At 41.4% G+C, this 48,903-nt stretch carries 48 protein-coding genes (1 of these 48 cut by a window edge); 19 read left to right on the forward strand and 29 right to left on the reverse strand.

All coding sequences use genetic code 11. The annotated features are described in order from the left end of the window. The 5 genes from BIZ38_RS11760 to BIZ38_RS11780 form a co-directional block, all read right to left on the reverse strand. Positions 1 to 1,930, reverse strand: the 5' portion of a protein-coding gene (locus BIZ38_RS11760; RefSeq protein WP_187490333.1) for a TonB-dependent receptor. It extends 335 nt beyond the left edge of the window; 1,930 of the gene's 2,265 nt are visible here — the first part of the coding sequence; its start codon is at positions 1,928 to 1,930; the stop codon falls past the left edge of the window. Positions 1,931 to 2,072: 142 nt separating this feature from the next. Then, complete coding sequence (locus BIZ38_RS11765) at positions 2,073 to 4,304, reverse strand: NAD(P)-binding protein (RefSeq protein ID WP_187490334.1); 2,232 nt, start codon at positions 4,302 to 4,304, stop codon at positions 2,073 to 2,075. 2 nt (positions 4,305 to 4,306) lie between these two features. Then, positions 4,307 to 5,254, reverse strand: coding sequence for an acetoacetate decarboxylase (locus BIZ38_RS11770; protein WP_187490335.1), 948 nt, complete (start codon positions 5,252 to 5,254; stop codon positions 4,307 to 4,309). Positions 5,255 to 5,299: 45 nt separating this feature from the next. Next, the gene (locus BIZ38_RS11775; RefSeq protein ID WP_166340690.1) at positions 5,300 to 5,875 is read right to left on the reverse strand and encodes a dienelactone hydrolase family protein; all 576 of its coding nucleotides are present in this window, start codon (positions 5,873 to 5,875) and stop codon (positions 5,300 to 5,302) included. Between the two features lie 445 nt (positions 5,876 to 6,320). After that, a complete protein-coding gene (locus tag BIZ38_RS11780) occupies positions 6,321 to 6,467 on the reverse strand; it encodes a hypothetical protein (protein ID WP_171043800.1) in 147 nt (48 codons plus the stop codon). 53 nt (positions 6,468 to 6,520) lie between these two features. On the opposite strand from BIZ38_RS11780, the gene BIZ38_RS11785 reads away from it, so the two are divergent. Next, positions 6,521 to 7,384 carry a TIGR02285 family protein gene (locus BIZ38_RS11785; protein WP_054552926.1) on the forward strand — a complete coding sequence of 288 codons (864 nt, stop codon included), beginning with the start codon at positions 6,521 to 6,523 and terminating at the stop codon, positions 7,382 to 7,384. Positions 7,385 to 7,445: 61 nt separating this feature from the next. Here BIZ38_RS11785 and BIZ38_RS11790 read toward each other — a convergent pair whose 3' ends face one another. The 6 genes from BIZ38_RS11790 to rnm all read right to left on the reverse strand — a co-directional run bounded on the left by BIZ38_RS11790 (position 7,446) and on the right by rnm (position 12,133). Further along, a complete protein-coding gene (locus tag BIZ38_RS11790) occupies positions 7,446 to 8,024 on the reverse strand; it encodes a YceI family protein (RefSeq protein ID WP_187490336.1) in 579 nt (192 codons plus the stop codon). 1 nt (position 8,025) lies between these two features. After that, positions 8,026 to 8,580: a cytochrome b gene (locus BIZ38_RS11795; RefSeq protein ID WP_138602332.1), complete on the reverse strand. Its 555-nt coding sequence runs from the start codon at positions 8,578 to 8,580 to the stop codon at positions 8,026 to 8,028. Between the two features lie 312 nt (positions 8,581 to 8,892). Continuing rightward, positions 8,893 to 9,744 (reverse strand): GNAT family N-acetyltransferase, encoded by an 852-nt coding sequence (locus BIZ38_RS11800; RefSeq protein ID WP_054552923.1) that lies wholly within the window; start codon positions 9,742 to 9,744, stop codon positions 8,893 to 8,895. A 74-nt stretch (positions 9,745 to 9,818) separates the two neighbouring features. After that, on the reverse strand, positions 9,819 to 10,655 hold the full coding sequence (locus BIZ38_RS11805) for a segregation and condensation protein A (protein WP_054552922.1): 837 nt from the start codon (positions 10,653 to 10,655) through the stop codon (positions 9,819 to 9,821). Positions 10,656 to 10,663: 8 nt separating this feature from the next. Continuing rightward, entirely contained in the window at positions 10,664 to 11,284 is a 621-nt protein-coding gene (locus BIZ38_RS11810; RefSeq protein ID WP_054552921.1) for an L-threonylcarbamoyladenylate synthase, read from the reverse strand. Between the two features lie 9 nt (positions 11,285 to 11,293). Then, positions 11,294 to 12,133 carry an RNase RNM gene (gene rnm / locus BIZ38_RS11815; RefSeq protein WP_054552920.1) on the reverse strand — a complete coding sequence of 280 codons (840 nt, stop codon included), beginning with the start codon at positions 12,131 to 12,133 and terminating at the stop codon, positions 11,294 to 11,296. 521 nt (positions 12,134 to 12,654) lie between these two features. On the opposite strand from rnm, the gene BIZ38_RS11820 reads away from it, so the two are divergent. Genes BIZ38_RS11820 through trpA form a run of 6 tightly spaced genes read left to right on the forward strand, consistent with a single transcriptional unit; the run spans position 12,655 to position 19,215 of the window. Next, positions 12,655 to 14,223: an anthranilate synthase component 1 gene (locus BIZ38_RS11820; protein ID WP_187490337.1), complete on the forward strand. Its 1,569-nt coding sequence runs from the start codon at positions 12,655 to 12,657 to the stop codon at positions 14,221 to 14,223. Further along, complete coding sequence (locus BIZ38_RS11825; protein ID WP_187490338.1) at positions 14,223 to 14,828, forward strand: aminodeoxychorismate/anthranilate synthase component II; 606 nt, start codon at positions 14,223 to 14,225, stop codon at positions 14,826 to 14,828. Before BIZ38_RS11820 ends, BIZ38_RS11825 begins: the two co-directional genes overlap by 1 nt. A 9-nt stretch (positions 14,829 to 14,837) precedes the next feature. After that, a complete protein-coding gene (gene trpD / locus BIZ38_RS11830) occupies positions 14,838 to 15,857 on the forward strand; it encodes an anthranilate phosphoribosyltransferase (protein WP_138602342.1) in 1,020 nt (339 codons plus the stop codon). After that, positions 15,850 to 17,214, forward strand: coding sequence for a bifunctional indole-3-glycerol-phosphate synthase TrpC/phosphoribosylanthranilate isomerase TrpF (gene trpCF / locus BIZ38_RS11835; protein WP_187490339.1), 1,365 nt, complete (start codon positions 15,850 to 15,852; stop codon positions 17,212 to 17,214). The genes trpD and trpCF overlap by 8 nt, the downstream gene beginning before the upstream one ends. Positions 17,215 to 17,221: 7 nt before the next feature. After that, positions 17,222 to 18,406: a tryptophan synthase subunit beta gene (gene trpB / locus BIZ38_RS11840; protein WP_138619900.1), complete on the forward strand. Its 1,185-nt coding sequence runs from the start codon at positions 17,222 to 17,224 to the stop codon at positions 18,404 to 18,406. After that, positions 18,403 to 19,215 carry a tryptophan synthase subunit alpha gene (gene trpA, locus BIZ38_RS11845; protein WP_187490340.1) on the forward strand — a complete coding sequence of 271 codons (813 nt, stop codon included), beginning with the start codon at positions 18,403 to 18,405 and terminating at the stop codon, positions 19,213 to 19,215. The genes trpB and trpA overlap by 4 nt, the downstream gene beginning before the upstream one ends. Before the next feature lie 61 nt (positions 19,216 to 19,276). On the opposite strand, the gene BIZ38_RS11850 is transcribed toward trpA, so the two are convergent. Both BIZ38_RS11850 and BIZ38_RS11855 read right to left on the reverse strand, forming a co-directional pair. After that, the gene (locus tag BIZ38_RS11850) at positions 19,277 to 19,849 is read right to left on the reverse strand and encodes a type 1 glutamine amidotransferase domain-containing protein (protein ID WP_054552914.1); all 573 of its coding nucleotides are present in this window, start codon (positions 19,847 to 19,849) and stop codon (positions 19,277 to 19,279) included. Positions 19,850 to 19,986: 137 nt separating this feature from the next. Further along, complete coding sequence (locus BIZ38_RS11855) at positions 19,987 to 20,256, reverse strand: HU family DNA-binding protein (RefSeq protein ID WP_138602350.1); 270 nt, start codon at positions 20,254 to 20,256, stop codon at positions 19,987 to 19,989. Between the two features lie 194 nt (positions 20,257 to 20,450). On the opposite strand from BIZ38_RS11855, the gene BIZ38_RS11860 reads away from it, so the two are divergent. Then, a complete protein-coding gene (locus BIZ38_RS11860) occupies positions 20,451 to 21,038 on the forward strand; it encodes an inner membrane-spanning protein YciB (protein ID WP_054552912.1) in 588 nt (195 codons plus the stop codon). Positions 21,039 to 21,096: 58 nt separating this feature from the next. After that, a complete protein-coding gene (locus tag BIZ38_RS11865; protein ID WP_187490341.1) occupies positions 21,097 to 21,735 on the forward strand; it encodes a type II CAAX prenyl endopeptidase Rce1 family protein in 639 nt (212 codons plus the stop codon). Positions 21,736 to 21,790: 55 nt separating this feature from the next. Here the strand turns inward: BIZ38_RS11865 and BIZ38_RS11870 are convergent, their stop codons facing one another. After that, positions 21,791 to 23,215, reverse strand: a complete 1,425-nt coding sequence (locus BIZ38_RS11870) for a sodium-dependent transporter (RefSeq protein WP_054552910.1) — start codon at positions 23,213 to 23,215, stop codon at positions 21,791 to 21,793. 176 nt (positions 23,216 to 23,391) lie between these two features. Between BIZ38_RS11870 and BIZ38_RS11875 the strand changes: the two genes are divergently transcribed. The 5 genes from BIZ38_RS11875 (at position 23,392) to BIZ38_RS11895 (ending at position 26,505) form a co-directional block, all read left to right on the forward strand. Beyond that, a complete protein-coding gene (locus tag BIZ38_RS11875) occupies positions 23,392 to 23,691 on the forward strand; it encodes a YciI family protein (RefSeq protein ID WP_054552909.1) in 300 nt (99 codons plus the stop codon). Between the two features lie 151 nt (positions 23,692 to 23,842). Then, complete coding sequence (locus BIZ38_RS11880; RefSeq protein WP_054552908.1) at positions 23,843 to 24,094, forward strand: PepSY domain-containing protein; 252 nt, start codon at positions 23,843 to 23,845, stop codon at positions 24,092 to 24,094. Positions 24,095 to 24,096: 2 nt separating this feature from the next. After that, the gene (locus BIZ38_RS11885; protein ID WP_054552907.1) at positions 24,097 to 24,771 is read left to right on the forward strand and encodes a response regulator transcription factor; all 675 of its coding nucleotides are present in this window, start codon (positions 24,097 to 24,099) and stop codon (positions 24,769 to 24,771) included. Then, positions 24,765 to 26,102, forward strand: a complete 1,338-nt coding sequence (locus BIZ38_RS11890; RefSeq protein WP_054552906.1) for an ATP-binding protein — start codon at positions 24,765 to 24,767, stop codon at positions 26,100 to 26,102. Before BIZ38_RS11885 ends, BIZ38_RS11890 begins: the two co-directional genes overlap by 7 nt. Then, on the forward strand, positions 26,089 to 26,505 hold the full coding sequence (locus tag BIZ38_RS11895) for a hypothetical protein (RefSeq protein WP_187490342.1): 417 nt from the start codon (positions 26,089 to 26,091) through the stop codon (positions 26,503 to 26,505). Before BIZ38_RS11890 ends, BIZ38_RS11895 begins: the two co-directional genes overlap by 14 nt. Positions 26,506 to 26,715: 210 nt before the next feature. Here the strand turns inward: BIZ38_RS11895 and BIZ38_RS11900 are convergent, their stop codons facing one another. Further along, positions 26,716 to 27,753, reverse strand: a complete 1,038-nt coding sequence (locus tag BIZ38_RS11900; protein WP_054553083.1) for an AI-2E family transporter — start codon at positions 27,751 to 27,753, stop codon at positions 26,716 to 26,718. 152 nt (positions 27,754 to 27,905) lie between these two features. On the opposite strand from BIZ38_RS11900, the gene BIZ38_RS11905 reads away from it, so the two are divergent. From BIZ38_RS11905 to BIZ38_RS11915, 3 genes are all read left to right on the forward strand, one after another. After that, positions 27,906 to 28,496: a hypothetical protein gene (locus tag BIZ38_RS11905; protein WP_187490343.1), complete on the forward strand. Its 591-nt coding sequence runs from the start codon at positions 27,906 to 27,908 to the stop codon at positions 28,494 to 28,496. Between the two features lie 63 nt (positions 28,497 to 28,559). Then, positions 28,560 to 29,465 carry a M14 family metallocarboxypeptidase gene (locus tag BIZ38_RS11910; RefSeq protein ID WP_187490344.1) on the forward strand — a complete coding sequence of 302 codons (906 nt, stop codon included), beginning with the start codon at positions 28,560 to 28,562 and terminating at the stop codon, positions 29,463 to 29,465. Positions 29,466 to 29,650: 185 nt separating this feature from the next. Further along, positions 29,651 to 30,067: a hypothetical protein gene (locus tag BIZ38_RS11915; protein WP_054552903.1), complete on the forward strand. Its 417-nt coding sequence runs from the start codon at positions 29,651 to 29,653 to the stop codon at positions 30,065 to 30,067. 37 nt (positions 30,068 to 30,104) lie between these two features. Here the strand turns inward: BIZ38_RS11915 and ccoG are convergent, their stop codons facing one another. From ccoG to BIZ38_RS11960, 9 genes are all read right to left on the reverse strand, one after another. Then, positions 30,105 to 31,487: a cytochrome c oxidase accessory protein CcoG gene (gene ccoG / locus BIZ38_RS11920; RefSeq protein WP_187490345.1), complete on the reverse strand. Its 1,383-nt coding sequence runs from the start codon at positions 31,485 to 31,487 to the stop codon at positions 30,105 to 30,107. Positions 31,488 to 31,638: 151 nt separating this feature from the next. Continuing rightward, a complete protein-coding gene (locus BIZ38_RS11925; protein ID WP_138618840.1) occupies positions 31,639 to 33,045 on the reverse strand; it encodes a sigma-54 interaction domain-containing protein in 1,407 nt (468 codons plus the stop codon). Positions 33,046 to 33,156: 111 nt separating this feature from the next. Beyond that, entirely contained in the window at positions 33,157 to 33,714 is a 558-nt protein-coding gene (locus tag BIZ38_RS11930; protein ID WP_054552901.1) for a DUF1439 domain-containing protein, read from the reverse strand. Positions 33,715 to 33,768: 54 nt separating this feature from the next. Then, entirely contained in the window at positions 33,769 to 36,450 is a 2,682-nt protein-coding gene (locus BIZ38_RS11935; protein WP_187490346.1) for a DUF349 domain-containing protein, read from the reverse strand. Further along, a complete protein-coding gene (locus BIZ38_RS11940; protein ID WP_054552899.1) occupies positions 36,440 to 36,721 on the reverse strand; it encodes a YeaC family protein in 282 nt (93 codons plus the stop codon). The genes BIZ38_RS11935 and BIZ38_RS11940 overlap by 11 nt, the downstream gene beginning before the upstream one ends. Before the next feature lies 1 nt (position 36,722). Continuing rightward, positions 36,723 to 37,049, reverse strand: coding sequence for a hypothetical protein (locus BIZ38_RS11945; RefSeq protein ID WP_054553080.1), 327 nt, complete (start codon positions 37,047 to 37,049; stop codon positions 36,723 to 36,725). 151 nt (positions 37,050 to 37,200) lie between these two features. Further along, complete coding sequence (locus BIZ38_RS11950) at positions 37,201 to 38,703, reverse strand: alanine/glycine:cation symporter family protein (protein WP_054552898.1); 1,503 nt, start codon at positions 38,701 to 38,703, stop codon at positions 37,201 to 37,203. 327 nt (positions 38,704 to 39,030) lie between these two features. Further along, a complete protein-coding gene (locus BIZ38_RS11955) occupies positions 39,031 to 40,158 on the reverse strand; it encodes a M14-type cytosolic carboxypeptidase (RefSeq protein ID WP_054552897.1) in 1,128 nt (375 codons plus the stop codon). A gap of 202 nt (positions 40,159 to 40,360) precedes the next feature. Beyond that, positions 40,361 to 41,803 carry a glyceraldehyde-3-phosphate dehydrogenase gene (locus BIZ38_RS11960; RefSeq protein WP_054552896.1) on the reverse strand — a complete coding sequence of 481 codons (1,443 nt, stop codon included), beginning with the start codon at positions 41,801 to 41,803 and terminating at the stop codon, positions 40,361 to 40,363. 174 nt (positions 41,804 to 41,977) lie between these two features. Here BIZ38_RS11960 and BIZ38_RS11965 point away from each other — a divergent pair, with 174 nt between their 5' ends. Next, complete coding sequence (locus tag BIZ38_RS11965; RefSeq protein ID WP_187490347.1) at positions 41,978 to 42,784, forward strand: DUF2989 domain-containing protein; 807 nt, start codon at positions 41,978 to 41,980, stop codon at positions 42,782 to 42,784. A gap of 64 nt (positions 42,785 to 42,848) precedes the next feature. On the opposite strand, the gene ihfA is transcribed toward BIZ38_RS11965, so the two are convergent. The 5 genes from ihfA to BIZ38_RS11990 form a co-directional block, all read right to left on the reverse strand. Beyond that, on the reverse strand, positions 42,849 to 43,148 hold the full coding sequence (ihfA, locus tag BIZ38_RS11970; protein WP_002960690.1) for an integration host factor subunit alpha: 300 nt from the start codon (positions 43,146 to 43,148) through the stop codon (positions 42,849 to 42,851). Between the two features lie 2 nt (positions 43,149 to 43,150). Beyond that, a complete protein-coding gene (pheT, locus tag BIZ38_RS11975) occupies positions 43,151 to 45,538 on the reverse strand; it encodes a phenylalanine--tRNA ligase subunit beta (protein ID WP_187490348.1) in 2,388 nt (795 codons plus the stop codon). A gap of 15 nt (positions 45,539 to 45,553) precedes the next feature. Further along, entirely contained in the window at positions 45,554 to 46,534 is a 981-nt protein-coding gene (pheS, locus tag BIZ38_RS11980) for a phenylalanine--tRNA ligase subunit alpha (RefSeq protein ID WP_054552893.1), read from the reverse strand. Positions 46,535 to 46,611: 77 nt separating this feature from the next. Further along, the gene (gene hda / locus BIZ38_RS11985; protein WP_171038282.1) at positions 46,612 to 47,322 is read right to left on the reverse strand and encodes a DnaA regulatory inactivator Hda; all 711 of its coding nucleotides are present in this window, start codon (positions 47,320 to 47,322) and stop codon (positions 46,612 to 46,614) included. Beyond that, positions 47,322 to 48,377, reverse strand: coding sequence for a DUF2066 domain-containing protein (locus BIZ38_RS11990; RefSeq protein WP_138602481.1), 1,056 nt, complete (start codon positions 48,375 to 48,377; stop codon positions 47,322 to 47,324). The genes hda and BIZ38_RS11990 overlap by 1 nt, the downstream gene beginning before the upstream one ends. A 415-nt stretch (positions 48,378 to 48,792) precedes the next feature. Between BIZ38_RS11990 and BIZ38_RS22015 the strand changes: the two genes are divergently transcribed. Then, the coding region (locus BIZ38_RS22015; RefSeq protein ID WP_222938042.1) for a helix-turn-helix domain-containing protein at positions 48,793 to 48,903 on the forward strand (111 nt) is incomplete at its 3' end.

Genomic DNA, 48,903 nt, shown 5'->3' on the forward strand with positions numbered 1-48,903 from the left:
GTTGGTTATCGGTAATACTATTACCAAGTGGATCAACGTATTCTTCAAATTCAGCATGAGGGATATAGCCTACTGAAAGTAGCATGGCTAGTTGTTTAGTTGCTTGGTAATTAATTTCAGTTTCAAGGCCGTAAATAGTTGAATCAGCCACATTTTCAAGTAATTGCACTGGGGGCATTTGCGGTGTTTCTGACGCTTGGTTCATAAACACTTGTTGGTCGTTATAATCATAATAAAACGCCGCCCAATTCATTCTAAGTTGCTTCCCAGGCCAGAACGACTTTAAGCCAATTTCATGGGCATTTAAGCGCTCTTTTCCATAGTTTGCCAAGATTGCTTGTTCTTCGGATGACAAAAAGCCGCCATTGTAGCCACCACTTTTACTACCATTAGCAAAACGATAATAAAGATTGCTTGTATCTGAATAGCGATAATTAACGGCAAATTGCCCGGTAAAACCGTTATCCGATTGCTCATCGGTAACACGATAAAATGGTACCAGTACCCCATCTAAGTCGTTTACATCAACCACCGCATTTAAGGTGGCGATTGAGTCATACTCAAGTGACTCATAGTCATATCTAAGACCGGCTGTAATCATCCATTTATCTGCGACAGGCACTTCAATTTGGCTAAATACAGCCAAATTTTGCATCTTGATTTCGTTATCGTAGATAAAGGTCGCGGTTAAATTTGTCGGTAAAACACCCCGGAAATCACGCAAAATATCATTTAAATTATCTTGCTCAATTGTCTCATCGGCAAAATAAATACCACTGGTGAGTGTGTAATCAGCAAGTTCGTTTAATAACCTGAATTCTTGGCTGAATAGTTGGGTATCTAACCCTAATACCCCTTCGCACAAACGAGCTGGGGAGCCATCGCAGTTAAAAGCGTGGCTTCTTTCTAAATCGTTAAAGCTCGACAGTGAAGTAAATGTACTTTGCTCGTTTAAATGCCAATTCAGTTCAGCAATAAAACCGTAGCCATCGGATTTATGAGGTGAGTCGTTATTGACGCTCACCGCAAAGAAGTCATCACTGCCATCATTAAAACCAAAGTTATCAAAACAGCGTGTTGAGCCCGCATCTGCTGGTGAACACAGCTCACCCGTTAAAGGGTTTGCGACAATACCAATACTACCAACTGGCTGGGCAATACCATCCCAATCTTCAATATGCGCTTGCAGGTAAAGATCAACCTCATCCCACTCAGACAAAAAAGACACACGGGCATTTTTTTGCTCCATGCCTGCTGTTGGCGAGTCTGCATAAGTGTTTTTTGTTGAGTATTCGTAGTCTTGATAGTTAACCGCAATTCGTAATGCACTGGAACCTGATAGTTGCTGGTTCCACATACCATCAACGCTGGTGGCATTATTGTTGGCAACGCCTAATGTCAACGAGCCATAGCTATCAAACTCAGGGCGATTTGAGCGTATAAGAATTGCACCACCGGTAGAATTACGACCAAACAAGGTACCCTGCGGGCCGCGTAAAATATCGAGCTGTTCAATATCGTACAAGTTAACAATTTGATTATTAGCAGACCCCACCGCAACGCCATCAAGATACATAGCAACAGGTGAGGTATTCGCCGTATTGTAATCAAGTAACCCCACCCCACGGATACTCACAGCGGGAGGCGTCCCTTCTGCGGCGTTTTGGGTGATTTTAACATTTGGCGCAAACAAGCCAATTTCAGTTGAATCTTTAAAATGCTGAGCTTTTAAAATTTCGCCATCCACTTGGCTTACCGCTACACTCACATCTTCAATTGCTTGCGGACGCTTTTGTGCATAAACGCTAATAACTTCCATGTCTTTTTCAGTCTCAGCTCCTTGTGCAAAAGCGCTTGCCATTACACATGCTGCCAAGCAGGTGCTCGACATCATCATAAATTTAGGATCATTCAGAAAGGGTCGCTTCATTGGCTTTTAGACCTTAAAAGAGGGAAACTTGTTAAATTGTTGTAATTTAGTGGTAAGTATAGACCAAACAATAGATTAAAGTCGCATATAAATCATGAAAATTCATGACTTATACGCATACTTATTTATAACTTTGCTCACCCTAACTTTTTTCGAATGCATGCTCTCCGCTAATTTCGCTTGGCCAACCACATATTGCCCGCGCTGTTTGCATACCGGCCATTACAGCAGCCTCAACACAGCCAGCATTAACACCGGTTTTTATCCAATCGCCAGTGATGCGCAAATTGACAAACTGACTGCCATCAGTAGCTAGGCGGTATTTACTTGTATCAACCACAGATAAGACGTAGCGCTCACTGGGATCAACATTAACGCGCCAGTATTGTTGCTCGAGAGCAGGTAAAATGCTGTGCGGATCACTGTAAAAAACCTGCCAATCAAATTTGTTATCAATATAGGCTTGAGGCCAAAGTGGCCGCATATCTGCACTAAACAAATTATGCATATTTGATTTTACTTCGGCTTTCATTTGCTCTGGGAATTGATGAGCACTGGCAGGTGGATAGTTTTCGCAGCTAAATGCACTGCAAAAATAGGCAATGTTCACGGGCGCATTTTCACTTGGCCAATCTTCTTTATCGAGCAAGTTGCCCATTGCCGCCCAGGTATCAAACGGCTCAACAAAGCCACTTAAAATAGGTCCTTCATGAGCGGCATTGGTTTGCGTAAAGCCAAGTTGTTGGTCGGTTTTATTCAACCATACCTGGCAAGCCTGAGTCGCTACACTTTGTACTTTTGTAGCTTGTTGAGAGAGCGCGTAATCTACAGCTAAAAGTTCAGGGGCCACGTGTTCAAGTGAGGCAACCGATACACCTAAAATAAGTGTGTCAAAATCAATACTATGGCGAAGCGTCACTGTTGGCAATGGGGTACCAAAGTGCTCTTGATACACCTCGGGCCAATTACTCCAAAATGACTCTAAATTGATTTGATATTCTTGTAATAAGTGCGCTTGTTCAGAGCTGATTTGCTCATACAGAGGCTCACTTGGCCAGCATGGTAGCTGCTTAACATCGATGAGCGGATCATAGTCTTGGCCAACTAAACTCACCTGTTGGCAAAGCTCAATTTTACTTACCAGCTGTTCACCTTGGTCAGTTTGCCCTGCAGCTAAGTTAGTTAACTGATGGAAAAACTTAAACTTAACGCCGCGCTGCTTTAAAAGTTCATAAATTGGCCCAAAAATGACATCGCCCATCCCAGCTTGCATTTTCCACATCACGCCGCCTTTATAGCAAAGACCTATACGTAACATGGCAAGGGCGGCAACGCCTGCTTCAACATTGGGTTTATTAAAGTCACCTTTAGGGTATGCGAACACCAAATCATAAAAGCCACGCACTGGCGCTGAATCGACACTGTAAGTTTTGTTAGCACCATTTTTTTCGAGCCACTGACGAAAGTCGAAGCAATTAATGACACCAAAACCGTCGCGATATACTTTGTCTTTAATCAATCCGGTGAGCATTGCAATCGCAAGATCGGCACAAATATAAAGTCTGCGCAGCTCTGGGTTGTCATCGAGTAAATCAATAACTTGGTCTTTAAACCAACGTTTTAACTTTCTGACGATATACCAAATCACCAGTCGATCGGCCTGTTTATCTGTATGGGTGGCCTGCTTTTCGGTGAACTGCAGCAAATGAGTTATCAATGTTCGTGGGTTCGAGGCAATTTCAGTTGCGCCTGCTTCAATATCATCGATGAATTTCTTTGCGCCATTTAAATGGGTATCAATGTCTGCTTTGATTTCTTGATACATGTGTTTGAGTAACGATTGATCCCGTGACTTTTTAGTCACTAAAGTGGTTTTAGCGTCTTGCTGCTGACAAACATGTTCAATACCTTCGGTCCATTTTTTTAGCCATGCTAATGTCATGGTGACAAAGTCCCACACTGTTATATCTAGGCTGCCATCAGCGGGGTTCCCTTCAACGGTAGGAAAATCTATCGGCCAAGTTTGCCATTCGTTATCAATAAACTCTTGTAAAGCAATAAAACTGTGTGGTTTAAATGCCTGCTGCCAAGTAGCCAATGAACAACTAGCAGGTCGATTGAGTGCGTTATACACCCCTTCTAAGGTGCGAAAGCTATTTACGTAGGCACCAAACCAAACATGTAAACCATGCTCTTCGATTCGCTGTCCAAAATGGGCGTTTCGGCCACTCGCCCCTTTACCACCTAGGCGCCACCCCTGTTGATAAATGGTAATCTCGCGTTGGCTTTGCCAATTAGCTTGCTCGGTTAAATACACTGCCGCGGTCATCGCTGCGACACCGCCACCGACAATGGTAATTTTTTCTTTTTCCATGGTTACCCCTGTACCGGTAACAGTTGTGTTGCGCCAAGCTGGTCAAAGTCCATATTGACGTAAAAGGGTAAATGAACCGCTTGTTTGCCAAGTGCAATGCCAAACATGTCATTCAGAGGAAAGCTCGCAAGGGCTTTTACATCCAAACTAAAATCATTGTGTAAAAGTTTTAATTGGTGAATTTTTTTGATTAAAGATGGTGAGTGAACCACGCTTTGATAAACGGCTTTATCTCCTTGACCATCGGGAAATTGTTTAAACAAAATCTGATCCATCTGCGGATGAATAAACCCGTCTAATAATTGTTTAAGAAGTGATAAATCAATGCCTTGAATTTGCGCATCAAACAAGTCTGTAACGTGTTTAGAAAATTGCGATAAGTTATCGAGTAGGTTTTCCTTGGTACTTGCCTGGGTTTGCTCAATAGTTAATAGCTCATGCATCGCTAATTTAGAGTCTGGGTTAAACACATCAAAACATTCTAAAGAAATGCTAAAGGCGCCCGCATCACTCACAGTCGCAGGCATTTGATATTCACAGAGGTATTTATTATAACCCCAGGCTTCTCGGCCATTAATTAAAGCATAAATGTTATTGACGCTAATAAATGCCGGATACCAATATAAATGACTAATGTCACCACCTTGCATTTTTGCGACTGGGAGCCAAATAATAATATCGGTTTCTTGCATCCAGCCATGCTCTGAAAACGGTGGCGTTAACGAAGAGATTTTTTCGATATCAGTAAAGGTAAGTAAACAAGTACTCCCTAACACATTAAACGAGGTTGATTCGGTTGCTAGTAAATTTAAAGTTGCATCAACATACTGCTGCATTTTTTGCTCACACCCTGCAACAAAAAATCCGTACATTTGCGCATTGATCATTCGACAAGGTGGTTTAGCAACCGGGTTAGATAAGAAATGGCTGTAATTTGCTTGGTCCGTCATAGTTATTACTTATATTATTGTTTAGTAATGACTATAGACTAGTTTTTAATGGTTGGTGGTAACTTCTAGATGACAACTTTCTTTTAACAGTTGTTCTGTAAATTGCTGATAGCCAAACTGATTAAAATTTTCAGATAACGGATTCATAAAACCATGACCAAAGTCGGCTATTTCACAGCTCACCTTTGCTTTGCTTTTTAATGAAGCAACCACAGGCTTAATATCAAAATGCTCTTCACTGTGAGGAAAAATAAATCGACAAGGGACGTTAGCCTCAAGCTCAAGATGATATCTAACTTGGGATGGATAAAAGGCAATAATTTTTTTAATGAATGAATTTTTTAACTCTGCTTGAGCTCGCCAAACGGCAGCAGCGCCTGCACTAAATGCAATAATCGTGGTTGGCTGACGAATAGCAGCCATTTTTAAATGTACTTTTTCAAAATAACTATCATGGCCGCATTGTGTTAAGAAATGCTGGTATTGAAACTGCTCATTTATAGGGAGCTGAATTTCTCCTTGGTAAGGGTCGCAAAGACTCACCTTACCGCGAAGCTGCTGGGCAAGCAGCGATAAATGCGCTGTTTTACCAAATATATCTGACACCAAAAGGTAATTCATATGCATACTTCTTATTGTTATTTTGTGCCTAATTACAATACGCCCGTTTCTATTAAACATCCAGAAATTATTTATGATGTTTAAAAAATAAACCTTGCGCTTAGTTAATTCTTACAGTACTCTACTTGTCTGGTTTTTAGAAACCACGCGGTTAACCCCTTACCTTGATCCAGTAATTCCCGCATATTCGTATAAATACTTGCAACTCGTTTGCTAAATGACATTTTGATGAATTTTCAAATCATCACCAAACTGTCACAAACTTAGTCAACACTGTTAGCAAGACAACAAATGTCGGTCTGTATTTTTTAAATGCCTATTAAAGCTCTACAGACACAGACAAAAGAAAGAGTGAGTTTTATTATGTCATATAAATACAACGGATCTTTGATCCAGATCGCACACCCAGTGCAATCAATCTCGGTAAATAAACAGCGTGTAATTTTTAGTGACACGCAAGGCTTAAAAAACGCCATCTTCCAAAAGGCCAGTGATGCACGCCAATTTGTGAAGTGGCTAAAAGCCAACTAAACCCTACCGATAAACGCCAGCCAATACGCTGGCGTTTTAGTTTTTCATCACCAGCCTGCATATAGCTAAATTCCTGCTACACTTATATTTTAAGCCCACAAATAGGTAGTAAAAATGCGTTTTACGTGCTCTATTTTACTATTACTTTTCTGCCTGCCAGTTGCTGCAACCAAGCAACCGAAGTCCATTGAGTGGATCATGGTTGATTTTGCTCCCTACTACATCATGAATGACAAGTACGAAGGCACAGGTCGTGACGAAAGTGTGATCAAATTACTAGAGCAATTTCTGCCAGAGGTTTCATTTAAACGCACTTTATTGCCGGCTAGTCGTGCCGTGCATGAACTATCAAACCCACACAACAATTACTGTATGCTGTCGTTATATCAAAGCGAGCACCGTAAGCAGCATATTCAGTTTACAGAGCACACTTCAACAGTGGGTTTATCACCCTCGATTGCCATACGTAAAGAGTTAGCCACAAAACTTAAGTTAGACGTCACAAAACCCGTGTCTTTAAAATCGTTATTAAACGAAAAACACTTGGCATTAGGGGTATCAATGAGCCGCTCGTTTGGCGCCGATATAGATAGCGTGATTAACGAAAGCCATGACGCTAATATTATCTCACGCCCCGGCAGAGATACACTCGCAAGCTTAACTTATATGCTGCATAAGAAGCGCATTGATATATTACTTGGCTACCCTAGCGAACATTACTATTTGGCGCACTCAATGGGCTTTAAAGATGAATTGACCCAACTGACACTCACCGAAGCACCGGCATTAAGCGTTGGTTATATAGGTTGTACAAATAACAAACAAGGCAAAGAAACGGTAAAACTACTAGATGAAACCCTTGAAAAAATAGCTCACACAAACGCTTTTCATGATGTTTTAGTTCGCTGGCTACCTGATAATTTACAGCCCATTTTAGAAAAAAGGTTAAAAGATAGAAACGAAAGTGCCGCTCATTGAGCGGCACTTTTAATTTCCTAACCCACAAAGTTATGCGAATTGGCAGTCGTATTAATGGTGCTTACTTACGCACACCTTCAATGAATAAACCAATATCAACATGGGTTGAAGCAGGGCCAAGATTGTAGTCGATACCATAGTCAGCTAGTTTAAGGCTTGTTTCACCTTCAAAACCAACACGGTATCCACCCCATGGATCTTTACCTTCACCAATTTTATCAATTTCAAAAGTAATGGTTTTAGTCACACCATTTAAGGTGAATTCACCTGTTACATCTGCTTCATCACCGTCTTCACCAAACTTGATTGAGGTGCTTTTGAATGTTGCCGTTGGGTATTTATCAACATTTAAGAAGTCTTTTCCGCGTAAGTGCTTGTCACGCTCAGCATGGTTTGAGTCGATGCTTTTAGTATCAATCGTTACATTGATTTTAGATGCATTAGGCGCTTTATCGTCATAACTAAAGTCACCTGAAAAAGTATTAAAACGACCATGTAACCAGCTGTAACCTAAGTGCTTAATTTTAAAAGTTACAAATGCGTGTGCACCGTCTGTATCAATAACGTAGTCAGCTGCATTTGCGTTTGCTGTTGAGAAAAGTGCAGCACTTAGTGCTGTGCCTAATAGTAATTTTTTCATTTTAATCATCCTTCAATGGTTTGATCATTCTAATTAAGGTTTTATCTTTATCGATAAAATGATGTTTTAGTGCCCCTAAAGCATGTAAAACAACCACAGCTATTAGCCCATACGCGGCATAAAAGTGAATTTTACCTGCAATATCTTCTTGGTTTGCGACCGACTCTGGTAATGCCGGTACAGCAAATAAATTAAATACTTCAATTGCACGGCCATCAGCCGTAGAAATTAAATAGCCTGATGTCACAATGACGACTAAAGCTAAATAAATTAGTTTATGGGCTGAGTGTGCAACTCGATTCATTGCTTTTGAACTGCCTGCAACAGGCTCAGGTTGGGTGCCTAACAAGCGCCAACCAAATCGAAACAGCAATAATGCCGCTAAGGTAATACCAACGCTTTTATGCAGGTCCAAAGAACCTTTGTACCAAGCGTCGTAATAGGTTAGCTCAACCATATATACGCCTAAGCCAAACAAACCAAACACCCCAAGTGCCATTAACCAGTGCACTAAGATGGCCACCCAGCCATAACTTGACTTTGAATTCTTTAACATACTCATTTCCCATGAGAATCGTGAAACTAGGTACAGCTTAGCTTAGGATTTATATAATGAAAATAGCGTAAAACGAACAGCTTCTGTGCGTATATGCACACCCAGGCAAAGGAGAAAGGTGAAAGTAGCAAGGGGAAAGTGGAAAGGAAAAAGACAGAAGGTGCTAGGTGCTAGGTGCTAGGTGCTAGGTGCTAGGTGCTAGGTGCTAGGTGCTAGCAATATTATGAATACTCGTTGATAAAAGCATCTAATTCTTAACGTGATAAATTTTGAGTTTTACGCACAACCGTTTAATCACTCAACCCAATAAACTCAGCCGATTTCAAAAGAAGTGACGCCAAAAATACGGTTTAATGGCAAGTTCGGACATTCACCCGTGTACATTCTGGCGGTTTCAAATGACACCTGCATGTTGTATTTCTGTGCCAAAGCAACAGCAGCTTGATTGATTTCGGGCGTATCAAGGAAAATAGCGTCGGATGCACTCGCTTTAGATTTTAAAGCAAGGAACAAAGATTCAGCCAATTCTGGTGAGTCGGCAAATAGAGGGCCAATTTTAAAGCCGTTCTGGCATTTGCGAATAACGCCGTATCCTGCCAATTCCCCATTTTGCATTACGCCAAACGCATCGCATTGGGGTTGGCTTAACCAGGCTTTAGTAAAGTTTGCTCTATTTACTGGGAAAAAAGCCTGTTCGTATGCGTCAATAATTTCGAATGGCACAGTCTTAAGATCAACAATGTCTGCATTTTGCGGTGAATTACCACCGCCTACTCCTGCAAAACGGATATTGCGATAAGCCAGATTAAAACCAGACTTTTTATAGTTCTCTTGCTGCTCCACCACACCATCAAGGCCAATATTCAACCCTTCAAGGCGCTTTAACGCGGCATTCCAAATTTGCATTCCGTAGCCTTTGCCTCGGTAATCAGGTTTAACAATGTAAAAGCCGATAAAGCCAAATGCATCGTGATAATTAATGGCAGAAATTGTAGCAATAGGTTCATCGTCTAGAAAACCAACTAGAAATCCTTCAGGATCAGCAGCAAAATAACACTCTGCATCATTAAGGCCCGGATTCCAGCCTTCTGCTGCAGCCCAATCAATCATGAGTTCGACTTCCTTCTTGGTCATGGTTTTGATTGTAAAATGTTTACTTTGCATCTGCTTTCCTTATATTTTTCAGTCTACTCTGACAGCTAACTTAAAACTTACTGCTTAAAACCATTAACTTCTAGTTATTCGCTTTCTTCCACCAAACCAACATAAATCTGGCTATTGGCATCTACCTGAAAGCAGCTGATCAGGTTTTCTTTCACCAGCTCTAACATGGCGATAAAGCTTACTACAACGCCACTTCTGCCCTCTTCTACCGTAAAAAGAGTGCTAAAAGGCAGCTGTGATTGAGCCTCTGAGAGTTTATCTAAGATTAAGCTCATCCGTTCACGGGTCGATAAGGCTTCTGCGGTAATATGATGGTGTTCAAATGTTTTAGCTCGGGCCATAACGTCGCTTAGCGCAACTAACAAGTCTTTCATGTCAACGTCAGGTAACAGTACCTCACGCTCACTGAATTCTGGCACCAGTGCTTCGGCAACAAAGATATCGCGGCCTTCGCGAGGGATTTCATCAAGATTTTCTGCGGCTTTTTTAAATTGTTCGTATTCTTGTAAACGTCTTACAAGCTCAGCTCGTGGGTCTTCTTCCTCTTCAAGCTCTTCATGTTTTGGTAATAATAATCGTGATTTAATTTGTGCTAATAGCGCCGCCATCACAAGGTATTCACCTGCCAGCTCAAGCTGAAACTCGCTCATCATTTCAACATAACTCACGTATTGCTCTGTAATACTAAAAATAGAGAGCTCTAGTACATCGAGTTTATGTTTTTTGATTAAATACAGAAGTAAATCGAGAGGACCTTCAAAGGTTTCTAAAATGATCTCTAATGCATCGGGGGGAATATATAAATCTTCAGGTTTATCAACCACCGCTTTACCATGCAAAAAAGCCAGTGGCAGCTTTTGCTGTACTGGCTCTTGTAAATTATCTGGCGCGTCAAGCTCTGGGCTAGTCAATGAAGTCTCTACTCAAATGGTTTAGTATCACCACAACCCACACGTAAGATTTCGATATCATCATCCGACAAGTCAATTACTGTGGTTGCCTGTTCAGGAAGATAACCACCATTAATAATTAAATCAACTTGCTTTTCAATGCGATCGCGAATTTCATCAGGATCTGCCTCGGTATATTGCTCACCCGGTAAAATTAAAGAACATGACATTAACGGTTCACCTAATTCAGCCAATAAAGCACAGGTGATTGGGTGTTCGATAACACGAATACCAATGGTTTTTTTCTTTTCGTTTAATAAACGCTTTGGTACTTCTTTAGTGCCTTTAAAGATGAACGTATAAGGCCCAGGGGTGTTATTTTTAATCAATCTGAATAACTGATTATCGACGCGAGCATAGGTAGATAGTTCCGATAAGTCACGGCAAACCAAAGTAAAGTTATGGTGTTTTTCAATACCACGAATACGTTCGATGCGCTCTTTTGCTTGCTTATTACCAATGCTACAGCCAAGTGCGTAACCCGAATCGGTTGGGTATACAATAACACCGCCTTGCTTAATAATATCAACCGCTTGGCTGATTAAGCGTGGTTGCGGATTATCTGGATGAATATGAAAAAACTGACTCATTACACGCTCCTATTGCCCTTCCCATGCTTGCCAAACCCCTTGGCAATCTTTTGGTAAGTATAAATTTTTACCCAACTCCAACCAACTGGTCGGAAAATGAAAATCTGACCCTTGTGACGCAAGTAAGCCATATTCACGGCAAAGTTCACCTAAAAACTGGCGTTCACTGGGTGCTTGCTGTGGTTGTGCAACTTCCATCGCATCGCCACCGGCATCTTTAAATTCAATAATTAATTTCCGTAGCCACTTATTCGACATTTGATAACGCCCAGGGTGTGCTAGAACGGCAACCCCACCGGCTTGATGAATGGCAGCAATTGCAGTTTGCATATCGCACCAACTACTTGGTACATAACCTGTTTTTCCTCGCCCTAAGTATTTCTTAAATACCCCAGGAAAGTTTTTAGCTACACCACGTTCAATCAGTGCACGGGCAAAATGCGCCCGTGTGATTTGGGCGTTTTCGGCAAATGTTTTTGCTTGGTCGTAAATGCCTTCAAAACCATTTTTAGCAAGGCGACGGCCTATCTCTAAAGCGCGCTCTTCACGCTTGCCTTGTTGCGCTTGTAATAATGACAACAGTGCGTCGTTTTCGTCATCAACATTTAAGCCAACTATATGAATTTCAAAACTTTCCCATTTTGTTGATACTTCAACGCCAGCAATTAATTTAAGCGGTAAATTATCATCTGCAATGACTTGGCGAGCTGGTTTTATCGCACTTAACGTGTCGTGATCGGTAATTGCAAACACATCTATGTTTTTCTCAACCGCGCGGTGTAACAATTGCTCGACTGATAGCTGACCATCTGAGTATGTGGTGTGGCTATGTAAATCGTATTTTATCAAAGGGAAAGACTGCTTTACGTAAGTTCTTGAATCAATGATGTGAGTATAACAAAAATTTACTGCGAGGGCGTGATTATCTTATGTAGCTATGTGTTTTACCCTCATAAATGGGCAATTGCGATGGGTAAATGCCGAACTCGTACTAATATGTAAATTAATACTTGACAGTATCCGCTTAGGTACGCTTTACTGTATGCACTTTCAGGCACATTAAATAAGCAATAACAATGAACAAAACAATTCAAATCACAATTTGGTGGTGGCACTCGTAACTAGCGGGTGACGAATTGTCGTGTCTAACGATTTCAAAACCCGCTCATGGTGCGGGTTTTTTTATATCTAAATTTTAAGGTTTAATAATGAATTACATAGCAACTCTTACACATTATTGGTGGTGGCGCCTGCCTTAGCGGGACGGTAAGGGTCTATCTAATTTATAGGCGTCTTTATACGAACCCCGCTAAGTATCACTTTGCGGGGTTTTGTTTTTAAAAGGTTTTGGGAATGAGGGAGAATGAGGTTTGATTTTTAGTCATATAACAACGACACCGGGTGAAGTAACCAGTATCACTCAAGTGCGCGACTACATCAGTAGCCCACTTGCGTTATACAGTTTACTCGATAAGCCTAATTCACTGTTGTTAGAGTCTGCTGAAATTGATTCTAAAGACAGTGTAAAAAGTCTGATTTTGGTTGACTCAGCGCTACGACTTGTTTGCCAAGGCAAACAGGTCACACTCACTGCACAGTCAAATAACGGCAAACAATTACTGCCTTATTTACAAACTCATGTGCAAAACTGCTCTGCAGAGCTTGTAGAAGATACATTAACGTTAACCTACAACGAGGTAGCAAGCGATATTGATGAAGCCAGTAAATTAGTGGCTGATAACGCATTTAGTGCGCTACGTAGCTGTATTAATAGTATTAAAAGCACCACAGATAATCCATTTTCTGTGTTCTTAGGCGGCGTGTTTGCCTACGATATGGTTGCTAATTTCGAAACCCTTTCTGATGTGCCTGACGGCGAGAACAGTTGCCCAGACTATGTTTTCTACCTAGCCGAAACATTAGTTGTCATCGACCATCAAGCAAAAACAACCGAGCTAATTGGCAATGTGTTTAACGGCCCTGAAGTCCATGCTAATTGCTTTGAAGTCGGCCAACAGTTAGAGCGTTTAAATGCCGTATGTGACAAAGCACAAAGCTACCAAGGGCAAAAGCAAACCGGCTCCAACCCAATTTCTGTTGATGTTAGCGACGAGCAATACTGCAAACATGTCATCAAGTTAAAAAACAACATTGTTGATGGCGATATTTTCCAAGTTGTACCATCACGTACTTTTTCTCTCGCCTGCCCTGACTCACTTCATGCTTACAGCCAACTTAAACAACAAAACCCAAGCCCATATATGTTTTACATGCGCGATGAAGAGTTTGTGTTATTCGGCGCATCACCCGAATCAGCCCTCAAATATTGCCCAGAGAGTAAGCAAGTTGAGGTATACCCAATTGCTGGTACTCGTCCTCGTGGCAAGTTTGCTAACGGACAAATTAATCCAGACCTAGACAGCCGCATTGAGCTTGAGCTTCGTAACGACCAAAAAGAGCGCGCTGAGCACCTTATGTTAGTTGATTTAGCGCGAAATGATGTAGCCCGTATTAGCGTAGCAGGCACTCGCCACGCAAAAGAATTATTAAAAGTAGACCGCTACTCACAAGTGATGCACTTAGTGTCACGCGTTGTGGGTACTTTAAAACCTGAACTCGATGCGCTACATGCTTACCAAGCTTGTATGAACATGGGCACCTTAGTGGGAGCACCTAAAGTACGCGCTGCTGAGTTAGTTCGTCAAACCGAACAAAAACGCCGCGGCAGCTATGGTGGTGCAGTGGGTTATTTAACAGGTGATGGTGCCATGGATAGCTGTATTGTTATTCGCTCTGCCTTTGTTAAAAACGGCACAGCCTACGTGCAAGCAGGTGCAGGTGTGGTATTTGATTCAGACCCACAATCAGAAGCCTTAGAGACCCGCGCTAAAGCACAAGCTGTGATCACTGCGATTCAATCGACTTACGAGGCACAATAATGACGACAACATCAGCCTATAAAATCTACTTTTTAGATAACTTTGATTCATTTAGTTATAACTTAGTCGATGAACTTTCTATGTTAGGGTGCCAGTTAGTGGTATACCGTAATAACATCAGTGCACAAAGCATCTTCGATAAAATGTGCCAAGAAACAGTACCTGTATTATTAGTGCTATCACCTGGCCCTGGCGCACCATCTGATGCGGGTTGTTTAATGGAACTCATTGACCTGTGTAAAGGCCGCTTCCCGATGCTGGGGATCTGTTTAGGGCAGCAAGCTCTCACACAAAGCTACGGTGGGGTTATTGGTCATGCAGGCGAAACTGTGCATGGCAAGTCATCAATTATTACGTTGACTGAGCACCCAGTATTCGCGGGTATGGGCGATAAAATGCCGGTTGCTCGTTATCATTCACTAATGGCAACTAAAGTCCCTGATGACGTTGAAGTAATCGCTTGTTATGAGAGTATTCCAATGGCAATTTACCATCAACAAGACAATGCCCTTGGCTATCAGTTTCATCCTGAGTCGATATTAACGCCAAATGGCGCATTGCTATTACAACAAAGCATTGAATTTTTAACCGCACGCGTGCAGTAGAGGAATAACATGGAAGCAACAACTCAAACCCAGTTAAACCAATTATTAGCAAAGCAAGATTTATCATTTTCGCAAGCAACTGCATTGTTTGATGCCATCATGAATGGCCAGCTTAATGATATTGAATTAACGGCTGCACTTATCGCCCTAAAACTGAAAGGCGAAACAAGTGATGAAATCGCCGGTGCGGCGGCATCAATGCGCGCCAATGCAGTGCCATTTCAAACCAGCAAAACCTTACTTGCTGATAGCTGTGGTACCGGTGGCGATGGCTCAAACACAATTAATATTAGTACAACGGCTGCTATTGTTGCTGCCGCTGCGGGCATCAACATGGTCAAACATGGTAATCGCAGTGTGTCGAGTAACTCGGGCTCTGCAGATTTACTAAAAGCCTTGGGTATCAATATCGATATGAGCCCTGAGCAAGCTGCCCATTGTTTAGACAATACCGGCTTTACATTTTTATTTGCACCGCATTATCACAGTGGTGTACGCCATGCGATGGGCGTGCGTACGGCCCTTAAAAGCCGCACAATTTTTAATATTTTAGGGCCACTGGCCAACCCTGCTGCCCCTGAGGTGCAATTGCTTGGTGTTTATGACCCTTCACTGTGCTTACCAATGGCCGAAACCTTAAAAACCCTTGGCACAAAACGCGCTATGGTGGTTCACGGTGCAGGCACTGACGAAATCGCCTTACACGGGACAACCAAAGTGGTTGAGCTTAATAACGGTGAACTGAGCGAATACACGCTAACAGCGAGCGATTTTGGTCTTGCAAACTATTCACTTGAACAACTAGCAGGCCAAGGCCCAGAATATAACGCAAAAGCAAGCTTAGCTATTTTACAAGGTCAAGGTGAAATGGCGCATAACGCTGCCATTATAGCCAACGTCGCCGCCCTTCTTTATTTAACCGATAAAGCAAGTGATTTAAAAGCAGCCGCAGATCAAGTAATCGAATTATTAGCATCAGGCAAAGCGATGGACACTTTGAACGCAATTATTGAGGTAAGTCATGGCTAACGTGTTAGACAAAATTGTTGCCGACAAACGTATTGAATTAGAACAAAGAAAAGCACAGCGCCCGCTTGAGTCATTCATTAGCGAGGTTGTGCCAACCAAGCGAGACTTTGAAGGCGCATTAGCAGCAACCGGTACGCAGTTTATTTTAGAATGTAAAAAGGCCTCACCGTCAAAAGGACTTATTCGCGAACCATTCAATTTAGACGAAATTACATCGGTTTATAAAAAGTACGCAACCTGTATGAGCGTACTAACAGATGAAAAATATTTCCAAGGCAGCTATCAGTACCTTGAATGCGTGCGCAGCCAAGTGGAACAGCCGCTTATTTGTAAAGACTTCTTTATTGATGAGTACCAAGTTTATTTAGCACGCTTATCTGGTGGTGATGCCATTTTATTAATGCTCTCAGTTCTTGATGATGAGCAATATTTAGCGCTTCACAAGGTGGCTGATTCTTTAAATATGTCGGTACTTACTGAAGTCAGTAATGAGCAAGAAGTTAGCCGTGCACTTGCACTTAATGCCAGCCTAATTGGTATTAATAACCGCGATCTTCGTGATTTAAGTACTGATCTTGCAACAACTGAGCGTTTACGTCAGCTTATCCCAAATGACAAAGTGGTAATTTCAGAGTCGGGCATTTATACCCATAAAGATGTAAAACGCCTTGCACCATTGTGCGATGGCTTTTTAATTGGCAGCTCATTAATGGCTGAGCGCGACTTAGAAGCCGCATGCCGTAAAGTCATTTTAGGTGAGAACAAAGTGTGCGGTTTAACCCGTTCACAAGATGCGATAGCAGCCTACGCCAGTGGTGCTGTGTATGGTGGCTTAATTTTTTATCCTAAGTCACCGCGTTATGTCGATATCGACTGTGCCAAGCAAGTTACGCAAAGTGCCCCGCTCGCGTATGTGGGTGTGTTTGTCAATGCACCTCTTGAACAAGTGGTCGATTATGCACAAAGCTTAAAATTAGCTGCAGTGCAATTACATGGTGACGAGAATAGCGAGTATATTCAAAGTCTCAGAAAGCAATTACCGCTTGGCTGTGAAATTTGGAAAGCCCAAGCCGTTAAAGGCGAATTACCCAAACCGCTTGAAGGGGTTGACCGCCATTTATACGACACTTACAGCAAAAGCCAAAAAGGCGGCACAGGCGAAGCATTTGATTGGTCTGTGCTAGAAACGGCAACCGTGCCGTTTATGTTAGCCGGGGGTTTAAACCCAGAAAATATTCACGCAGCGCTTTATCGCGGTGCTAATGGTCTTGACCTAAATTCAGGCGTTGAAGCGTCAGCGGGTAAAAAGTGCCAAACAAAATTACAAAATGCGTTTTCGCATATCAGAAATTATTGAGGTTAGAATGCAAAATCCAGCTTATTTCGGTGAATTCGGTGGTATGTTTGTACCACAGCTGCTTGTGCCAGCACTCAAGCAACTAGAAGCAGAGTTTAATAAATCACAAAACGATCCAGCTTTTCAGGCTGAGTTTGAAAAACTATTAAATGAGTACGCAGGTCGCCCTACGCCATTAACACTGACACGTAACTTAGTTAAAAATCCTAAGGTAAAACTGTATTTAAAGCGTGAAGATTTACTGCACGGTGGTGCACACAAAACCAATCAAGTACTTGGCCAAGCACTCCTTACCAAACGCATGGGTAAAAAAGAAGTGATTGCAGAAACAGGTGCCGGCCAACACGGTGTTGCAACGGCCCTAGCCTGCGCCCTACTTGGCTTAAAGTGCCGTATTTACATGGGTGCAAAAGACGTTGAACGTCAACAACCAAATGTATTTCGTATGAAATTAATGGGCGCAGAGGTTATTCCTGTCACAGCGGGCTCTGGCACCTTAAAAGATGCCGTAAACGAAGCCCTGCGTGACTGGTCAGCAAATTACAAAGATGCTCACTATCTACTAGGCACTGCAGCAGGCCCTCACCCATTCCCAACCATGGTGCGTGAGTTCCAAAAAATGATTGGTGAAGAAGCAAAACAACAAGTGCTAAAAGCTGAAGGTCGCTTACCGGATGCTGTGCTTGCTTGCGTGGGTGGAGGCTCTAACGCGATAGGTATGTTCACAGACTTTATTGATGAACCAAGCGTAAAACTAATTGGTGTAGAACCCGCTGGTAAAGGCTTAGATACCCACCAGCATGGTGCAACCTTATGTAAAGGCACAAAAGGTATCTTACACGGTACCTATACATACATTATGCAAGATGATGATGGTCAAATTGAAGAGTCTTACTCTGTATCAGCAGGTCTTGATTACCCAGCTGTTGGTCCTCAGCATGCGCACTTACATGAAACTGGCCGTGCAGAGTACGTAGGTATTACCGATACTGAAGCACTTGAAGCATTCCAACTACTGGCTAAGAACGAAGGGATTATTCCAGCGCTTGAATCAAGCCATGCCCTCGCATATGCCCTTAAATATGCCGAGCAACAAACCGAAGACACCATTTTAGTGGTTAACCTAAGCGGTCGAGGCGATAAAGATTTAGCTCACGTACACAGTGTTTTATCAGAAGGAGGCGCACTATGAGCCAGACTAACCGTTACGGACAACTGTTCGCCACATTAAATGAAACAAACCAAGGTGCTTTTGTACCCTTTGTTACGATTGGCGATCCTAATAAAGCACTGAGCGTAGAAATCATCAAAAGTTTAATTGATGGCGGCGCCGATGCCCTTGAGCTAGGTATTCCATTTTCAGATCCGATTGCAGATGGCCCGGTGATCCAAGCGGCCAACATTCGTGCACTTGATGAAAACATCAATACCCAAGATTGCTTTGATATCATTAAACAAGTGCGCCAGTACAATGCCGATATTCCAATTGGCCTGTTATTGTATTCAAATCTTGTGTTTAAGCGTGGCATTGAGAAGTTCTATCAAGATGCTAAAGAAGCCGGTGTCGATTCAATTTTAGTGGCTGACGTGCCGCTACATGAGTCAAAGCTATTTCGCCAAACAGCGATGAAAAATGGTATTGACCCAATTTTTATTGCTACACCGAATGCTGATGATGACACGTTACGAGAGTGTGCGTCATATGGCCGCGGTTACACATACCTTCTTTCACGCGCAGGTGTGACAGGCACAGAAACCAAGGCACAAATGCCAGCAGATTCATTAGTTAAAAAACTAAAAGATTACCATGCTGCACCGGCATTATTAGGCTTTGGTGTATCAACACCGGAAGATGTTAAATCAGCACTTGAGTCAGGGGCCGCTGGTGCGATTTCAGGCTCTGCGGTTGTTAAAATTATCGAGGCAAACCTTGATGATCAAGCAGCAATGCTAACTGGTTTAAAAGAGTTTGTAGCCAATATGAAAGCAGCTACAAAGTAAGTTTGTTTTATTACTTCAAAAAGGGCCATAAAGGCCCTTTTTTGTACTTAACAATTTATGATTAATGATGGCGGTGCTCGCCTTCTTTAATTTCTTCTATGAATTTTCGATTAAAGGCCTCTAAGTCGGCTGGGCTTCGGCTTGTAACTATGCCCTCATCAACACACACCTCTTGATCAACCCAATTAGCTCCTGCATTGATTAAATCAGTTTTAATACTTGGGTATGAGGTTACTTTGCGATCACGTAGTTTATTAATTTCGGCTAATAACCATGGGCCGTGGCAAATCGCGGCGATGGGCTTGTTTTTACCGGCACTGAAAAAACCATCAACAAAGGCTTTTGCTTCGCTATCTTGACGTAACGTATCTGGGTTGAATAAGCCACCAGGCAGAAGTAACGCGTCATACTCTGCAGAGTCTGCTTCGCTGACTACACGGTCAACACTGACTCGCTCACCCCATTGGTTTTCATCCCATGCGGTGATATCGCCACGCTCAAGTGACACAACTTCGACAAGTGCACCCGCTTCTAATAATGCGCTTCGTGGTGACAATAGCTCGCTTTGCTCAAAACCATTGGTTGCAAGAATAGCAATCTTTTTACCATTCAGTTGGCTATTTAAATTTGACATGTTATCTCCTTATTTAGGTAAACCTAAATGATTAACAGCATACAACATGCCAAACTTAATAGATTGAAAATATTGAATAAATTTTCAGGTGTTCTATTTATGCTCTGTAAATACTACAACAGCTTTGCAAATCCTGCTTATAAACCGTCTTTGAGTGCTTTAGCAGGTTTAAAAACTGGCTTGTTAGCGCCTTCTATTTCAATTTCTTCACCGGTTTGTGGGTTGCGTCCTTTGCGTGCTGGGTAATAACTCAGAGCAAACGTACCAAAGCCATTAATTTGCACTTGATCGCCCTCAGAAAGAGACTTTTCGATAGCATTTAACATGCTGGTTAAGGCAGCTTGAGTGTCTTTTTTTGTTAATTCACTGTGGGCAGCCATTTGCGATACTAACTCGGCTTTATTCATAAAAAGTGCTCCAAAATACGCCGCTTAATCATCTGAGGTTAAGCGGAAAAAGATAAGGTAAAACAACCTAAACGCAGGTTTAGGCCAGATTGGCTCGGGAGGCTAAGCTTTCAGGGCTGCTAAGTCAACCTTGTATCTTGCACGATAACTTGATACAACCCAGTATCTTTTTAAATTAGAGCATTTGTAAATTTATGCATGCGATTATTGAATACATCCCGCTGATCCTGTTTTTTGCGGTTTTCAAGTTAGTTGATATTTATTGGGCAACAGCCTTGCTGATGCTAACCACCTTAATTCAAGTTGCTTACTGTTATTTTAAAGATGGTAAAGTGCCAACCCGTCACTGGGTGTTTTTTGCCATTGCAGTTGTGCTGGGTACGCTCACCTTAGTGTTCCACGATGAGCAGTTTGTGAAATGGAAAGCCACCATTGTGTATGCCATTTTCAGTGTTACTTTGTTAGTAAGCCGCTATATTCTTGGCAAAAACCTAGTGAAAAAAGCACTTAGCTCGATTTTAGAAAATGCCTCTGAGAGTAAACAAGAAATCAACGTACCTGAAGCGCTATGGAATAAGCTTAACCTGTTTTGGGTTGCAGTGACTGCTGGTATCTCGGCGCTGAATATCTACATTGCCTATAACTTCTCGCTCGATTTTTGGGTTAACTTTAAAGTGTTTGGCTTAATGGGTATTACCTTTGTTTGCGTGTTAGCAACGATCATCACCCTGTTCAAATATTTACCAGAAGATGACGAAGAGAAAGATCCAAAGCAATCTTAATGTCATAAATCTGTCGTCTTAGCTTGTTAGCGTAAACAAAAAACACGCTGAGACGACATTGAACGCTAACCAATACCGCTGGCTTGAATTTACCCTCATATTTGTTTCTCTGCCGCTATTAGGCTTCTTTCTTCGTGCTTACCTCGCTAACTGGCTTATTCCTGCCCTTATTATTTTAATGGCCGTGTGCGGCATGTTGCTTTTATCTGATCCCCATTTTAAACGCTTTCGTTTAACAAGCCTTGGGCAATTTAGTGCGGTAAAACGTCGCTTATTTAGTTTCTTCTTTTTAGGGGCGCTATTCTCTGGAATGTTTTACGGGATTATGAATCAAGAAAACTGGTTTTCACTGCCACGAAACTCGTTTAACGATTGGCTAATGTTGTTATTGCTCTACCCCATTTTATCGGTGATGCCGCAAGAGCTTATTTTTAGAACCTATTTTTTCCATCGCTACAAACGCATTATGCCAAGTAAAACAGTGCGTATTATTGTTAGCGCATCAGTGTTTGCATTGGCGCATATTGTCTATGCGAATGTATTGGCCGTGCTTCTAGCATTTTTAGGTGGGCTGCTGTTTTCTTACACTTACGCGCAAAGCCGCTCAACCTTCGTGTGTGTGATTGAACACAGCTTATGGGGACTTTGGATGTTTACCCTTGGCTTGGGTAATGTGCTCGATGCGGGGGCCTTTTAATTTAATAGGCATAAAAAAGCCGCGCAAAGTGCGCGGCTAAGTATTGAACTGGTCTTTAAAATCCGAAAATACTAAATGCAAAAAACTTAGTCGCCACCGTATTTACAAAGATTAGTAATAGAATGGCAGGGATAAACGTTGATAGTGAGAAGTTCACATACTTCTCTGTGAAGCTGCCAATATAGCCTTCACAGCCTTGGCTTAACTCTGCCGACAAGTTTGCTTTTTTCCAACGATACATAACGAATAAACACACCATTAAACCGTTAAGCGGTAAAATTGTGTCGTAAAACACATCATAAACAATATCAAATAAGCTCTTATCTGCACCGCCATAGCTAACAAACTTTGTAAGCGAGTCAACCATACCAAATGACATTGTACACAGCACAGTTAAAACACCTGTAGATAAAGTTAAGATAGCCAGTGCTTTTTTACGGCTAATACCTTTGCGGTCGCTTAAAGTCGCTGTTGGCACCTCTACAATTGATACAAGTGACGTAATTGCAGCAAAAAAGACAAGTAAGAAGAATACAAACGCAACAATTGATGCACCCACGTAGCCAATATCAGCTTGTAACGCTAATAAAATTTTTGGTAGGTAAACAAAAATCATCGATACTGACGAGTCAGATAAATTACTAGGGTCAGTATCTGGGTTAAAACTGAAAATAGCTGGAAGCACCATTAGACCAGCAATGAATGCCACCATCGAGTCAGTGACTGCAACCATTTTTGCACTACCAACAATGTCATCTTTCTTAGAAATATACGATGCATAGGTCATTAAGATACCCATACCCAGTGACAACGAGAAAAACGCTTGAGCTAATGCACCATTTAATACGCTGGCATCCATTTTTGAAAAGTCAGGAACAACATAGTACTTAACACCGGCCATTGCGTTATCAAGAGTTAGTACGTATACAACCAACGCGGTGAGTAGTACAAATAAAGCTGGCATCATAAACTTAGCCGCTTTTTCAATACCTTCTTTAACACCGCCCACTAAAATCAAGTTAACGATGATGGCAACCACGGCCATATAACCAAACACGGTGTAGCTATTGATAAAGGTGCCAAAATTATCCGGCTGCGCCAAGGCATCTAGATTACCAAAAGCGGTTTGCGATAAATAACCGAAAATCCATACCGTGATCACCATGTAAAAAACAGCAATCATAAATGGCGTTAATACAGCTAAAAAGCCAGCAAAGTTCCATTTTGGATCATTACCCGCTAAAAATTTGTATGAACCTAGTGGATCTTTTTGCGCTTTACGACCCATGGCCATTTCAGCCATCATCACTGGCAAACAGATAAAAATGACAAACAATGCATAGACTAAAAGGAAAGCACCACCGCCGTTTTTTGTGGCTGAAACAGGAAAACCTACTAAGTTTCCGATACCTACAGCAGAACCGGCTGCCGCTAAAATAAAACCGAGGCGGGAGCTAAAATGCTCACGTTTTTCGCTCATTTAAAAACCTTATTATTATTTTCTCAACCCAGCGACTCTACCAGTGTTACACCGCGTATTTCAAGCTTTATAAGTTAAAGTTATATGGGTTTGTGTAAAGATTATTACGCGAATAATCTCTCGTCTATTGCTAAGAATATGCTACTATTTTTTAAAAATAACATTGAGAACACACCATGCTGTATATGATTTATTCAACGGATGTTGAAAATAGTTTAGAAGCTCGCAAATCTGCACGTCCTGCTCACTTAGCACGCCTTCAAGAATTAGACGATCAAAACCGTTTATTTACGGCAGGCCCATTGCCAGCCATTGACAGTGAAGATCCAGCTGACGCTGGTTTTACTGGTTCATTAGTGGTTGCTGAGTTTGAGTCATTAGAAGCAGCACGTGAATGGGCAGCAAACGATCCGTATATTGCGGCGGGTGTTTACGACAACTCAGTCGTAAAACCATTTAAGAAAGTATTTGGTTAACCTCTGAACTTAACTGAACCAATAATTCAGTGTTTGTTCACGGCTTATTAACTAAGATTTGGCTATTGAATTACAGAATTTAACGTAATTACTTGAATTTTAGTTAATTGGTTAATTAAACTAAATGGGTCTGGTTTAGGAGTTCCCCGTCATGCGCATATTATTAGCCTTCAGTTTTAGTCTTTTATTTGCATTATCAAGCTTTCATGCTGATGCCAATAAGAAACAAGCCCAAGAGGTGACTAAAAAGCAGGCTGTGACGATCGCCAAAAAGTCTGAAGACGGCCGAACCCTAAAAATCACAGAGCAAGATAAAGTATTTACCGTAAGAATTTTAAAAACGAACGGCCACGTGGTTGATGTCCATGTGAACAAAAAGACTGGCGAAGTGAAAAAGGATTAAGAATGCGAATTTTAGTAATTGAAGATGATTTACACTTAGCAGATAACCTTCGTAATGCCCTAGAAAAAGAGCGTTACAGCGTTGACCTTTGTCACGATGGTGAAGCTGGTTTATTCCATATTACCGAATACCCGCTAGATATGGCGGTAGTCGATTTAGGCTTACCTAAAGTTGATGGTATTGAACTAATTACCAAAGCACGTGCACAAGGTATTACCATTCCTATTTTGATTTTAACGGCACGTGACCGTTGGCAAGATAAAGTAGAAGGCTTAGATGCAGGTGCAGATGACTACCTAACTAAACCTTTCCACGTTGAAGAGCTAATTGCCCGCTGTAATGCGCTTATCCGCCGTAGCGCCGGTAAAGCAAACCCAGAAATGACAGCTGGCCCTATTAAAATTCATACTCGCTCACAGCAAGTATGGGTTAACGATAAAGAACTTAGCTTAACGGCATACGAATACAAAGTTTTAGAATACCTAATGGTTAATCCACAAAAGGTAATTTCTAAATCTGAACTAACTGAGCACATTTACGACCAAGACTTTGACCTTGATTCAAACGTAATCGAAGTTTTCGTATTGCGTTTACGTAAGAAGCTTGACCCTGATGGTACCCTTAACCCAGTAGAAACATTACGCGGCCGTGGTTATAGGCTTAAAAGTCAGTGGTAGCATCGCAAATACCGCTTAAAGTAAGGCAAGGATTTATCCTTGTCTTTGTTTTATTAGTCGCCCTACCAATTCTGTTTTTCTCAATTGGTAAGGCTTACTACGCCTCTTTGGTCGAAGCGACCGAAAAAACCCTCGAAGCTCACTTATATTCATTAATTTCTGAAGTTGATTTCACTGAACGTGGCATTGTTATGCCAAGCACCATCTTAACACCAGAGCTAAATCGATTAAACTCAGATACCTACGCGATGGTTTATCGCGGTGACTTACCAGTTTGGTATTCTGAATCGGCTACTAATATCAACTTTATTCCTGATAACTTTGAAGCCCCGGCTGGCTCTGCGGATTTTCGTCGGGTTGAATACAACAATACCGTGTATTGGCAATTAACCCTTACAGTTATTTTAGAAAACATTGATCAATCTGAGCATGCACGTTTTATTCTATTAAAGCGCAATGATGCCCTACTGAGGTTGATGGATGGCTTTAAACAGACACTCGTAAATTGGATGTATGTCATGGGAGTGTCCATTGCTGCACTCATGGCGATTGGTTTTGTTTGGAGTGCAAGACCACTGCAACGACTCGATAAAGAAATTAAAGCCATTGAGTCGGGTGATAACCAACAAATTAAAGGTCTTTACCCGGTTGAACTACAAACTATTAAAGCCGATTTAAACTTATTGCTTGAATCGCAGCAACGCCAAAAAGAGCGTTACCGTGCTTCGTTGAGCGACCTTGCTCATGCATTAAAAACGCCTTTGGCAGTGCTTAAATCAAGCCCTTTAGCCAATGATGCGGATGCACAAGAGCAGCTAGACCGAATTAATGTGATGATCGAACACCAGTTAAAGCGCGCTGCAACAGGTGCGTCTGACACATGGAAGAAACAAACTCATATCAAGCCTGTTATTGACTCAATTATAAGCGCGATGAGCAAGGTTTATCGCGACAAAGATATTATATTTACCTCAGAGGTTAGTGAAAAAGACTATTTCTTGGGTGATAAAACAGATTTGATGGAACTACTTGGTAATTTAATCGATAATGCCTGTAAAGCTTGCCGTTCACAGGTCGATATAAAGGTTAAGCAGAACAAAAAGTTAACCCTCAGTATAAGTGATGATGGCCCAGGTGTCCCTGAGCACAAGCGTGAATCATTACTGACTCGCGGTACCAGACTCGATACCTATGAAAGTGGCCACGGTGTCGGCATGGCTATCGTGTCGGATTTAGTCAACTCGTATAATGGCACCTTAACCATTAAAGATGCAGAGAAACTAGCCGGTGCTGAGTTTATATTAGAGTTTAATTACCATGATAAAAAATAAAACATCAATACTCGTTAAGGGCAGCTTTCTAGCTTTAATTGCGAGTGCATCGCATGCTCAAGCAGAGCAAACGTGTGAGCTTGCTAGCAATAAAACCGATGACACCAAACGCTATATTCAATGTCTTGATCAAGTTATCGCCGATCTGCAGCGTGACCAAAAGATGTGGATTAATAAGCTCACTATGGATCTTGAGAAAATCAAAGAGGATAGCGGTAACAGCCAATTGCTACCGATTTTTAATCGCAGCATCAAGAACCAAGAGCGTTATTTAGAAGACAGCTGTCGTTGGCGTTACCTACAAAAAATGCCAAATAGTACGAAAGCCGCTATTGCCTACAAGCAATGTGAAATTGAGATCCTAAAAAACCATGTGCAGGTTTTACAGCGACCTCTAAAGTAATAGCAACTCACAGATTTTCATAGACAAAAAGGCGCTTAAGCGCCTTTTTATACCAATTCGCTTAATTAAGTGGTCTATTTTGAGGCAAGAAAACCTCGTTGATAGCAAGGCAAAAATTTCGTTATTTAGTTGTTCTAAATCAGAAATTTTTAACGCAGATAGCGACAGGTTTAATCCCTCAAAATGATTAAGTATTATTGCGGATTGGTATTACTCTTCAAGTTTTAGCTCTTCGCCATTGCCAAGCAAGGTAGCTAACCATCGCCCTTCTTGACTAGTCTCTAAAGCTATTTTAACTATCATGGTTAATGGGACTGACAACAACATGCCCACGGTCCCCATCAGCCAGCCCCAGAATATTAACGATAAAAACACCACCAGCGTCGATAAACCCAACCCTTTACCCATAAAGCGCGGTTCAACAATGTTACCCATGACGGTGTTAATAACCAAATATCCGCCAGCAATAAACCCTGCAACCAGTGGGCCTTGAGTTATCAAAGCAAGTAACACAGGAGGCACGGCAGCAATGATAGAGCCTATGTTTGGAATGTAATTAAGCATGAACGCCACTACACCCCAAAGTACAAAGTAATCAACATCAAGTGCCCACAGCATAAAGCCTGCAAGCATACCTGTGCCTAAGCTAACCAGCGTTTTAATAGCCAGATAAGAATTAATTGAATCTAAAAAGCGATCAACCTGCTGCATTTTCATTTCAGGATCGTCCAGTGCTAAATGCACTTTTTTGCTCAGCATAGGCCCTTCAAATAACATGAATACCACGGTTAGGATGATCAAAAACAGATTCGCCATCACGCCACCGAGGCCTGTGAGCATGTTGGTTGCAACATCAATCATTTTGCCCGGATCGAATAAAGAAATAATCTGTTCTTTATCAATCAGGATGTTATAACTCGCTGCAACATTAACCACCCAGACAAATTCTTCTTTTAGTTGTGCTTTGTACTCAGGCAGCTTTTCAGAAAAATCGGTCATCGATTGCCCAACCAACCCGGCAAGGCTTATCCCTACACCGACAATCATCAACATCACAAATACAACGGCAATCCCTTTAGGAATACCGTATTTAGCAAAGAAACGAATTAAGGGATTACAAATAATGGCAATAAAGGCTGCCAATACAAATGGGATAACAATCACACTTGCGGCTTTAATACCCGCTAAAACAACGACTAAAGCAGCAAATATCACTAAACTTTTATTTACACCAGTCAGGCTCGACAAAATAAAATCCTTGTTAGTTTTTTTATCAGTGTAAGTGAAATACGCCGCAAAAGAAATCACAAAGCAGCTGGCACAATTAATGCTCATTATACGTGCATAATTTGAACAATTTATGATACATATAAGTAAGCGTGCTTTAAAAGGAGCTTTATATGGCACATTTATCCGAACAAGAACTCTCTTTTTTCAACCATTTATTCGAGGCTGAACGGACTGATAGCGATCCAACCGATACAAAAATGTCTGTTAGGCTCAATTTGCCTGATAAATTAAACGGCTTACTTACCAATGCCAAACTGACACTGCTTGCTGAAGTGGGGATTTATCAATTGTGGTTTCCGCTTGAATTTACCAAGGACGAGAATGGTCAGCTGATCCCTGTACTTAGCGCACCAGAAGTAATAGACACCAAAGGCATTGAGCGCAGCTGGCGTACGCCTGATCTCGAAATACACACCGAACAATTTCAAATATTGTCTTTATCAAGCACAGGCGTGTTACTCAAGCCAAAGCGTCAAACTCCTATTCTCAATAAAGAAATACTGTTGGCATTTAATTTACCGAGTGAAGAACAGGTTATTCTTAGCGTAAAGCCAATAAGAACGACCAGCAAAGGAATTGCCGGAAAAATAGTGAAAGTGTGCCAAGGTGAAGATGCACTTCGTAATTACTTATTTGAGACCCATAAGCACCATCATGCAAAGCTGTACGAGCAAGGTAACTTTACTACTGAGCTTATCTAGTTGCAGCAGCTTAACAGCTTAGATAAGCTTGGCGTTTTGCAGCAAGTCACAACAAGGTATTTTATGAGTTACCCTATAGGAACCCCTGGTAAGCCGTGGAACAAAGAAGATAAGAAAGCATGGTTTGAATTACAGTCAGTAAAGCGTAGCTATTTAGATGATGTTGTATCGCAACTAGACTCTTTAACAAGCGATTTCAATATTGAGCAATATGGCGCATTAAGTTACGACAGCGACAAATACCCTCTTTACATTTTAAAGAGCAAACAATGGCAAGCTGATAAACCTGTTGTGCTGGTTACCGGTGGTGTTCATGGTTATGAAACAAGTGGCGTGCATGGTGCTTTAGCGTTTGCTAAGAGAAGTGCCAAAGACTACTTTGCTGATTTTAATATTTTAGTGGCTCCGTGTATCAGCCCTTGGGGATATGAAACGATTAACCGCTGGAATCCAAATGCCACGGATCCAAATCGCTCTTTCTATGCAGATAGCCCCGCTGAAGAGTCTGCAGCAATTATGCAATATTTAGCAGATAACACTATTGCACCTTATGTGCATATTGACCTACATGAAACGACAGACACTGATAATAGTGAGTTTCGCCCTGCTCTAGCAGCACGTGATGCAACGACCCACGATAACTGGAATATCCCAGATGGCTTTTATCTTGTCGCTGATAGTGAGCGTCCGCATGATGCATTTCAAACAGCGATTATAAAATCAGTTGAGAAAGTAACCCACATCGCACCAAGTGATGAGAATAACCAATTGATTGGCGTACCACAAACTCAATTTGGTGTAATTAACTACCAAGCGAAAAAACTGGGGTTATGTATGGGCTTAACCGATGCAGAATATGTCACAACAACAGAGGTTTACCCTGATAGTCCACAAGCAAATGATGACATTTGTATTGATGCACAAGTAGCCTCAATTAGCGGTGCTCTAAATTATATTGTTAACAAATAGTTAGCTATACTTTAAAAAGGGAGTGGATTATTTATTCACTCCAATGCAAAATAATTAGATAGGATTCACATAAAAATAAAATTAATGAAAAAGTTATGTTTTTTGAAATTTGTATACTAAATAACTAGACACATACATAGAATTGTATAAAATTCGCGCTCTTTTTAAGTTCAAAAGGAAGCAAATTGGAATTTAAGAATCACTATGGCAGTGTCAGGATTATTACTGAAGGTCCAATTGTTATTGGGCAGTTTTCTGGCAATATTAACGCTCGTTTAGTCAATGACTTTGCAATCAATTTAAAAAAGCATATTACTGCTTTCGCTGGAAAGCCGTGGGCGTATATTAGTCATTCTACCCATTTACTTGCTACCACCCCTGATGCAGAACGTGGTTTTACTCAATTATTCCGTGCCCTGCAAGGCACTAACTGTATAGCAACCGCTTATATGTTTAGCTCGTCTATTGTGCTTAATCAAATGAAACGCATCATTGCACAAGCACAATCTCCAATTCAAATAATGGACTGTTTATTTGATGATTTAGACAGCGCTAAAGCTTATGTGCTAAAGCAGCTCGAATTTGCAGAAATGGCTTGTTAAAAACAAGCCATTTTCGTTTCTAGAGCCGTGATTGAGGTTAATCTCGGTAAAACTTAGTTTCTTTAGTTATTGCGATATCAGCATCTTCTAATGCTTGAATGTGAAAACTAATAGGCGTTACTTTTGACTTTAACTCGTAGCCATCAGCAACCACAGTGACAGGCACACGTTTCATCTGACCTGCTTCAACAGTTATCTTTTCAGGCACCTGTAAGCTTGCTTCTGCAATACCACTTATACCGATTGAATAGCTCAAGCTATGCTGTGTTTTGTTGATAATTGATAAGGTATATGGGTTTTCTACTAAACCTTCAAAATTAACACGATACAGGGAATTACGGTCACGAATGACAGAGGCCTCAATAGGTGTTCGCATTGCCATCCACACAACCATGCCCACGACAAACAGCGCCGTTAAACCACCATAGCCAAGCAGTTTTAACCTAAATGGGTTGGTCGTTTTGCCTTCCATTTGTTTTTCTGAGGCGTATTTGATCAGTCCTTTTTGATAGTTGAACTTTTCCATAGTGCTATCACATGCATCGATACATAAGCCACAGTTTATGCATTCATACTGCAAGCCATTACGAATATCGATACCCGCCGGACATACTTCGACACATAGGTTACAGTCTACGCAGTCACCTAAGCCTAATTCTTTAGGGTCGGCTTTACGCTTACGCGCACCACGAGACTCCCCTCGCGCTTGATCATAGGTAACAACTAACGTGTCTTTATCAAACATCACTGATTGAAAACGCGAATATGGGCACGCCACTGTACACATTTTTTCACGTAAGAATCCCGCATTACCATAGGTACAAAACGCGAACAAGAATACCCAAAAGCTGACGATACCAGACATTTCTAGGGTAAATAAGCTCATGTATAGAGACTTAGCGGGGATGAAATAAGCCATAAATGACATAGATGTAATCAATGAGATCACCAGCCAAGCTGCATGCTTAGTAATTTTCTTTTGCCATTTACTCACTGACCATTCAGCTTTATCAAGTTTAATACGCTGATTACGGTTACCTTCAACTTTGTGTTCGATCCAAGTAAACATCAGCATCCAAATTGTTTGAGGACAAGTGTAACCACACCAAACACGCCCTAACCAATTAGTGACGAAAAACAATGCAAACGCCCCCGTCATAAATAACATAGCTAAGATCATAAAATCTTGTGGTAACAGCGTTAAACCAAACAGGGTAAATTTTTGGCTGGCTACATCGAGTAATACGGCTTGGCGGCCATCATAGGGGATCCACGGAATGGCGATGAACGTCAGCATCAGCACCCAGCCTAAGTAACGGCGGATACGTTGGAAATACCCCTTTTGCTCACGAATATAAATTGGCCCTTCTTGGTTGTAGGGCTTGATGATTAAGTCTTGCTCTTTAATATCAAATTTCATTTTGCTACTTACTTTTGTGTCGGTAATAACCTGACAGAGCAAAAATCAGGCCAAGAAAAATTAAAAATAAGTTATTGATATTAAATGATTAAATTTATATTTGAACGCTCAAAAGCACGATATATCGCGAATGATCGCGATATATCACGAGCTAACGCTTTATCGCTAGCTTTTTCATCTTTGATCTAAGGGTACTTTCAGGCAGTCCCAGCAAGGTTGCAGCACCATTTTCACCTGATATTTGCCCGTTACAGCGCTTTAGCACCTCACAAATATGCTGCTTTTGCACCGCATCAAGAGAAACCACCTGCTCATTTGATTGCTCGTTACTCAAAGGTGCAGACAGCTTTAACACAGCTTGCTTAGACAAAATAGCTTCACGCTCAAGGATATTTTGTAGCTCACGAATATTGCCTGGCCAATCATAATTCGCCAGTTTGGTGAGTGTTGCTTTGCTAAGCCCTTTTAACTGTTTACCTAAGCGCTTATTCAGCTGCGTAATAATATTTGCAGCAAGTAGTGGAATATCTTCCTTGCGTTCACGAAGTGCAGGCACACGAATGGGAAACACATTTAAGCGATAATACAAGTCCATTCGAAAGCTGCCCTGCTCAACCATTTGCCACAAGTTACGATTTGTTGCAGCTAACACTCGGATATCGACTTTTAAAGTTTGACTACCACCGACACGCTCAAACTCTTGCTCTTGTAGTACCCGCAGTAATTTACTTTGCGCCTCTAATGGCAGCTCTGCCACTTCATCTAAAAATAAAGTGCCTTTATCAGCCAGTTCAAAACGCCCTTTTCTGCGTTCATTAGCGCCAGTAAACGCCCCTTTCTCATGACCAAATAACTCAGATTCAATTAAGTTGGCGGAAAACGCCGCGCAGTTTACTTTTATGAAAGGTTGCTCAGCACGATTGCTCAAGCGGTGAAGGTTTCGTGCCACCAGCTCTTTACCCGTGCCGTTTTCACCTAAAATCAAAACCGTACTATTGGTTTGGCTTACCAAGGTAATTTGCTCGAGCATACTTTGAAATGAATGACTTTGCCCAACTAAACCAGAATCTTGCCAATCTTCATTTAACTCTGAAATAAGGTAAGCATTTTCTGCTTGAAGCTGCTCAGATAGGTGCTGAACTTGTGCTAAGGCATCACGCAACGCCGCTTCTGTTTGCTGTTGTTTGGATACATCGCGAAAAATCGCGACTGCCCCAATCAGTGCACCGTTTTTGTACACTGGTGTTGATGTATATTCAACAGCAAAATAGCTTCCATCTTTACGCCAGAATACTTCATCGTTTACATGACGGTGTTTGCCATCGAACATGGTGCAATATATTTGGCATTCATCTGCAGGATATGGCGAGCCATCTTTACGAGTATGGTGATGATATTGATGTATTTTTTTACCAAGGAGTTCGTCTGCTTTCCAGCCTGTCATGCGCTCAGCGGCAGGGTTTACAAAAACCGCATTACCCGATAAATCGAAGCCATAAATTCCCTCGCCAACGGCGTTTAGCAATAACGTGGGGTCGTTTAAAAATTCCTTGATCATAGTAATCACTCAATTCGCGAAATATCACGACCGATTATGACAAGGTTGAACATGCTTAACAAGCAATCATAAAAAAAGCGACTAGAAGCCGCTTTAATATATCTTATAGGTTTACAGTGTAGGCACTAAGATAATTTCGCCCTGAGATACTTTCATATCTAATGGTAATTTGCTCAATAGTGCAACTTTAGGGTCGTTCATATTTAACTTATAGACAGGGTTAACCGCTAGAAAGCCGTTAATCACTTGCATTGCTTCGTCGTCTAATAAGTTTAAGCTGCCCTTGAAACCCGCGGTGTCGATTGTTGTATCAACCAGTTTTACATTACGTAAAAAGACCGCTTTTTTCTCGCTGTCATAAAATGGGCTACCTTCAATTTGTAGCTTTAAGCGTACTGGATACTTAAGCGCAAACGCTTTGATGACAGCACTAGAATCGGCACCTAAAACCACCACATCACGTTTATCTGGGCCAACATTGACACTCAGGTCGTTTACCGCAAAATCAACTGGTAAGCCCATCAGCTTAATCTGTTCACTTAGTTTTGGTAATTGATTAGCAAGGGCTGCTTCAATTTCAGAATTGGTAAACGAGTAAACAGACATCCCTTGATCTGTCGTTTTACATGCCCCTAAAAATAAACAGGTAAGTAGTAATAAAATTCTCATTGTTTTCCTCAAAAACACACGGAAAAAAACCGCTTTAAAAAGCGGTTTTATTCGTTAAATTGCAAATATTGCTTTAAGCCTTGCTAGTGTGTCAGCTGAAACTGAACCCTCACTGACTGCAAGTAATTGCTTTAAGTAGTAATAAACATCTGCTTGTTCGCCACGGTGTTTATCATCTAACATCGCAACTTGCTCTGTCATACGTAACTGACTATCAGCCGATTCTACGCCTGCCAGAATTTCGATACGGGTTAACAGCTGCGCAGCGTTTAGCTTAGTTGTTAATGAAGCTTGAAACTGCGAAGGCAGTTCGCTGTTGCTTTCAAGAGCAGCAAATAAAGCCGTTAATTTAGACTGCTCTGCTTGCTTACTAATTAGCGCTGATTTTGCACTAATCGCTGCCTCTAACTGAGTCACGCGTGCCGATAACGCTTTTGAGTATTCAAGCTCTGCTAGCTTCACTGTTAAATCTTTAAGCTGTGCAAGATGCATCACGGTCTCAAGTGCAGACTCAAGCTCACTTAACTGCTGTGCGGCAACTTCGTCATTTTGTTGCTGTACTTGCTTTTGCTGTTCAAACTCAGCACTGCGCTTAGCAAAAGTCTCGTCATTAACTCGTCTGAATTGCTGCCATAAGGTGTTTTCAGCTTTCATTCCTGCAAAGCCAATAGTCTGCCAAGTTTGTTGAAGCGCTTTTAGATCTTGGCACGCAGCAGCTAAATCATCACTTTGTGATAACTGTGTTGCTTGCTCAACAAGTGCTGCTTTTTGTTCAGCATTTGCTTTATGAAATGCAGCAAGTTGACCTTGTACTTGTGATTGTGCAGCTTTAAATTGCGTTTGTAGTTCACGGTATGTTTTAGGATCGACGTTACCTGCAGAGCGCCACGCTTTCGCGGTACGGTTGAACTTGCTTTCAAACTGCTTCCAATCAAACTCATCAGAAGAGCTATCAAGCTCTGTTAACTGCTGCATTTGCGAGATTATTTCAACGCGCTGTGCTTTAGCTTGTTCACGTTGTTGCTCTTGCTCTGCGAAATACTCACGACACGGCGCAAACAGTAATTCAATTTGTTGATCGAATAACTCGCCTTGTTGCTTTTCTGCATCAGTATCTAAACGCCCTAACTCATTCCAACGACGACGTAACTGTTTAACATGCTCTGCACGTTGTTTAGGGTCAGTACACTCGGTTGCAACAAGTTCATTTACTTCAACGAGTAGCGCATCACGCTTTGGTGCCGATGCGTATTTTTGCCAATCTTTTGCTTCTGCTAGTTGGGCTTCTAAATCAGCTTTAAGGCTATTTAATGGCTGTTTGTAATAGTCTGTAAGTGTTGCGTATAGCTCTTCAAAACCTTTAAACACACCAAAGGCAACATTAAAGCGACCTTGCTCAATTAAGCGTTTTACATCACGAGCTTTACGCTTAGCTGTTTGTTGATTTTTCTCAAACTTATTCGTCAGCGGTGCCATCGCTTGCTGCCAGCTGTTTATTGTTTCAGCTAAATTTGCTTTGAAGCGACCTTGTAAACGACTAGGAATACTTGCCAGCTTTTTACGTGCTAGTTTTTGCTGTTGCTCAAACTGCTGCTTTAAGCCGTCAAACTCGCTTTCATCTTCAGTTGTCGCAACGATATTTAATTGATCAAATGCCTCTTTAAACTCAGCAATCGCGCTAACTAGTTGCGGTAACTGTTCAACTTGCTTAAATAAAGTTGCTAAATGCTGTTTTACATCACGCACAGTTTGGTTATCAGGTAAGTTCGCCTCTACTAAGGCATCTTTTGCCTCTGCAACTTTTGCCTCGAGCCAATCTTGCTGAATTTGCTCTGGCGTTTCTAAGCCTAATTGCAATGCATTTTCAATTTCTTCGCCAATTGCTTCAAGGCTTGCAAGTGCTAATACCTGACGTTGTTGCTCAGCTAACGCTTGCTGCGCTGCTTCATGCTCTTTACTTAAAACTGCAATATGCGATTCAAGCTTTTGCGTAATCGCTGAATATTTTTTATCAAGCGTGCTTACTTGCTCATCGCTCAGCCATTTTAGTTCGATAGCTTGCCACTGCTGTAATAACTCAGCATGTTGCATCGACACTAACTGAAAGTCATTTTTATCACGAAGCGCATTAAGCTTTGCTAATACCACACGTGTATCAGCTTCTACTTTGGCAGGCATTTCTATCGCTAAGCGTTCATTGTCAAGATGAGTCGCCAGTTGGGTATGCGCCTCACCTTTTGCATGCTTTAATAGTGATTTAGCAAGTTGATGATTAATCACAAGCTCAACAAGTTGCAATTGCAGCTCTTCACGGCCTTCTTTAAAAGCTTTATCAATTAAGCTTGGGTTTGCTAAACGCTTTAATAACTTAACACGAACTTGAAGTTCTTTTTCTGCAAAGGCGAGTTTCTCAAGAGTTTTGACAGGTGCGTAACGCTCAATAAACTCATTTTTGATATTTGCATCTAGTTGGCTGTCGGTATTTAAAACCGCTTGATTGATATGCTGCTCAGCAAGGTCTTTCAGTGCTTGGTCTTGCTTGTATGCTTGCCACCATAAAACGATATCGTTCACTTTGTTTAATGCTTTTTTGCGGATTTCAGCTGAGCTGTCTTCAAGGGCAATGCTATTTAAGATGCTAAGGTCACGCTCTGTATCAAGACGTTCAACCGCAGTTAAACGGACTTGGTTTTTAGGGTGCTTCCATTTTGGAGTAAACAGGTGTTTAAAGATCATTTTCACTAAACCTAGCTATTTCATTTTCTGATGCGAATTCTTTTTGCAATTGAGCTTTGCTCTTTTGCACCATTTCACCATTTGCGCCAATGGTAAACTGCTCATTGCTTTGCGAAACTTTAGCCTGATAAAGCATCACGAGTTGAACGGTTTGTTGTTTTTGCTCCTCAGTCAAAGGAGTGCCGTCTGGCCACTTACCCGTAGAGGCACCATACTGAAGACGTTCAAATACTTCTGGGGTGATATTTTTAACGATGTGATCAATATTCATGTTACTTTTTCTTTTTTAAAACAACTAAATAGATGCGGCTTACAAGATACCACACAAAACCTACTGCCATTGCCGATGTATAGGCATACCACTCAAGAGACTTTGCTTCGGGGTGCATAAAGTAATAACAGAAAAAGCCCCCTAAAAATAAAATCAGTGCGAGGAAAGACTGATTCATAAACTTTTGTTGTCTACGAATGCGCGTTTCTTTTTGCATTTGCTGCAATTGCTCATTGCTTAGATCGGTGACTTGGCATTCACAATGCGGGCATTGCTTATGTTTGTCAGATATTGATTTTGCACACTGCGGGCAACTAATAATCGCCATATCTTTCTCCATACTACGCATAAAAAAGGCGCCTTTAGGCGCCCTTTATTGTACTTGTTTTATGAGTCGATGTCTTTTTTGAATTTCATTCATTTATGAAGATTCGAAAACCTGCACAACTAAATTCACCGTAAAAACTCAAAAAAACGATTTATTGTTTCTGTTTCGCCTTTTCAGCTAGACGCTTTTCCCAGAAAGTCGCATTTTTAATGCCTAATTTAACTGGATCAAAAGTGATTTCACCACCGGCTTTCTTTTGATCTTCGTAATCACGTAAACAGTTAAGTGCAGGTTTTGCGACAAAGAAAATAGCCAAAATACCCACAATATTGATCCAGGCCATTAAGCCTACGCCAATGTCACCAATATTCCAGATGTAACCTGAGTTGTTTACCATACCGTAAGCCACCATAAACATGATGACAAACTTCACAACAACCAACGGAATATTGCCTTTGAAATAACGGTTTAAATAAGCAACGTTCGTTTCAGCAATATAGTAATAAGCAAGAATTGTAGTAAATGCGAAGAAGAATAAAGCAATACCAACGAATGCTTCACCAAAGCCACCAAATACGCTAAATAATGCCATTTGTGTAAAAGCAGCAGAGCCTACTTCAGTTGCAGCATCAACGTTTTGCACAATGAATTGACCTGCAGGTAACTCACCCACAATGTTGTATTGTTTAGTGATTAGAATCATTAACGCAGTTGCTGTACAAACAAAAATGGTATCAACATAAACAGAAAATGCTTGCACTAAGCCTTGTTGAGCTGGGTGATCTACCTCGGCAGCTGATGCTGCATGCGGACCCGTACCTTGACCTGCTTCGTTTGAGTAAATACCACGTTTAACACCCCAACCAATAGCAGCACCAAAGCCTGCTTGCGCGGTGAATGCATCAGATAAGATCATTGAGAATATACCTGGCACTTTATCTAGGTTTAAGAACACCACGATTAACGCTAACACGATGTAACCTAGCGCCATAAATGGCACCACAATTTGTGTGAAGTTTGCGATACGTTTAATGCCACCAAAGATGATAAATGCAAGCACAATTAAGATGATTGCAAGCGCAACCAGCTTAAAGCTACCTACTTCACCAAAGCTGGTGCTAACCAATGTGCCTTCACCAAAAACTTGTGTGAATGCATTACCTACCGCATTCGCTTGAACGCCCGGAAGGAATACACCACAAGCAATAATCGCCGACACTGCAAATAATACGGCTAACCACTTTTGCTGTAAGCAGCGGTCGAAGTAATATGCTGGGCCACCGCGATATTGACCGTCTTCTTCTGATTTATAAATCTGACCAAGTGTTGACTCGGCATATGCAGTACTTGCGCCAAGGAACGCAACTATCCACATCCAGAAAATCGCACCCGGACCACCAAAGCCGATTGCTGCAGCAACCCCAGCAATATTACCTACACCTACACGGCCTGATAACGAAACCGCTAGCGCTTGAAACGAAGAAATACCCGTATCTGAATTATTAGAGCTAAGTAATAATTTACACATTTCTTTAAAATGTCTAACTTGTGCGAATCGGGTTAAAACGGAATAAAACAGACCTGCACCTAGACATAAATAAATGAGTGCATCACTCCAAATTATGTCGTTAACGGCGCTTACTAAAGCTTCCATGGATATCCTCTATGATTATATTTTTTATTGTTAGTTACGATACTCAGCGTGAGCTTGTGAGAATGCGCGACACGATAACTGTGAGAAATAAAAATGAAATTTTGTTACTTCACAGCTGAATATATTGGATATTAACTTAAACCAACCAAGTTTGTTAACAGTTAATTTTCAATATGATAAATGTACCTACTAAATTAACATTCGATGCATCCTGCTCTGCACCGCTGCTTTTTTAACTTTCATACCAATTTGTTTAATTAAGTATTTTTGCAAATTGGTATCAGATACAATTACGGGCATCAGTTTTACTGATGCCCGTAAGGGTCGTTATCTTAATTTATCAACCACGTTAACAATAGCCGCTAACGTATCTTGACCAAATTGATACGAGCGACGATCTGACCAGCCATAATCTGGATCTGGTAAATCATCGTTATCTTTAAATGGCATCTCTACCGTGTAAGCTAATGCATTAAATTCATGCGCGACAGCAGAAGAACCGACAGTTAAGTTAGCCTGGCCCGGCTCATCTTTTGGATAACCATGTTCGTCTTGGAACTCAGGCGTCACAGTTAAAAGCGCAGCTTTAAAGCTATCTTCTAACTCTTTTAAGCGATCATCGTAGCCCGGGATACCTTCACTACCCGCAACAAAGTTATAAGGAATTGCTTCGTCACCATGAATATCTAAGTGCATATCAAGGCCCGTTTCACGCATTTTGTTAAGCACTAAGAAAACTTCAGGGCTATTTTCCATGCTCGGTGTTTGCCATTCACGGTTCAAGTTAACGCCTTTAGCGTTAGTACGTAGGTGACCACGCACACTGCCATCTGGGTTCATATTTGGCACGATGTAGAATACCGCTTTAGATAATAGTGCCGCTGCATGTGGATCTTCATCATCAAGTAATTTATGAAGTAGACCTTCAACGTACCACTCAGCCATAGTTTCGCCTGGGTGCTGGCGCGCCGTGATCCAGATTTTTTTCTTCTCACTGCTAGGAATACCCACACGTAAAACACTCATATCACGACCATCAAGGGTTTCGCCTAATGTTTCTAATTCACAGGCATGTTGGCTTTGTGCCCATGCTAGTAAATCTAAGTGACGGTCATAGCTGTATGGCGCAAAGTAAGCAAAGTACATGCTGCCGCACTCAGGCTCTACTTCAAATGATAGTGTGCCGTTTGCGTACTCAGATGGGACACGGAACCAAGTTTGACGGTCGTATGATGCAACCGCATGGTAACCTTCCCAGCCATCAGGGTATGCTGAGTTCTCTAGGTTATTAATGTGTAATTTATGGTTTTGAAACGCAGTTGTTTCAAGACGAAAGTGAAACCACTGGAAAAAATCAGACTGATTGTCTTTATTGATTTCTAATTGAATATTCAGTGGATCAACGGCTTCAATAACCTTGATATTACCACTGTCAAAATTGCTGGTGATTTTCATTCTATAAACCTATTGGTTAAAAATAATTCTTAGCTATTCGCTTGTTAGTTAAGAATTAAGTCAACGCTCTGTAGTTAGAACGTTTTGTTAGTAATATGGTGTAGACCCTTAACAGCCTATCACATGCTGAAAATTTGCAAAAACTTTCACGACTAAAAAAGCCAGCATAATGCTGGCTTCTAGATTCTTTATAACTTAGGTATTAGCGAGGTAAGCTTGGGAAAGTTACTTCAGCCATATCACGCATACAACGTACTACCTGACAGCTATAACCGAACTCGTTATCGTACCAAACGTAAAGTACAACGCGGTTGTCATCTACGATTGTCGCTTGTGAATCAACAACACCTGCGTAACGGCTACCTACTAAGTCAGTCGATACGATTTCAGTAGACGCTGTGTAATCGATTTGATCACGAAGGTCTGAATGAAGTGCTGTTTCACGCAAGAACGCATTTAGTTCTTCAACAGTTGTACCTTTTTCAAGGTTTAAGTTCAAGATAGCCATTGATACGTTTGGCGTAGGAACGCGGATAGCGTTACCAGTTAGTTTACCTTCAAGCTCAGGTAAAGCTTTAGAAACCGCTTTTGCAGCACCTGTTGAAGTGATAACCATGTTAAGTGCAGCAGCACGGCCACGACGCTCAGCTTTGTGGTAGTTATCAATTAAGTTTTGGTCATTGGTGTACGAGTGAACAGTTTCAACGTGACCATTTTTGATGCCAAACTTATCGTTAAGCGCTTTTAACGTTGGCGTAATAGCATTGGTCGTACAGCTTGCTGCACAGACAATTTTATCTTCAGGTTTGATATCTTGGTTGTTAACACCGTACACGATGTTCTTGATGTTACCTTTAGCTGGTGCAGTTAATAATACTTTTGCTGCGCCTTTCGCTTCTAAGTGCTGACCAAGGCCTGCTTCGTCTTTCCAAATACCTGTGTTATCAACAATAAGCGCATTCTCAATGCCGTAAGCTGTGTAATCAACTTCGCTTGGTGAGTTAGCATAGATAACTTGGATGTAGCTACCGTTAGCTTTAATTGCATTGCGCTCTTTGTCAATTGTAATTGAGCCATTGAATGGACCGTGGATAGAATCACGACGAAGTAAGCTTGCACGCTTTTCTAGGTCACCATCTTTACCACCACGTACAACGATTGCACGTAAACGTAGGTCTGCATAAGGACCTGACTTCTCGATTAAAAGACGCGCTAATAAACGACCGATACGACCGAAACCGTATAACACAACATCACGTGGTTCTTTACGCTCTGAGTTTGCGATTTCTGCTAATTCGTCAGTTAAGTACTCTTCAACTGAGCGACCTTTAGCAGCATCGTTAAACAAATAACCATACGCTAGTTTACCAATATCGATACGTGCTGAGTTTAAGTCCATTTTGCTAATTGCTTCTAAGAAAGGGAAGCTTTCACGTAAACGTAGTTTTGTACCTTCAAACTGAGCAACTGTTTTGTGTGCTTTGATGATATCGATTGTACTGGCATTAACGAGAGGACGGCCATATACAGCGATTTCGATACCACGATTACGGTAAAGTCTACCAATGATAGGTTGCATACTTTCTGCGTAATCTTGACGTTCTTGCCAGCTGCTTGTGTATTCTAACTCGTGAGATGAGGTCATTTTTTTTACCTAATTAAACAATTTTGAACGGATAGCCTTAAAAAATGTGTTGTGATTTGAGAGCAACACATCTCAGGCAGGGGTATTCTAATTTAAACTCGAACGATTCTCCACTGTTACAGAACAAATCATTGCGCTAGAATAAAGTAGTACAAATTAAGTAGAGGTTAAGGAATGTTATTAAGAGCAAGCGTGTTGCTTGGTTTATTGGCATTAGCAGGCTGTGAAGATCCGCTTACACTGGCGAAAGTGTGCGACGAAACACCTGGCTTCTGCAGTGATTTAAATAAAGACAGTCACTGTAAAGAGCAACGTGCCGAGGTCATCATTCAACGTTATGTTGAATATAAGTCGCCAACAGACGAAAACAAATATCAATTATTAAAAGACTTTGAGAAATACGATCAATGTGTGTCGCTTGCCGCCAAGATTGAGCATATAAAACTAAAAGAAAAAACCACGTCTCGTGTTGAGGGTCATTTAACAAGTATCAAAGAAATGACACGAATTTTTCAAGATACCAAAAATACTGACCACCCAGGTTTATTGTATTACCATTGGTCGCGTAATAACGACCAATCTGCGTTAACTAAATTACTCGCCCTGGAAGAAAAACAAGATAAACGGGTGACTGAAGATGCCGAAATGCAGTTTTTCTTAGCAAGCTACTACGTGAAGTTTGATGATGAAAAAACCATTGATTTGCTTTACAAAACGCTAGAGTTAAATAAAGCAGGTGAAACACCTAACCCTGAGATCTACCCTACTCTTGTGAGCTTATTCTACAAACACGAAAAGTATAAGCATGCCTACACGTTTGCACGTGTAGCACAATTATCAGGGTATGAAGATGTCGATATTTTACCTATCGAAAATCAACTTGCTGCCGCAGGCAAAAGCCTAGACAGCTTAGATGATTTAGCACAAAAAACTTTCGACAGTATCCAAGAAGGAAGCTTCGTATCACCACGCGGGTTTTGATAATTCCAACTCGCTAATGTGCAGTGCTCAGACAAATAAAAAAGGCAGCTAACGCTGCCTTTTCTTATTTTGCTTTGCTTGTACCAACTTCTACACGAGTTTTTAGCTTTTGACCTGGTCTAAAAGTCACAACTCGGCGTGCCGAAATAGGAATATCTTCACCTGTTTTCGGATTGCGGCCTGGACGTTCTTTCTTATCTCGAAGATCAAAGTTACCAAATCCAGAGAGCTTAACCTGCTCGCCTTTTTCTAGCGCTGAGCGGATTTCTTCAAAAAACGCTTCAACTAAATCTTTGGCATCTTTTTTATTGATCCCGAGTTTTTCAAATAGGTGTTCAGCTATGTCGGCTTTAGTAAGCGCCATATCTAGTCCCTCAACGATGCGTTAAATTGTTCGGCCAGTGCGGCCACCACATTATCAACTACTTGATTGATATCTTTCTCTTCGAGCGTTCTATCAACCGCTTGCAGTGTTAGAGCAATCGCCAAACTCTTATAATTTGGCTCAATACCTTTGCCCTTATACACATCGAATAAGTTTAGGTCAACCAATTGATTTCCGCCAACTTTTTCTATGACATTTAAAATATCGCCAGATTTTACGTGATCTTCCACTAAAATCGCGATATCACGGCGGTTTGACGGGAATTTCGACACTGCCACGGCTTCTGGTAATTTTCTTTTTTCTAGTGCAGACATTTCGATTTCAAACACAAATGCTGTGTTGTTGATATCTAGTAACTTTTGCACCTGTGGGTGCACTGCACCAAAGAAACCTACTTTTTTACCATCAACATAAATAACCGCTGATTGGCCTGGGTGTAAGCCATCAGACTGCTCTGCTTTTATCTCAAAACGTGACGAATCGTTACTAATCGCTAAAAGTGCTTCAACATCACCTTTTAAGTCATAGAAATCAACGCTACGCTTTTCTTGAACCCAATGTTCACCGTGTGCAAGACCTGAAATTACACCACCGATAACAGCAACTTGGTTTACACCGTTTTCAGCATTTTCGTCACGTAAGAATTTTAAGCCGTGCTCAAATAAACGGACGCGTGGTTGCTGACGGTTTTGATTGTAAACTAGCGACGCTAATAGACCTGGCATTAAGCTCACGCGCATTGCTGACATTTCAACCGAAATTGGGTGTGGCAATACAAGCGCATCACTTTGCGGGTGTAAAATTGCTTGTGCTTTTGGATCAACGAAGCTGTAAGTAATTGCTTCTTGGTAACCACGTGTTACAAGCGTATTGCGGAATTTAGTTACCGCAACATGCGACTCGTCATGGTTAGTCATTTTTAATTTAGCAGTTGGTGCAACGTTAGGAATGCTGTTATAGCCGTATACACGCGCAACTTCTTCAATTAAATCTTCTTCGATACGAATATCAAAGCGATAGCTAGGTACGTCAGCACTCCATACACCATCAACAACTTTAACGTCTAAACCTAAACGCGTTAGGATGTCAGTTACTTTTGCATCGTCAATGTGGTGGCCAATTACACGGTCTAAACGCTCACGACGTAAACGCACTTCTGTTACTTTTGGTAATTTGTCAGTTGCAACTGCTTCAACAACTGGGCCTGCTTCACCGCCAACAATTTCAAGAAGTAATGCTGTCGCTCGTTCCATCGCATCTTTTTGCAGTGCAAAATCGACACCACGCTCGTAACGGTGTGACGCATCAGTGTGTAAACCGTAGCTACGTGCTTGACCAGCAATAGCGACAGGGTTAAAGAACGCACTTTCTAATAAAATATCTGATGTTGCTTCAGTTACACCAGACTTCTCACCACCAAAAATACCTGCAATAGCAAGCGCTTTGTTGTGATCAGCAATAACAAGCGTAGATTCGTTTAGTTTAGCAGTGTTGCCATCTAATAGAACTAGCTCTTCACCCGCGTTTGCGCTACGTACTTTAATACCACCTTCAATCGCATTTAAATCAAATGCGTGCATTGGGTGACCTAGCTCTAATAACACGTAGTTTGTTACATCAACAACAGGGTCAATTGAGCGAATACCACTGCGACGAAGCTTCTCTACCATCCAAAGTGGTGTTTCTGCATCAAGGTTGATACCTTTAATTACACGACCTAAATAACGAGGACACGCTTCATCATTCACAAGCTCAATCGATACTTTGTCATCAATCGTTGCAGCAACTGGTGCGATTTCAAGTGTGTTTACATCAACACTGTTAAGTACGCCTACTTCACGCGCTAAACCTTTAATACCTAAGCAATCACCACGGTTAGGTGTTAAGTCAACATCAATAATGTTGTCGTCTAGGCTTAAGTACTCACGTAAATCAGTACCGATTGGTGCATCACTTGGTAATTCCATGATGCCATCACCTTCTTCGCTGATACCTAACTCAACGAATGCGCACAGCATACCGTGTGAAGGTTGACCACGAAGTTTGGCTTTTTTGATTTTGAAGTCGCCTGGTAATACAGCGCCAACAGTCGCAACAGCGACTTTTAAACCTTGACGACAGTTAGGTGCACCACACACGATATCAAGTAGCTCATCACCACCTACGTTTACTTTAGTTACACGTAACTTATCAGCGTCTGGGTGTTGACCACACTCAACCACTTCACCTACAACAACGCCTGTGAACTCAGCTGCTGCAGGCTCAACACCGTCAACTTCAAGACCAGCCATTGATAACTGTTCCGAAAGAGACTGTGTGTCGATTGCTGGGTTAACCCACTCTCTTAACCACTTTTCACTAAATTTCATTTTATATCTTCACTCTTAACGGAACTGGTTTAGGAATTTTAAATCGTTTTCGAAAAATGCACGTAAGTCGTTTACGCCGTAACGCAACATCGTCAAGCGCTCAACACCCATACCGAATGCAAAGCCTGTGTATTTTTCTGGATCAATACCCACTGATTTAAGAACGTTAGGGTGAACCATGCCACAGCCTAATACCTCTAACCACTTGCCGTTTTTACCCATAACATCAACCTCAGCTGATGGCTCGGTAAATGGGAAGTAAGAAGGACGGAAACGAATTTCCATATCTTCTTCAAAGAAGTTACGTAAGAAGTCGTGCAGAATACCTTTTAACTCAGTGAAGCTTACATCTGTATCAACCATTAAGCCTTCCACTTGGTGGAACATTGGCGTGTGTGTTTGGTCGTAATCGTTACGATAAACACGACCTGGAGAAATGATGCGCAGTGGTGGCTGCTCAGTTTCCATGGTACGGATTTGTACACCACTTGTTTGTGTACGTAATACAAGCTTAGGGTTGAAATAGAAAGTATCGTGATCAGCACGCGCTGGGTGGTGCTCAGGAATATTTAGCGCATCGAAGTTATGAAAATCATCTTCAACTTCAGGACCTGATTTAACCGCAAAACCTAACTCACCAAAAAAGCTTTCAATACGTTCAATAGTACGAGTTACTGGGTGTAAGCCACCTGTTGGCATAACACGACCCGGTAAAGTTACGTCGATCGTTTCTGCCGCTAGCTTCTCTTCAAGAGCCTTACTTGCTAGTAACTCACGCTTTTCGTTAATGGCTGTTTGTACTTCTTGTTTTGCTTGGTTAATCACTTGACCCGCTTCTTTACGCTCTTCAGGGGCAATCTTGCCTAGCGTTTTAAGTAAGCTGGTGATTTCACCTTTTTTACCAAGGTAATTAACCCTGATATCTTCTAGTTGCGCGATTTCATTCGCACTGGCAACTGCCTCAAGTGCTTGCGCTAAAATATTTTCTAAGTTCATTGAGTACCTGGTCTTTCACAGAAGGATTTTTGTAATAGCTAATGATAACTGAAAGCAAGGACTAGATTCTAGCCCTACTAAAGCTTTAACGTTGATTTTATAAAAGGAATTGTTAATTTTCTTTGTGCAGCCATTGAGGCGTGGTCAAGTTTATCTAAAACGTCTAATAATGCACGCATATCACGGCTTAATCGCGTTAATAAAAAGCGCGCGCATTCATCCGTCAATTCAAGGCCACGCATGTGAGCACGGCGTACGAGCGCTTCGGCTTTGTCATCATCGCTCATTGAACGAATTTGTAACGTTGTGCCCCACTTCAAGCGCGAAACTAAATCCGGTAGGTTGATATGTAGCATGTCAGGTAATAAATCAGCTGTGACCACAAGGTATTTGCCCGGCTCATTAAAGCGATTGAAAAAGTTAAATAATCCTTTCTCCCATGCATCGTTGCCTGCTACCAAGTGCACGTCATCAATACATAACACGTCAAGGTTTTCGAGACCTTCAAGTACCACAGGGCCGTAGTCAATCACTTCACGCATCGAAAGTAACATGGTTGACAAACCGCGCTCTTGAGCGTGAATACAGGTCGCATACAACAGGTGCGATTTACCTGAATCGCCCAAACCGCATAAATAAGTATATTGAAATTTGTTACTAAGCTTTGTGAACGCATCTTTAAGGTGACTCACTTCAAGCGAGTTTTCGCCACCAAAATAAGAAGTAAATGTTTCATCATCAGGCAAAGTAACAGGTAATGCCATTTGCATTGGTTCTTGCACTGCGATTAAAGCCCCTGCCACTGATATTCAAGCTCATCTTTATTGACTACTTGATAGAAATCACGCGGGTCCTGATACGCTTTAAAGGCACTATCAAGTTCTAACGCTTTTCTAAAATCATTCATGCTGCCAGTGTGATTAACAGTAAATTGAACGCTATCAGGTGTACGCACAGATATTACGGCACGAGTAACAACACTTAAGCTCTCTAAACGGCGTTTAGCAAATTCAATATCAACAAAGTTATTGATACCTTTAAGATAGAAAGTTGCTGTAGCAAGTTGGCCAATCATCGTTGGATCTATTGCGTATTCTGCTGCTAAGCCACCTGCTAAACTATCAATCATATCTGCAACAATTTGCTGCTTATCACCCATCAAACGATTAGTATCGAATAATTCAGCATTAGTGAAACGCCAATCAAGGATCCAGGATTCTGAATCAGCTTGTTGATACATTCTTGCAGTAATACTGCGCTCAGCACTATAACGGCTTGAAGCTCGCTCTACAGGCTCAGAGAAATTACCCCACACTTCTGGTATCCCAACAATAGCGCGATCTTGTAAATCAAGTAGTGGCACAACGACAGGTAAACCACGACGACTTGCTTTGTCGTATATAAGCTGTTCAAGCTGTGGGTATGATTCTTGAGTAACCAATTCACGGCGCCAGTTATCTTCAATACCTAGCCAGATCGCCACTAAAGGACGACGTGTGCCCCATAATGGCAAGCCAAGATCTTTGATTAATGCATTAATCTTATTGGCTTCGAACTTCACGACCAGATTTAAACTGCCATCTGCTTTTTCGTCATATTCAAATTTGAGCATGTAATCGGAAATGTCGCGGGTGCGTTGTTTAGCAACCGGGTTTTGATCTGCGCTTGTGTCCCCACTTACTTTCACCAACACATTTAGCAGCGCTTCACGGCTTGCTGCCAAACGAGCATCACGTGATTTGTCTGCAACTTTAAGAGTATCTTGATATAAATTAGTCACCTCAACAGCAAAGGTTGAAGCACTCGAAAAAAATAATAATAAACAAATAAGTAATCTAGACACAGGCCATTAGTTCTTGCTTTTAAACTGATTTGATCCTAAATCAAAGCCATAAACAAAGCAAAGTTAATTTAATGAACGGCAGCTGAGCGAGTTCGTGAATTACAAGAGTAAAGTTAGCGAGGGGAAAGTTGAAGGAGTAAAGGTTTGGAAGTCTGGCGTAGGTTGGGTAGAGCGAAGCGTAATCCAACAGCGTGGTAATTCGTCATGCAGAATGAAGAGGTAAAGTTCATTAATAAAAGACGAATTAGCGCAAGGTGAAATAAGCCGATTAGAGATCGCTAACCTGTTATACCATTCCGCTTAAATATCTGATCTAATATAGGCTATATAAAATCACTGGTTATTAACATTGAACCCAAACATATCTGAACAACTTTTAGCGCTTTCTCGTAAAGAACCAAACGCACGAAAACGCATGCGATTGCTTGCAGTGTCTTTATTTTATGAGGGTAATAGCCGAACCGATATTGCAAAACGTCTAAACACTGCAAGAAGTAGTGTGAATAAATGGGTTTCTAGTTACCTA

Origin of the sequence: Pseudoalteromonas sp. BZK2 (genome assembly GCF_014349195.1) — a bacterium.
Lineage (GTDB): Bacteria > Pseudomonadota > Gammaproteobacteria > Enterobacterales > Alteromonadaceae > Pseudoalteromonas > Pseudoalteromonas simplex.

Excerpts from the sequence above, each read along its gene's own strand:
- BIZ38_RS11965 (WP_187490347.1), top strand. The coding sequence starts at position 41,978 with ATGTTATTAAGAGCAAGCGTGTTGCTTGGTTTATTGGCATTAGCAGGC.
- BIZ38_RS11925 (WP_138618840.1), bottom strand. The coding sequence starts at position 33,045 with ATGATCAAGGAATTTTTAAACGACCCCACGTTATTGCTAAACGCCGTT.
- BIZ38_RS11875 (WP_054552909.1), top strand. The coding sequence starts at position 23,392 with ATGCTGTATATGATTTATTCAACGGATGTTGAAAATAGTTTAGAAGCT.
- BIZ38_RS11790 (WP_187490336.1), bottom strand. The coding sequence starts at position 8,024 with ATGAAAAAATTACTATTAGGCACAGCACTAAGTGCTGCACTTTTCTCA.
- BIZ38_RS11855 (WP_138602350.1), bottom strand. The coding sequence starts at position 20,256 with ATGAATAAAGCCGAGTTAGTATCGCAAATGGCTGCCCACAGTGAATTA.
- BIZ38_RS11800 (WP_054552923.1), bottom strand. The coding sequence starts at position 9,744 with ATGCAAAGTAAACATTTTACAATCAAAACCATGACCAAGAAGGAAGTC.
- BIZ38_RS11940 (WP_054552899.1), bottom strand. The coding sequence starts at position 36,721 with ATGAATATTGATCACATCGTTAAAAATATCACCCCAGAAGTATTTGAA.
- BIZ38_RS11935 (WP_187490346.1), bottom strand. The coding sequence starts at position 36,450 with ATGATCTTTAAACACCTGTTTACTCCAAAATGGAAGCACCCTAAAAAC.
- BIZ38_RS11780 (WP_171043800.1), bottom strand. The coding sequence starts at position 6,467 with ATGCAGGCTGGTGATGAAAAACTAAAACGCCAGCGTATTGGCTGGCGT.
- pheS (WP_054552893.1), bottom strand. The coding sequence starts at position 46,534 with ATGAACTTAGAAAATATTTTAGCGCAAGCACTTGAGGCAGTTGCCAGT.
- BIZ38_RS11775 (WP_166340690.1), bottom strand. The coding sequence starts at position 5,875 with ATGAATTACCTTTTGGTGTCAGATATATTTGGTAAAACAGCGCATTTA.
- BIZ38_RS11950 (WP_054552898.1), bottom strand. The coding sequence starts at position 38,703 with ATGGAAGCTTTAGTAAGCGCCGTTAACGACATAATTTGGAGTGATGCA.
- BIZ38_RS11945 (WP_054553080.1), bottom strand. The coding sequence starts at position 37,049 with ATGGCGATTATTAGTTGCCCGCAGTGTGCAAAATCAATATCTGACAAA.
- BIZ38_RS11870 (WP_054552910.1), bottom strand. The coding sequence starts at position 23,215 with ATGAGCGAAAAACGTGAGCATTTTAGCTCCCGCCTCGGTTTTATTTTA.
- trpD (WP_138602342.1), top strand. The coding sequence starts at position 14,838 with ATGGAAGCAACAACTCAAACCCAGTTAAACCAATTATTAGCAAAGCAA.
- BIZ38_RS11905 (WP_187490343.1), top strand. The coding sequence starts at position 27,906 with ATGGCACATTTATCCGAACAAGAACTCTCTTTTTTCAACCATTTATTC.
- pheT (WP_187490348.1), bottom strand. The coding sequence starts at position 45,538 with ATGAAATTTAGTGAAAAGTGGTTAAGAGAGTGGGTTAACCCAGCAATC.
- BIZ38_RS11785 (WP_054552926.1), top strand. The coding sequence starts at position 6,521 with ATGCGTTTTACGTGCTCTATTTTACTATTACTTTTCTGCCTGCCAGTT.
- BIZ38_RS11930 (WP_054552901.1), bottom strand. The coding sequence starts at position 33,714 with ATGAGAATTTTATTACTACTTACCTGTTTATTTTTAGGGGCATGTAAA.
- trpA (WP_187490340.1), top strand. The coding sequence starts at position 18,403 with ATGAGCCAGACTAACCGTTACGGACAACTGTTCGCCACATTAAATGAA.
- trpB (WP_138619900.1), top strand. The coding sequence starts at position 17,222 with ATGCAAAATCCAGCTTATTTCGGTGAATTCGGTGGTATGTTTGTACCA.
- BIZ38_RS11960 (WP_054552896.1), bottom strand. The coding sequence starts at position 41,803 with ATGACCTCATCTCACGAGTTAGAATACACAAGCAGCTGGCAAGAACGT.
- BIZ38_RS11955 (WP_054552897.1), bottom strand. The coding sequence starts at position 40,158 with ATGAAAATCACCAGCAATTTTGACAGTGGTAATATCAAGGTTATTGAA.
- BIZ38_RS11850 (WP_054552914.1), bottom strand. The coding sequence starts at position 19,849 with ATGTCAAATTTAAATAGCCAACTGAATGGTAAAAAGATTGCTATTCTT.
- BIZ38_RS11765 (WP_187490334.1), bottom strand. The coding sequence starts at position 4,304 with ATGGAAAAAGAAAAAATTACCATTGTCGGTGGCGGTGTCGCAGCGATG.
- BIZ38_RS11795 (WP_138602332.1), bottom strand. The coding sequence starts at position 8,580 with ATGTTAAAGAATTCAAAGTCAAGTTATGGCTGGGTGGCCATCTTAGTG.
- BIZ38_RS11810 (WP_054552921.1), bottom strand. The coding sequence starts at position 11,284 with ATGAGTCAGTTTTTTCATATTCATCCAGATAATCCGCAACCACGCTTA.
- BIZ38_RS11895 (WP_187490342.1), top strand. The coding sequence starts at position 26,089 with ATGATAAAAAATAAAACATCAATACTCGTTAAGGGCAGCTTTCTAGCT.
- BIZ38_RS11885 (WP_054552907.1), top strand. The coding sequence starts at position 24,097 with ATGCGAATTTTAGTAATTGAAGATGATTTACACTTAGCAGATAACCTT.
- ihfA (WP_002960690.1), bottom strand. The coding sequence starts at position 43,148 with ATGGCGCTTACTAAAGCCGACATAGCTGAACACCTATTTGAAAAACTC.
- BIZ38_RS11860 (WP_054552912.1), top strand. The coding sequence starts at position 20,451 with ATGCATGCGATTATTGAATACATCCCGCTGATCCTGTTTTTTGCGGTT.
- BIZ38_RS11770 (WP_187490335.1), bottom strand. The coding sequence starts at position 5,254 with ATGACGGACCAAGCAAATTACAGCCATTTCTTATCTAACCCGGTTGCT.
- trpCF (WP_187490339.1), top strand. The coding sequence starts at position 15,850 with ATGGCTAACGTGTTAGACAAAATTGTTGCCGACAAACGTATTGAATTA.
- ccoG (WP_187490345.1), bottom strand. The coding sequence starts at position 31,487 with ATGAAATTTGATATTAAAGAGCAAGACTTAATCATCAAGCCCTACAAC.
- BIZ38_RS11825 (WP_187490338.1), top strand. The coding sequence starts at position 14,223 with ATGACGACAACATCAGCCTATAAAATCTACTTTTTAGATAACTTTGAT.
- BIZ38_RS11910 (WP_187490344.1), top strand. The coding sequence starts at position 28,560 with ATGAGTTACCCTATAGGAACCCCTGGTAAGCCGTGGAACAAAGAAGAT.
- BIZ38_RS11880 (WP_054552908.1), top strand. The coding sequence starts at position 23,843 with ATGCGCATATTATTAGCCTTCAGTTTTAGTCTTTTATTTGCATTATCA.